This window comes from Staphylococcus sp. HMSC063F05 (genome assembly GCF_001837075.1).
GTDB classification, from domain to species: Bacteria; Bacillota; Bacilli; order Staphylococcales; family Staphylococcaceae; genus Staphylococcus; species Staphylococcus epidermidis.
Genome location: NZ_KV831325.1, coordinates 115,344 through 173,014, shown reverse-complemented (window position 1 = coordinate 173,014; position 57,671 = coordinate 115,344). Strand labels below are relative to the sequence as shown.

The following is a 57,671-nucleotide window of genomic DNA, read 5'->3' as shown; positions in this document are numbered from 1 at the left end:
AATCATTGCTGGAGTGCCAGTCAAAGCTATTGTAGATAGTCTTGTTACTTTTTCCGGTATTGATCATAGACTTCAGTATATTGGTACAAATCGCACAAATAAATATTATAATGATTCAAAAGCAACTAATACTTTAGCTACTCAATTTGCGCTTAACTCTTTTGATCAACCAATTATTTGGTTGTGTGGTGGATTAGATCGTGGTAATGAATTCGATGAACTTATTCCTTATATGGAAAATGTACGTGTGATGGTTGTTTTTGGAGAAACACAAGATAAATTTGCTAAATTGGGAAATAGTCAAGGTAAGTATGTGATTAAAGCAACAGATGTAGAGGATGCTGTTGATAAAATTCAAGATATAGTCGAGCCCAATGATGTTGTTCTATTATCACCAGCTTGTGCAAGTTGGGATCAGTATCATACATTTGAAGAACGTGGTGAGAAGTTTATCGATAGATTCCGAGCGCACTTGCCATCATACTAAGGAGTGTGAATGCTCATGGAAGAGAATAAAAATCAACCTAATAAGGAGAATATGTCGAATAAAGACGATAATGCAACTCATTTGAATGACAGTCACAGAAATGAAGATTTAGAGCTTTTTAGACGGAATAAAAACGCTCGCCAACGCAGAAGACGTCGTATAGATAACCAAAGTAAAGAAAAGGATGCTACGTCTACACAATCACAGTTAGAAACTAAACCAATGGATAAATTTATAGATAATCACAAGTCGCATAATCAAGACAAAGAAATAAAAAGTGACTTAATTGAAGATAATGTTAATGATGAAAACGACAATCAAAAAAATATTAATGATAAATTAAATGACCGTATTGTCCAAGAAACAAATGAAAGTCGTCAAAGTACTGAAGACGATGAGGAATTTCTACTTGATCATCGGAGTGAACAACAACCTAAAGCCTCTCGTCATTCTAAAAAGCATAAATTACTAAGTAAATTTACTTCTAAAAAAGAAAAGGAAACATCTACATCGTTCAATAATAATGAGAAGGTAACTCAAATTAAACCGCTTAGTTTAGAAGAAAAAAGAGCCATAAGACGTAAAAAGCAAAAAAGAATCCAATATACCATTATCACACTACTCATTCTTATCATTGTTCTCATTTTACTCTATATGTTTACACCACTGAGTAAAATATCAAATGTAAATGTTAAAGGTAATAACAACGTAAGTACGAGTAAAATAAAGAAAGAACTTAACGTTACTTCGCGATCACGAATGTATACTTTTAGTAAAAATAAAGCGATTAGGAACTTAAAACAGAATCCTTTAATCAAAGAAGTTGATATTCATAAACAATTACCAAACACGTTAACTGTCAACGTGACTGAGTACCAAATTGTCGGTTTAGAAAAAAATAAAGATAAATATGTGCCAATTATAGAAGATGGTAAAGAATTAACAGAATACAAAGATGAAGTGTCGCATGATGGGCCTATCATTGATGGGTTCAAAGGAGACAAAAAAAAACGAATTATAAAAGCTTTATCAGAAATGTCACCTAAAGTGAGAAACTTAATTGCAGAGGTGAGTTACGCACCAACTAAAAATAAACAAAGTCGCATAAAAATCTTCACCAAAGATAATATGCAAGTTATTGGTGACATTACAACGATTGCAGACAAAATGCAATATTATCCTCAAATGTCACAATCATTAAGCAGAGATGACTCTGGCGAACTTAAGACAAATGGCTATATTGATTTATCGGTTGGAGCGTCATTTATTCCTTATCAAGGTTCATCAACTGTTCAATCGGGTACAGAACAAAATGTAACCAAGTCAACACAAGAAGAAAATGATGCAAAAGAAGAACTTCAAAATGTGTTGAATAAAATAAATAAACAATCTAAAGAAAATAATTAAAAAATTTCGATAATAGTATGTGTTTATAGTTCACAAGCTATTCAACGTATTGTACACTAAAGATAGTGTACTTAAATAGTATAATTTGTCAGGAGGTGCCTATCTATGGAGGAACATTACTATGTGAGCATAGATATAGGTTCATCAAGCGTAAAAACAATAGTAGGCGAAAAATTTCACAACGGAATTAATGTGATAGGTACAGGGCAAACCTACACAAGTGGTATCAAGAATGGTTTAATTGATGATTTTGATATTGCAAGACAAGCAATTAAAGATACAATTAAGAAGGCTTCAATTGCCTCTGGTGTAGATATAAAAGATGTATTTTTAAAACTACCTATCATCGGTACCGAAGTATATGATGAATCAAATGAAATTGAATTTTATGAGGATACTGAAATTGATGGCACGCATATTGAATCAGTTTTAGAAGGTATCCGGGATAAAAATGATGTGCCTGAAACTGAAGTGATAAATGTATTCCCAATCCGTTTTGTAGTTGACAAAGACAATGAAGTTTCAGATCCAAAAGAATTAATTGCAAGACATTCATTAAAAGTAGATGCAGGTGTCATCGCAATCCAAAAATCTATTTTAATCAATATGATTAAATGTGTTGAGGCATGTGGTGTTGACGTGTTAGATGTTTATTCTGATGCGTACAATTATGGTTCTATTCTCACACCAACGGAGAAAGAATTAGGCGCTTGTGTTATTGATATCGGTGAAGACTTAACGCAAGTTGCTTTCTATGAACGAGGAGAACTTGTAGATGCTGAATCTATAGAAATGGCCGGTCGAGACATTACGGATGATATTGCTCAAGGACTAAATACTACATATGACACAGCTGAAAAGGTAAAACATCAATATGGTCATGCATTTTATGACTCTGCTTCAGATCAAGATGTCTTTTCAGTAGATCAAGTTGATTCAGATGAACATGTTCAATATACTCAAAAAGATTTAAGTGACTTTATTGAACAAAGAGTCGAAGATATATTCTTCGAAGTCTTTGACGTTTTACAAGAGCTAGGACTTACAAAAGTAAACGGAGGATTTGTAGTTACTGGTGGATCTGCAAATTTACTAGGTGTAAAAGAATTACTACAAGATATGGTTAGTGAAAAAGTGAGAATTCATACACCGTCACAAATGGGTATCAGAAAACCAGAATTTTCTTCGGCTATTTCTACGATTTCTAGTAGTATCGCTTTTGACGAGTTATTAGATTATGTTACAATTAGTTATCAAGATAATGAAGAATTTGAAGAAGAAGTTATCGAAACTGATAAAGATACTGAAACAAAATCAAGCGGTTTTGATTGGTTTAAGCGTAAATCAAACAAAAAAGAAAATGACGAGGTAGCACCAGAAGCGCCTCGTGAAGAGTCTTATGAAGACCGTGAAAATCATCTAGAAGATGAACAACAAACAGAAGGCAAAGCCAAAGAAGAAAGTAAGTTTAAAAAATTAATGAAATCTCTATTTGAATGATTATTGGCCATAAAGACTAGGAGGAAAATTAAATGTTAGAATTTGAACAAGGATTTAATCATTTAGCCACATTGAAAGTTATCGGTGTAGGTGGTGGCGGAAATAACGCCGTTAACCGTATGATTGACCATGGTATGAATAATGTAGAATTTATTGCCATCAACACTGATGGACAAGCTTTAAACTTATCAAAAGCTGAATCAAAAATTCAAATTGGTGAGAAATTAACACGTGGATTAGGTGCTGGTGCTAATCCTGAAATTGGGAAGAAAGCAGCAGAAGAATCAAGAGAACAAATTGAAGATGCTATCCAAGGTGCTGATATGGTATTCGTAACTGCTGGTATGGGTGGCGGTACTGGAACAGGTGCTGCACCGGTTGTTGCTAAAATAGCAAAAGAAATGGGTGCTTTAACTGTAGGTGTTGTTACGCGTCCATTCGGTTTCGAAGGTCGTAAGCGCCAAACACAAGCGGCAGCTGGTGTAGAATCTATGAAAGCAGCAGTGGATACATTAATTGTTATTCCAAATGATCGCTTATTAGATATCGTTGACAAATCTACGCCAATGATGGAAGCATTTAAAGAAGCGGATAATGTATTACGTCAAGGTGTACAAGGTATTTCAGATTTAATTGCAGTATCAGGTGAAGTGAACTTAGACTTTGCAGACGTTAAAACAATTATGTCTAATCAAGGTTCTGCGTTAATGGGTATCGGTGTGTCATCTGGTGAAAACAGAGCAGTCGAAGCCGCTAAAAAAGCAATTTCATCTCCATTATTAGAAACATCAATTGTAGGTGCTCAAGGTGTACTTATGAACATTACAGGTGGAGAATCACTGTCTTTATTTGAAGCTCAAGAAGCAGCTGATATTGTTCAAGATGCTGCAGATGAAGATGTGAATATGATTTTTGGTACAGTTATTAACCCAGAGCTTCAAGATGAAATTGTAGTTACTGTTATCGCAACTGGTTTTGAAGATAAACCTTCTTCACAAGGTCGTAAAGCTACAAGTACTGGTTTTGGTTCAAGTGTAAATAGTAGTTCTAATCATCAATCTGTTGCTAGTGCTAAAGAAGATTCATTCTCTGCACACACTTCTCATTCACAATCAAGTGAAAGTGTAAATGAAAGAAGCCACACTACTAAAGATGATGATATTCCTAGCTTTATTAGAAATAGAGAAGAAAGACGTTCTAGAAGAACTAGACGCTAATCGTCAATATAATCACTGTATTTTATAATAGCCTGAGACATTTTATAGTCTCAGGCATTTTTAACGTATTGGAGTATCTAAGTAATCTGAAAACTTAGTTATATATCAATATTTAACTAAATTTTTTGTTTTGAAAGATAAGACAACACTTTTAATAAATTTTTGCTGCTAATTCTCAAAATGACATTCATATATCGATAACACTGTTAATATAAATACTTTATATATATTTATTATCTCATGTGCATCATTTAGGTAACCATTGATAGTTAGTAATTGGTACAAGTTTAAATAAATTTAAGTATGATATATAATTGTTTCATAATTGGTTACTTAATATTTAGATTATTTTTAGAACATTTCGATTTGAAATTAAGTGTATAGTGGAATGTATATATATAAAGGGGTGGTGAAATATTTTGAAAGAGAGATTTATTAAGAAAACTCATTATTTAGACTATCAATTTGATGAGCCTACTGATATTAAGTTAGGTTTCACTACTCGAGAAAATGGGTTAAGTCCTTATCCTAATCATAGTTTTAATATGGCGAGATATATCAGTGACAGTGCACATCATATTACACATCATCAAGATATCTTAGCGAATCTTATTGGTTATCCAAGAGATGAATGGGTTTTTCCTATACAAACACATGATAGTCGTATCGTTGAAGTTACAAGTGAACATAAAGGAACAAATATTGATGAACTAACTGATGATTTACATGGCATAGATGGAATGTATACTTTTGATTCTCACATTCTTCTTACTATGTGTTATGCGGATTGCGTACCTGTATATTTTTATAGTGAACCACATGGATATATAGGATTAGCACATGCAGGTTGGCGAGGAACATATGGTCAAATAGTAAAAGAAATGCTAAAAAAAGTGGATTTTGATTATGAAGACTTAAAGATTGTAATTGGTCCAGCAACTTCAAATTCTTATGAAATCAATGATGATATAAAAAATAAGTTTGAGGAATTAACCATTGATTCAACTTTATATATTGAGACCAGAGGTAAAAATCAACATGGTATTGATTTGAAAAAGGCTAACGCACTTCTTCTAGAAGAAGCTGGAGTTCCATCAAAAAACATATACGTTACGGAATATGCAACTTCAGAAAACTTAGATTTATTCTTTTCATATCGTGTTGAAAAAGGACAGACGGGACGTATGTTAGCATTTATTGGACGGAAGTAAAGTGAATGAAGTAGGTGAATAATTTATGGATGTTAAAGAGAATCTTGCTAAGATTGAAAAGGAAATTGATGCAAGCATTAAAAAAAGTGCGCATTCAGCACAACCTCACGTGATTGCAGTAACAAAATATGTTACAATAGAGCGAGCTAGAGAAGCGTATAAAGTAGGGATAAGACATTTCGGTGAAAATCGATTAGATGGATTCAAAGAGAAGAAAGAATCTCTACCAAGCGATGTTAAATTACATTTCATTGGTTCTTTACAATCAAGGAAAGTAAAAGATATTATAAATGAAGTCGATTATTTTCATGCTTTAGATCGTTTAAGTCTAGCTAAGGAGATTAATAAAAGAGCAAATCATGTTATAAAATGTTTCTTACAAGTAAATGTTTCTGGAGAAGAATCTAAACATGGCATAGCTCTTGAAGAAGTGAATCAATTTATAAATCAAATTAAAGAATATGAAAATATCCAAATTATTGGATTAATGACGATGGCACCATTGACTGATGATTTATCGTACATAAGAAATTTATTTAAAGAATTAAGACATAAAAGAAATGAAATTCAACAATTCAATTTAGCACATGCACCTTGTACAGAATTATCTATGGGAATGAGTAATGATTATCAAATGGCAGTTGAAGAAGGTGCAACCTTTGTCAGAATTGGGACTAAACTTGTAGGAGAATAGGAGTGAGCCCCCCTTGGCTTTAAAGGATTTATTTAATAATTTTTTTGTAGTTGAAGAAGAAGAGGAAGTTGAAGGACCTGAAGAACGTGAATCTTCTAGATCACGTGAACGTGTTCAAGAACGCGAAGATTACAATCGTAATGAGAATCAAGCGACACCACAAACTTTTAACAATAAGCAACAAGCGATTAAGTCTGTACCTCAAAAGAACACTTTGAGATCGAATACAACTTCTGAAGAAAGGAATTATCGTATGAATAATAATTCAAAAAATAATTCTAGAAACGTTGTAACAATGAACCAAGCATCACAATCATATGCCGCTCAGGAAAGTTCAAAAATGTGTCTGTTTGAACCACGTGTCTTTTCAGATACTCAAGATATTGCCGACGAATTAAAAAACAGACGTGCAACTTTAGTAAATTTACAACGCATTGATCAAGTATCAGCAAAGCGTATTATTGATTTTTTAAGTGGTACGGTATACGCAATTGGTGGAGATATTCAACGCGTGGGTACTGATATTTTCTTATGCACACCTGATAATGTTGAAGTAGCCGGTAGTATAACTGATCACATCGAGAATATGGAGCAACACTACGAATAAGGAGTTCAACTATGGATATTGGTTTGCTAAGTACAATTTTCCGATTTATTATATTTTTAGTTCAAATATATTATTTTGGAATGATTATATATTTCTTTACTTCTTGGGTTCCGAGTATAAGAGAGTCTAAGTTTGGAGAATTTTTAGGAAAGTTATATGAACCTTTCTTAGAACCTTTCCGTAAAATTATTCCTCCTATTGGCTTTATAGACATTTCTTCTATCGCGGCAATCTTCGTTCTAGTTTTATTCCAAAGTGGTTTAGTAAAAATATTTAATTTAATTCTTGCATATTTATCTTAAAATGTGACACGCACTAATTTTATAATATTTAACATAACGAGGCAAAGTAGCTAGACTTTGACCTCGTTTTATCATATGACTTATTGTTGACAGTGTTATAGTCGTAGTGTTTTAAAAATTTTTCAACATAAAAGGAGTAGATAACCATCGATATATATCAGCATTTTAGAAAGGAAGAACAAGATGCTATCGATCAATTCATCGATAAATGTAAGCAGGCTGATGCTAATTATGCTCCAGTTCTAACCCATTTCTTGGATCCGAGAGGTCAATATATACTTGAAGTCATTACGCGTAGTTATCAAGATTTACATGTTACATTTTTTGGTGGACCACATGCAGAAAGAAAACGTGCAATCATCGCACCATTATATTTTAAGCCACAGCCTGAGGACTTTGAATTAACTTTATTTGAACTTCAATATCCTAAGAAATTTGTAACAATACAACATCAACACGTTCTTGGAACACTCATGTCACTGGGAATACAAAGAGATCAACTCGGTGATATTATAGTTGGAGAAGATATACAGTTTGTTTTGACAAAACAATTAGAATCATATATTATATCTGAATTAACGCGTATTAAGGGAGCCTCAGTTAAACTTAATTCTATTCCTACTAAAGATATGATACAATCAGAAGAGAATTGGAAAGTTCATAGTACAACTGTGAGCGCTTTGAGATTAGATGTAGTTTTAAAAGAGATGATTCATAAGTCTCGAAATATTGCACAACAATTAATTTTAAAAAAAAGAGTCAAAGTTAACCATACAATAATAGATTCTACAGATTTTCAATTAGAGCAGAATGATTTATTGTCAATCCAAGGTTATGGTAGAGCTCAAATTGTTGAAATAGGTGGAAAAACAAAAAAGAACAAGTTACACATTCATTATCAAACACTATTTAAATAGCTATCAATCAAGGAGGATTATCATGCCTTTTACACCAAGTGAGATTAAGAATAAAGAATTTACACGAGTAAAAAATGGTTTAGAACCTACAGAAGTTGCAAATTACTTAGAGCAACTAAGTAATGAAATCGAACGTTTAAAAGAAGATAAAAAGCAACTTGAAAAAGTCATTGAAGATAGAGATTCTAATATTAAATCATATAAAGATGTTCACCAATCAGTAAGCGATGCACTTATTCAAGCACAAAAAGTAGGAGAAGAGACAAAACAAGCAGCAACTAAAGAAGCTGAAGCCGTTTTATCAAAAGCACAAGTACAAGCTGACAGTATTGTGAATGATGCAATTGAAAAAGCGCGTCGTCTAGCTTTCCAAACTGAAGACATGAAACGACAATCTAAAGTTTTCCGCTCTCGTTTCCGTATGCTTGTTGAAGCACAACTTGACTTACTCAAAAGTGAAGATTGGGATTACTTACTCAATTATGATTTAGACGCCGAGCAAGTGACATTAGAAGATATTCATCATCTTCATGATAATGATTTGACACCTGAAGAACGTGCAATGAAACAAAAGCAAAATCAAGAAATATCGGCTAATCAGCCTTCTACATCAAGTTCAGAATCTGTGAGTCAATCAAATGCAAATAACGAATCATCACAATCAACATCAAATAATTAAAAACGAATCACAGGTTAACTATTTGATGTGAAAATAGCGAAGAAATTTCATTGTTTATTAAAAATGCATTTTCTAAATAGTAATTTATTGATATGATATAAAGACAGACGCGTAAGAAACAGTGAACATAGTACAGCGAGTTAGGATTGGTGTGAGCCTAGCATATTGTTTGTTTCTTATATCACTGGCTTTTTCAATTTTATAAATATTCTTAAGAGAACTCTAAGTTGAGTTAAGTAGGGTGGTACCGCGGATTAACCGTCCCTTTTAATTGAACTTAGAGTTCTTTTTTATCATTACAAGGAGTGAATTTAATGAATTACAAAGATACCCTATTAATGCCGAAAACTGATTTTCCTATGAGAGGTGGCTTACCGAATAAAGAACCACAAATTCAAGAAATGTGGGATAATGATGAGCAATATCGCAAAGCGTTAGAAAAAAATAAAAATAATCCATCATTCATTTTGCATGACGGACCACCATATGCTAATGGTAATTTACATATGGGACATGCATTAAATAAAATCATAAAGGATTTTATTGTTCGTTATAAAACAATGCAAGGCTTTTATGCACCGTATGTGCCAGGTTGGGATACTCATGGTTTACCAATTGAACAGGCTTTAACTAAAAAAGGCGTTGATCGCAAAAAAATGTCAGTTGCAGAATTTAGAGAGAAATGTAAAGAATTTGCATTAAAACAAATTGACATTCAAAAGAAAGATTTTAAGCGCCTTGGTGTACGTGGTGATTTTAATAATCCTTACATTACATTAACACCTGAATATGAAGCCGCACAAATAAGATTATTTGGAGAAATGGCAGACAAAGGTTTGATTTATAAAGGGAAAAAACCTGTGTATTGGTCACCTTCAAGTGAATCATCACTTGCAGAAGCTGAGATAGAATATCATGACAAACGTTCTGCATCAATTTACGTTGCTTTTGACGTCAAAGACAGTAAAGGTAAAGTTGATTCTGATGCCCAATTTATTATTTGGACAACTACACCATGGACAATTCCATCAAATGTGGCAATTACAGTTCATCCAGAGCTAAACTACGGTCAGTATAATGTTAATGGACATAAATACATTGTTGCCCAAGCATTATCAGAAGCAGTAGCAGAAGCATTAGGTTGGGATAAAGATTCTATACAATTAGAGAAAGAATTCACAGGTAAAGAACTGGAATTTGTAGAGGCACAACATCCATTCCTAGATCGTGTATCATTAGTAATTAACGGTGAACATGTTACGACAGACGCTGGTACGGGATGTGTTCATACAGCTCCCGGTCACGGGGAAGATGACTATATTGTAGGTCAAAAATATGATTTACCAGTAATTAGTCCTTTAAATGATAAAGGTGTATTCACTGAAGAAGGTGGACCATTTGAAGGAATGTTCTACGACAAAGCAAACAAAGCTGTGACTGATCTTTTAAAAGAAAAAGACGCACTACTTAAACTTGACTTTATTACACATAGTTATCCTCATGATTGGCGTACGAAAAAACCTGTTATCTTTAGAGCTACACCACAATGGTTTGCTTCCATTAATAAAGTAAGACAGGATATTCTTGATGCAATTGAAGACACGAACTTTAAAGTAGACTGGGGTAAAACACGAATTTACAATATGATTCGCGATCGTGGCGAATGGGTAATTTCTCGTCAACGTGTATGGGGCGTTCCTTTACCGGTATTTTATGCTGAAAATGGCGACATCATTATGACTAAAGAGACAGTAAATCACGTTGCAGATTTATTTGAAAAATACGGTTCAAATATTTGGTTTGAAAAAGAAGCTAAAGAATTACTTCCTGAAGGATTTAGTCATCCTGGAAGCCCTAACGGTGAATTTACTAAAGAAACTGATATTATGGACGTTTGGTTTGATTCTGGTTCATCACACCGTGGTGTATTAGAAACGAGACCTGAACTTTCATTCCCAGCAGACCTCTATTTTGAGGGTAGTGATCAGTATCGCGGTTGGTTCAACTCTTCAATTACAACTGCTGTAGCCACTCGTGGTCAAGCGCCGTATAAATTCTTGTTATCACATGGCTTTGTCATGGACGGTGAAGGTAAGAAGATGAGTAAGTCATTAGGTAATGTTATAGTTCCTGATCAAGTTGTTAAACAAAAAGGCGCAGATATTGCACGTTTATGGGTAAGTAGTACTGATTACCTTTCTGATGTGCGTATTTCCGATGAAATTCTTAAACAAACGTCTGATGTATATCGAAAAATTCGAAATACTTTAAGATTTATGTTAGGTAATATTAACGATTTCAACCCTGAAACGGATAGTATTGCTGAAACAAATTTACTTGAAGTAGATCGCTATTTGTTAAATCGTTTACGTGAATTCACAGCGAGTACGATTAATAACTATGAAAATTTTGATTATTTGAATATTTATCAAGAAGTTCAAAACTTTATCAATGTTGAACTAAGTAACTTCTATTTAGATTACGGTAAAGATATACTTTATATTGAGAAAAAAGATTCTCATAAACGTCGTAGCATGCAAACCGTTTTATATCAAATACTTATTGACATGACAAAATTACTAGCACCAATTTTAGTGCATACAGCTGAAGAAGTTTGGTCTCATACGCCTCATGTAAAAGAAGAAAGTGTACACCTTTCAGATATGCCTAAAGTTGTTGATGTAGATGAAGAATTGTTAGAAAAATGGAATACATTTATGAATTTACGTGATGATGTTAACCGTGCATTAGAACAAGCACGTAATGAAAAAGTAATTGGTAAGTCATTAGAAGCTAAAGTGGTTATTGGAAACAATGAAACATTTAATACAGCGGAATTCTTACAACAATTTAATGACTTACAACAATTATTCATCGTTTCACAAGTTGAAGTTAAAGATAAAGTAAATGATGGTGTATCCTATCAATATGGAGATATCCATATTAAACATGCTGAAGGTGAAAAATGTGAAAGATGCTGGAACTATACAGAAGAATTAGGTTCAGTAGGTGAACTTGAACATTTATGCCCACGATGTCAAGAAGTAGTAAAAACTTTAGTATAATAAAAAGTTTTTACATGTGAGCATGTATTTCAAGAAAATAAATTTTAAATTATTGATTAAATACAATAAGAAAGCCCAAAATGAATTTCATTTTGGGCTTATTTTTGTGAAGTTATAAGATTTCAAATAAAGAAATTTCACTAACTTTTTAAAGGTAATTTGATAAAGCAGATTTCTATATTTAATGTTTGGTTTTTAATAAAATTGAACAAGTTTCGTAAATTCATATTCATTACATTTTTATGTCATAGAATATTTTTCTCATTATAAGCACAGTGATTGTATTGAATCTTCAAGTATAAAATGATAACAATATTAATAAGGTATAAATCAATCATTTGAGTTCAATTTAATTTTTAGTCATAATATATAAAATACAAAGTGTTGGATAGTGTAGTATAGTATTTATTCACATTACTGATTGAATTCATTAGGCTTTAATAATAAAAGCATCAATATAATAATTTTATCTAAATCTATTGAATTTTTGTATAGATACAATTCATAATCAAACGTCTTGGACAAAAATATTTAATTTTTAATAAAATATAGGCATATGTTTTTTAATAAACGTTGTTACTAAATTTAGATAGCATTTAGATTTTCATTTATCTTTATTATGTGAGTGAAAAAAAGAGAAAGATTAAAAGAAGAAACAAGTATATATTTTTTATTACTGCGCTTAAAAAGATAAACATACACTTTCAACAAAGTAATCATTTAATTATTTAAAAGAAAAGTAATCATTGAAAGGAAAATAAGATGTTTCATAACAAAAATGCAAATTTTGTAAATGGTGTAACTATCAATATTAAAGATAAAGAAACAATTAAAACATTTTATGAGAATGTTTTAGGATTTAATCTTATCAATGAATCTGAAACTGCTGTACAATTTGAAGTTGGCGATTCAAATCAATTTATTACTTTTATTGAAATACAGAATGGACGAGAACCGTTAATGTCTGAAGCAGGTCTTTTCCATATTGGTATATTGTTGCCTACTTTGACTACATTAGCTGATTTACTCGTACATTTAAGTGATTTTGAAGTACCAGTGAACGGTGGACAACAAAGTGTTGCAACATGTTTATTTATTGAGGATCCAGAGGGCAATGCTATAAAGTTTTATGTCGATCGTGAGACAGAATCATGGATTGATGAGAAAGAAGGCAGAATTAGAATGGATATTGCTCCAATTAATGTACCTCGATTACTGCAAAACGTCTCTCATACTCAATGGCAGGGCATACCAGATGAAACTAAATTAGGTTCATTACATATTAAGTCCATTCGAATTTCTGATGTTAAATCATATTATTTAAATTATTTTGGACTAGAAGAATCAGCATATATGGACGATTATTCTCTATTTTTATCTTCAAACGAGTATTATAATCATTTGGCTGTTAATCAGTGGTTATCTGCGACAAAACGAGTAGATAATGAACATACCTATGGTTTAGCTATGATAGATTTTCACTATCCAAAAACAACACATAAAAATCTTAAAGGACCTGATGGTATTTATTTTAGATTTAATAGAATAAAAGAAGTGTGATGATATGAAAAAAGCAATCATAGTCATGTTTGTTGTTACTGTTATCTTGACAATAGCAGCACTCATTGACGAGTTTATGATTCAAGATGCGAAACATGGTCAAAGTCGTTTTACGTCACATCATCCTATGAAAATCAATACATATAAAAAGGGGCAGTGTACATATTACGTCTTTGAACGTGTTAAAAATGATGGAAATAAGATAAACAATACTTGGAGCGACGCCAAGCATTGGGATAAAAAAGCAATTGATGATGGATACATTGTTGACCGTAACCCTAAAAAAGGATCAATATTACAATCTTCTAAAGGGAAATACGGTCATGTTGCATATATAGAAACAATAAATGAAGATGGTTCTATGCAAGTTTCAGAAATGAACTATACACAACCTTATGAAATCACAAAACGCACAATTCATACCTATGATATTAAAAATTATTATTATATTCATCCGCAAAAGATAAAAACATAATAGACAAGATATCTTTTTCAAAATTACGTTCTAGGATATAATGTTAAGTGTTGCTTTAGATGACATTAAAAAGAATGGAGGCACTTCTTTGAAAAAGAAATACTATATTAGCATCTCTTTACTTATGACAATCATTGTATTAGTTTTCGATCAAGTTTCTAAATGGCTTATTACAATCTCAATGAAGGTTGGAGATTCATATGAAATTATCCCTAACTTTTTAAATATTACATCCCATAGAAACAACGGTGCAGCATGGGGGATTTTGAGTGGTAAAATGCTATTTTTCTATATTATTACTATCATTATTTTAATCGTTTTAGTTATTTTTTATATTAAAGAAGCACAATTTAATTTGTTTATGCAAGTTGCAATAAGCCTATTATTTGCTGGAGCTTTAGGAAATTTTATTGATCGCGTATTACATGGCGAAGTTGTGGATTTTATTGATACAAATATATTCGGATACGATTTTCCTATCTTTAATATTGCGGATTCAAGCTTAACAATTGGAGTTATATTCGTAATCATCGCACTCATTAAAGATGCAATCATAAATAAGAAGGAGGTCTAGTTTTGGAAAATTATAATTTTAATATTATCGAACAATCACAAGTTGGACAACGTATAGATAAACTTGTTTCAGATTTAAATAAAGATTGGTCACGTAGTCAACTTCAAGATTGGATTAAAGAAGGTTTAGTCAAGGTAAATGGTAAAGTAATTAAATCGAACTATAAGGTCAAGTTAAATGACAAAATTGTTGTAACCGAGAAAGAAGTCGTAGAGGCAGATATAAAACCTGAAAACTTAAATTTAGATATTTATTATGAAGACGAAGACGTTGCTGTTGTATATAAACCAAAAGGTATGGTTGTACATCCATCTCCAGGCCATTATAGTGGAACATTAGTAAATGGATTAATGTATCAAATTAAAGATTTATCAGGAATCAATGGCGAAATACGTCCCGGCATAGTTCATAGAATAGATAAAGATACGTCTGGTTTATTAATGGTTGCTAAAAATGATGTTGCTCATCGTCATTTAGTTGAACAACTTATGTCTAAAACTGTTAAACGAAAATACACGGCGTTAGTTCATGGTAATATCCCTCATGATTATGGCACTATTGACGCACCAATTGGTCGAAATAAAAACGATAGACAATCGATGGCTGTGGTTGATGACGGTAAAGAAGCTGTGACACACTTTAATGTATTAGAGCATTTTAAAGATTATACATTGATAGAATGTCAATTAGAAACAGGGCGTACACATCAAATTCGTGTACATATGAAATATATTGGTTATCCTCTTGTAGGGGATCCGAAGTATGGACCTAAAAAAACGTTAGATATCGATGGACAAGCTTTACATGCTGGTATAATTGGTTTCGAACATCCTGTAACACATGAATACATTGAGAAGCATGCAACATTACCTAACGATTTTGAAAAGTTACTAGATGATATAAGACGTAGAGATGCATAAACGAATGAGGCATCGATTTTTAATTATAAATACTAACTTTGCCATTGACTTATACTATTAAAAGTTTTAAACTAATAACAGTTTAAATATAAAAACGTCATCTTTAATTGAGGGTCCAGAGAGGCTCCGAAGATATGAATAATTAGGATAATAATATTTTGATGATTAAGTTACTAATACTTTTGCTGTGTTTATAACTTAAGAATGTGAATATAATAGAGAATATAGATTATTCTCTTTAACTTTTTGTCTCATATCTTTATTAAAGATATGAGTTTTTTTATATTAAAAGAGGTGAAACAATGTCTGAACGAATTATTTTAGATGAGGCAGCGATACAACGTACAATTACACGAATTGCTCATGAAATTCTAGAATATAACAAGGGAACTAAAGATTTAGTTCTATTAGGCATTAAAACAAGAGGTGCTTTTTTAGCACATCGTATACAAGATAAAATAAATTCAATTGAACAACAATTAGTACCAACAGGTACTATCGATATCACGCATTTTCGAGATGACGTTGATAAGGTAGTGCAACAAGCTGATCAATACGCTTTTGATATTAATGTAGATATTAATAACAAAGTGGTTGTTATCATTGACGATGTTTTGTATACCGGACGTACAGTAAGAGCCTCATTAGATGCGATTTTATTACATACAAGACCTATTAAAATAGGGCTTGCAGCACTTGTGGATCGTGGTCATCGTGAACTCCCTATACGCGCAGATTTTGTAGGAAAAAATATACCTACAGCACGAGATGAATCTGTTTCAGTTTATTTAGAAGAAATTGACGATAGAAATGCAGTCGTCATTGAATAATTATCCTTTTAAAACAGTACGAGAGACTGAAAAAGGTGAAGTGTTTCTTATGGATAAATCTACATATGACTATAAAAAGATTATGTAAACTATAAATATCCAATAGAAGCTTCATTGATAAATGTGATGATAAAAGTTTAACTTAACATTACACTTAGATATATTTCATTTTAGTCTCTTTACATTCTACTGATTGTAAAGAGACTTTTTTTATGAAAGGAAATGAATCAACATGGAAAATGAGCAAATGTTTGAGCGTACCGTTCAGCCAGTTCTTGATGTAAAAGATAAACCAAAACCAGCACAATGGGCATTTCTGAGTCTTCAACATTTATTTGCAATGTTTGGATCAACTGTACTTGTACCATTTTTAACACATCTGCCTATATCAGCAGCTTTGTTGGCATCAGGTATTGGTACACTTTTATACATATTAATCACAAAAGCGAAAATTCCTGCCTACCTAGGATCGAGTTTTGCCTTTATTACACCTATCATTACAGGGTTAAGTACACATAGTCTTGGAGATATGCTGGTTGCATTATTTATGAGTGGATTAATGTACGTGATTATAGGTATTTTCATTAAATTGAGTGGAACACATTGGTTAATGCACTTGTTACCACCAGTAGTTGTCGGACCAGTAATAATGGTCATTGGGTTAAGTTTAGCTCCTACAGCAGTAAACATGGCCATGTTCGAAAATTCTGCTGAAATGAAAGGGTATAACTTAAGTTACTTAATTGTTGCTTTGATTACATTAGCAGTAACCATCATCGTCCAAGGATTCTTCAAAGGATTTTTATCACTAATACCTGTACTTATAGGTATTATAGTGGGATATATTGTATCCATTTTCATGGGCATAGTTAAATTTGCTCCAATAGCACAAGCGAAATGGATAGATTTTCCTCATATTTATCTACCATTTAAAGATTACACACCATCTTTTCATTTAGGACTCATTCTCGTGATGATACCCGTGGTGTTTGTGACGGTAAGTGAACATATTGGTCATCAAATGGTAATTAATAAAATAGTAGGACGCAATTTCTTTGAAAATCCAGGTTTAGATAAATCAATCATTGGTGATGGTGTTTCAACTATGTTTGCAAGTATGATAGGAGGTCCTCCTAGTACAACTTATGGTGAAAATATAGGTGTACTAGCGATCACCAAAATATATAGTATTTACGTTATTGGTGGTGCGGCAGTTATAGCTATCATTCTTGCATTTATTGGTAAGTTCACTGCTTTAATATCTTCAATACCTACGCCAGTGATGGGTGGTGTCTCAATTTTATTATTCGGTATTATAGCAGCTAGTGGTTTAAGAATGCTTGTTGAAAGTCAAGTAGATTTCGCAAGCAATCGCAACTTGGTTATAGCATCAGTTGTGCTTGTTGTCGGGATTGGTAATCTTCTTATCAATTTAAAAGGCATAGGTATCAATTTACAAATTGAAGGAATGGCATTATCAGCACTTTCAGGAATAATATTAAATTTAATTTTGCCAAAAGATAAAAACCAAATAAATTAAGCTTTATTTCTATAGGAGGCGCTTTATGGAACACTTATTATCAATGGAGCATTTATCTAATTCAGAAATTTATGATTTAATTACTATCGCTTGCCAATTCAAATCTGGTGAGCGACCATTACCTCAATTTAACGGTCAATACGTATCAAACTTATTCTTCGAAAATTCAACGCGAACAAAGTGTAGCTTTGAGATGGCAGAACAAAAATTAGGATTAAAACTTATTAATTTTGAAACAAGTACATCATCTGTAAAAAAGGGTGAGTCACTTTATGACACATGTAAAACACTTGAAAGTATAGGTGTTGATTTACTTGTCATACGTCACTCCCAAAATTCTTATTACGAAGAACTGGATCAATTAAATATTCCAATTGCTAATGCAGGTGATGGAAGTGGACAACATCCTACTCAGAGTTTATTAGACATAATGACAATATATGAAGAATATGGTTCGTTTGAAGGTTTGAATATTCTAATATGTGGGGACATTAAAAATTCTCGTGTCGCAAGAAGTAATTATCATAGTTTAACATCATTAGGTGCCAACGTAATGTTCTCAAGTCCAAAAGAATGGGTAGATAATACATTAGAGGCGCCTTATGTTGAAATTGATGAAGTCATTGATAAAGTAGATATTGTTATGTTGCTTAGAGTTCAACATGAAAGACATGGAATTTCAGGTGAAGCTAACTTTGCTGCTGAAGAATATCATCAACAATTTGGTTTAACACAGGCTAGATATGATAAATTAAAAGAGGAAGCCATTGTAATGCATCCAGCTCCTGTAAATAGAGGTGTTGAAATTAAAAGCGAGCTAGTTGAAGCACCTAAGTCTCGAATATTTAAGCAGATGGAAAATGGAATGTATTTAAGAATGGCAGTAATAAGTGCGCTTTTACAATAGAAAGGGGTTAATTCTACATGAAATTAATTAAAAACGGAAAAATCTTAAAAAACGGTATCCTAAAAGACACAGAAATTTTAATCGACGGTAAACGTATTAAACAAATTAGTAGTAAAATTAATGCTTCATCTTCAAATATTGAAGTTATTGATGCAAAAGGAAATTTAATTGCTCCCGGTTTTGTAGATGTTCATGTGCACCTACGTGAACCAGGTGGTGAACATAAAGAAACAATTGAAAGTGGTACAAAAGCCGCTGCAAGAGGTGGTTTTACTACAGTATGTCCTATGCCTAATACAAGACCTGTACCAGATACAGTTGAACATGTTAGAGAATTAAGACAACGAATTTCTGAAACAGCACAAGTTAGGGTGTTGCCTTATGCTGCTATTACTAAGAGACAAGCAGGTACTGAACTTGTTGATTTTGAAAAATTAGCACTAGAAGGTGTGTTTGCATTTACTGACGATGGTGTGGGAGTTCAAACAGCAAGTATGATGTATGCTGCTATGAAGCAAGCTGCAAAAGTTAAAAAACCGATTGTCGCACACTGTGAAGATAATAGCTTAATCTATGGTGGTGCAATGCATAAAGGTAAACGTAGTGAAGAATTAGGCATACCTGGTATTCCAAATATTGCTGAATCTGTACAAATTGCTAGAGATGTATTATTGGCTGAAGCAACTGGTTGTCACTATCATGTGTGTCATGTTTCAACTAAGGAAAGTGTTCGAGTAATCAGAGACGCTAAAAAAGCTGGTATCCATGTAACAGCAGAAGTTACACCACATCATTTATTATTAACTGAAAATGATGTTCCTGGCGATGATTCAAACTACAAAATGAATCCACCATTAAGAAGTAATGAAGATAGAGAAGCACTTTTAGAAGGCTTATTAGATGGAACAATTGATTGTATTGCAACGGATCATGCACCTCACGCTAAAGAAGAAAAAGCACAACCTATGACAAAAGCACCTTTCGGCATCGTAGGTAGTGAAACAGCATTCCCATTACTTTATACACACTTTGTAAGACGAGGTAATTGGTCACTGCAACAATTAGTTGATTATTTCACTATTAAACCAGCTACTATTTTCAACTTAAATTATGGAAAATTACACAAAGATAGTTACGCTGATTTAACAATAATTGATCTTAATACTGAAAAAGAAATCAAAAGTGAAGATTTCTTATCTAAAGCTGATAACACTCCATTTATTGGTGAAAAAGTTTATGGAAATCCAACACTAACAATGCTTAAAGGTGAAGTAGTATTCGAGGAGGAAAAGTAGATGCTTGAAAAACGTTATCTTGTACTGGAAGATGGCTCTTATTACGAAGGATATCGCTTAGGGTCAGATGACTTATCTATAGGCGAAATTGTATTCAACACTGCTATGACGGGGTACCAAGAAACAATCTCTGACCCGTCTTACACAGGTCAAATCATAACTTTTACGTACCCACTAATTGGAAACTATGGTATTAATCGCGATGATTTTGAATCATTAACACCTAAATTAAATGGGGTAGTAGTAAAGGAAGCAAGTACACACCCTAGTAACTTTAGACACCAAAAAACTTTACACGAAACACTTGCTCAATATCATATTCCTGGTATATCGGGGGTAGATACTAGAAGTATTACTCGTAAAATTAGAAATTATGGTGTTTTAAGAGCTGGATTTACAGATAATAAAGATAACATTCAGGAACTTGTTGAACAGTTGAAAACTGCTGAATTACCTAGAGATGAAGTTCAAACGGTTTCTACAAAAACACCATATGTATCAACAGGTTCCGATTTAAGCGTCGTTTTACTCGACTTTGGTAAAAAGCAAAATATCGTTCGTGAATTAAATTTACGTGGTTGCAACGTCACAGTTGTACCATATGATACGTCAGCTGAAGAGATTTTAGGCATGTCTCCAGATGGTGTCATGCTATCAAACGGACCTGGTGATCCAGACGAAGTTGACGTTGCTTTAGATATGATCAGAGGCATATTAGGAAAGATACCATTCTTTGGTATCTGCCTTGGTCATCAACTTTTTGCATTATCACAAGGCGCAACTTCATTCAAAATGAAATTTGGACATCGTGGTGCGAACCATCCCGTTAAAGATTTAAGAACAGGTAAAATAGATATCACGAGCCAAAATCACGGCTATTCTATTGATTGTGACTCGCTAAAAAATACTGACCTTGAAGTTACACACATTGCTTTAAACGATGGTACTGTTGAAGGACTAAGACATAAAGAACTTCCAGCGTTTTCAGTCCAATATCATCCTGAAGCAAGACCAGGTCCAAGTGATTCTAATTACTTATTTGATGAGTTCATAGCAATGATGAAGGATTTCAAAGAAAAGGAGCGTCAAATCAATGCCTAAAAGAGATGATATTAAGACAATTTTAGTAGTCGGTTCAGGCCCAATTATTATTGGACAAGCTGCAGAATTTGACTATGCAGGAACACAAGCTTGTCTAGCATTAAAAGAAGAAGGCTACAGAGTTATTTTAGTTAATTCTAATCCTGCAACAATAATGACAGATAAAGAAATTGCCGATAAAGTCTACATAGAACCATTAACGCACGATTTTATTGCTCGTATTATTAGAAAAGAACAACCAGATGCATTATTACCTACTTTAGGTGGTCAAACTGGGTTGAACATGGCGATTCAACTTCATGATAGTGGTGTGTTAGAAGCTAATAATGTAAAGTTGTTAGGCACAGAGCTAGAGTCTATTCAACAAGCCGAAGATCGTGAAATGTTTAGAACATTAATGAATGATTTAAATGTACCTGTACCAGAAAGCGATATTGTTAATACAGTAGAACAAGCATTTGAATTTAAAGAACAAGTTGGATACCCGTTAATTGTACGTCCTGCATTTACGATGGGAGGTACTGGCGGTGGTATTTGCCATAATGATGCTGAATTAAAAGAAGTTGTTAGTAATGGTTTACACTATAGCCCTGCTACACAATGTTTAATAGAAAAATCAATCGCAGGTTATAAAGAAATCGAATATGAAGTTATGCGTGATAAAAATGATAACGCAATCGTAGTATGTAATATGGAGAACATAGATCCTGTAGGCATTCATACTGGAGATTCAATCGTTGTTGCACCGAGTCAAACACTGTCAGATGTAGAATATCAAATGCTACGAGACGTATCTTTAAAAGTAATTCGTGCTTTAGGTATTGAAGGTGGATGTAATGTGCAACTCGCGCTTGACCCACATTCATTGAATTATTACATCATTGAGGTCAACCCACGTGTGTCTCGTTCATCAGCATTAGCTTCAAAAGCGACGGGTTATCCTATTGCAAAATTAGCTGCTAAGATTGCCGTAGGTTTAACATTAGATGAAATGCTTAACCCTATCACAGGAACTTCATATGCTGCATTTGAACCAACTTTAGACTATGTTATTTCTAAAATTCCACGTTTCCCATTTGATAAATTCGAAAAAGGTGAACGTGAACTTGGAACTCAAATGAAAGCGACAGGCGAAGTCATGGCAATCGGTCGTACATATGAAGAATCTTTACTGAAAGCCATTCGTTCACTTGAATATGGTGTTCATCATTTAGGTTTATCAAATGGAGAAAGTTATGAATTAGATTACATTAAAGAGCGTATTGGACATCAAGATGATGAAAGATTGTTCTTTATCGGAGAAGCAATTCGTAGAGGAACATCTCTTGAAGAACTTCATAATATGACAAAAATTGACTATTTCTTCCTAAATAAGTTCCAAAACATTATTGATATTGAGCATGAACTTAAAAATCATCAAGGTGATTTAGAGTATTTAAAATACGCTAAAGATTATGGTTTTAGTGATAAAGTGATTGCTCATCGATGGGATAAGGAAGAAAAAGACATATATCAACTACGTATGAGTCAAAATATTAAACCAGTTTATAAAATGGTTGATACATGTGCAGCTGAATTTGAATCCACAACGCCATACTATTATGGTACGTATGAATATGAAAATGAATCTATAGTAACTGATAAAGAGAAAATTCTAGTACTAGGTTCAGGACCAATTAGAATTGGCCAAGGGGTAGAATTTGATTATGCAACTGTACATGCAGTATGGGCTATTCAAAATGCTGGTTACGAAGCTATTATTGTGAATAATAATCCGGAGACTGTATCTACTGACTTTTCAATTTCTGACAAATTATATTTTGAACCACTAACAGAAGAAGATGTTATGAATATCATTAACTTAGAACAACCTAAAGGTGTTGTAGTACAATTTGGTGGTCAAACAGCAATAAACTTAGCTGATAAGTTAGCACAACATGGTGTTAAAATTCTCGGAACATCATTAGAAGATTTAAATCGAGCTGAGGATAGAAAGGAATTTGAAGCGTTATTACGTGAAATAGCTGTACCCCAGCCACAAGGTAAAACTGCTACATCACCTAAAGAAGCTCTTGAAAATGCAAGAGAAATAGGCTATCCAGTTGTAGTTCGTCCTTCATACGTGCTTGGTGGCCGTGCAATGGAGATTGTAGATAATGATCAAGAACTTGAAAATTATATGACTCAAGCTGTTAAAGCAAGTCCAGAACATCCTGTATTGGTAGACCGCTATTTAACAGGAAAAGAGATAGAAGTGGATGCTATTTCAGATGGTGAGACTGTCGTGATTCCAGGAATTATGGAACATATAGAGCGTGCAGGTGTTCACAGTGGAGATTCTATTGCAGTTTATCCACCACAAACACTGACTCAAGACGAAATTAATACACTCGAAGACTACACAATTAAATTGGCAAAAGGTTTAAATATTAAAGGTCTTATTAACATTCAATTTGTCATAGCTCACGACGGTGTTTATGTGTTAGAAGTTAATCCGCGTTCAAGCCGTACGGTACCATTCTTAAGTAAGATTACTGATATTCAAATGGCACAATTAGCGATGCGTGCAATTATGGGTGAAACGCTTGCCGAAATTGGGTTCAAACAAGGTATCCAACCATACTCTGAAGGCGTATATGTTAAAGCGCCCGTATTTAGTTTTAATAAATTAAAAAATGTAGATATAACGCTTGGACCAGAGATGAAGTCTACAGGTGAAGTTATGGGTAAAGACCTAACACTTGAAAAAGCGCTATACAAAGGTCTCACTGGTAGCGGATTTGAAGTGAAAGATCATGGTACAGTATTGATGACTGTAAGTGATAAAGATAAAGATGAAATAGTCAAGATTGCACATCGATTAAATGAAATAGGCTACAAAATATTGGCTACTCGTGGAACAGCACAAAAGTTAAAAGATCATAATATTCCAGTTGAGGTCGTAGGTAAAATCGGTGGCGAGGATGATTTACTGACACGAATTCAAAATGGAGAAGTGCAAATTGTCATTAATACTATGACAAAAGGAAAAGAAATCGAACGAGATGGATTCCAAATTCGACGTACAACAGTTGAAAATGGTGTACCTTGTTTAACATCACTGGATACTGCCAGTGCTTTAACAAATGTCATTGAAAGCATGACGTTTACTATGAGAAATGTATAATCTTTATGATAGAAGTTAAAAGGAGAAGATGAGTGTGAGAAATCTACCCATTATAGCATTAGATTTTAAATCAGCAGACGAGGTTCATACATTTTTAAATAAATTTAATGAACCGTTATGCGTCAAAATTGGGATGGAGTTATTTTATCAAACAGGGCCAGCTTTAATTAAGTCCATTAAAAAAAGAGGTCATGATATCTTTTTAGATTTAAAATTACATGACATACCTAATACTGTGAGTAAAGCAATGGAAGGCTTAGCACGTTTAGATGTAGATTTAGTCAATGTTCATGCTGCCGGTGGTATTAAAATGATGGAAGAAGCTAAAAAAGGGTTAAGAAAACATAATGCTGATATTAAAATCATTGCAGTTACTCAATTAACTTCAACTACTGAAACACAATTACATGAAGAACAAAATATTCAAACCTCAATAGAGGAGGCAGTTTTAAATTATGCTCGTCTTACTAAAAAAGCTGGTTTAGACGGTGTCGTATGTTCTCCTCTTGAGGCTGAGATGATTTCTAAAGAACTAGGTACTGACTTTTTAAAAGTGACACCAGGTATTCGCCCGAAAGGCGCAGCTCGTAATGATCAACAACGAATTACAACACCAGAGGAAGCTAAAACCTTGGGGTCAACACATATCGTAGTAGGTCGACCTATCACTCAAAGTGAGCATCCAATTGACAGTTATCATAAAATAAAAGAAAGTTGGTTAAGTTAAATGGCTAAAAATATTGCTAAAGCATTGTTAGACATAGAGGCAGTTTCATTATCTCCAAATGATTTATTTACTTGGAGCTCTGGAATTAAATCGCCTATATATTGTGATAATCGAATAACTTTAGGCTACCCTGAAGTGCGTAATGCGATTAGAGATGGGTTAATTCAATTAATTAAAGAACATTTTTCTAACGTTGAAATTATCTCGGGTACGGCCACTGCTGGTATCCCTCATGCAGCTTACATTTCTGAAAAATTAGAATTACCTATGAATTACGTTAGATCAAAAAGTAAAAGCCATGGTAAACAAAACCAAATAGAAGGTGCAAAAAGCGAGAATAAAAATGTCGTTGTAGTCGAGGATTTAATTTCTACTGGAGGTTCTTCGATTACAGCTGTCGAAGCATTGGAAGAAGCGGGAGCTAATGTGCTTGGGGTCGTTGCTATATTCACATATGGTCTTGCGAAAGCAGACAAGACATTTAATAAGGCTCATATTCCGTTTTACACTTTAAGTGATTATAATGAGCTTATAGAAGTTGCGAAAGATGAAGGTAAAATCTCTTTAAATGATATCCAAACATTAGTTGATTGGCGAGATAACTTATCGTAATATATGAATGGTGAGGAGGCGTCTAATGGAACAAAATAATGATAATAATCATCTTTACACTTTAATAAAACATTGTAATGAGTTTCTTTATAGACGAGATGATTATAGAATTCCATCTGATTCTCAATCAGACCATTCTAATAATGAAAATATTTTAAAAACAATGAATGATGAAGTATTTAAACATTCAATTGAAATTTTTAAACGTGCCAAGAAAAATTTAAATCATTAACTATAAATCGATATTCTAAAAACACTCCAAAAGTGATGATTCAATCAACTTTCGGAGTGTTTTTATGAATTAACTTCGAAATCATAGTAAATTTTTATTATAAAGTCAGAATGAATTGTGGAAATAAGCTGAGAAGAAAAATCACTAGAGTATTCCAATTCATCGTACAATTGTACTTCACCTTCAATGCATATTTGAAATAATTATATTCAAATCAATAAATTCTACACGCATTATTTACGATAAATCAAAGGTTATAATAATTACTCAAAATTAACGTATAAACATCTTAGTCATTAGCCATCCAATTAATAGAACTAATGCAAATATTAATAATGGCACACCATAATGTATGAGCATAACAACGCCTCCAATCTTAATCGAACTATCAATCAAATTAAGAATCAAACTATATTAAAGTTCTAATTTTTTAAATCCTATATAACTACATTCTACAATGAAAGGACATACATGTTAAAATAATAAGTAAGATTGATTTTTAAATAACAAGAATACGATATAAAGAGGGAATAGCACATGGACATACCAAAAATTACGACGTTTTTAATGTTTAATGATGAAGCTGAAGAAGCAATTCAATTATACACAAGTTTATTTGAAGATAGTGAAATTATTACAATGGTGAAGTATGGCGAAGAAGGACCGGGCACACCTGGATCAGTACAACACTCCATCTTTACGCTAAATGGCCAAGTATTTATGGCAATAGATGCAAATAGTGGAGAAGAGTTGCCTATGAATCCAGCAATGTCACTATATGTCACTGTTAAGGATACTATGGAGATGGAACGTTTATTTAATGGTTTGAAAAATGAAGGCGCCATTTTAATGCCTAAAACAGAAATGCCACCATTTAGAGAGTTTGCATGGGTTCAAGATAAATTTGGCGTGAGTTTTCAACTTGCTTTACCAGAAAACAAATAGATTAAAAAGACAGCAGAATGTTGAATGATATGTGCATTCAATTCTGCTGTCTTTTTTAATGTTATGATTCTTTCATTTGTTGAATATGATCATAATCAGGTGTTGCAAATAGGGTCTTTTGGTTGTCATATGTCACGAATCCAGGTTTTGCTCCAGAAGGTTTATGAACGTGTCTAATTTCTGTATAATCTACAGGAATCTGAGCTGAACTCCCAGCTTTAGAGAAGTACCCAGCTAGCATTGCCGCTTCTTTAATCGTTGTTTCGCTTGGACTCTCATTGAGTATGACAACATGAGATCCTGGAATATCCTTTGTATGAAACCATAAATGATTTTTACGTGCCTTTTTATTGGTAAGATAATCATTTTGTTTATTATTTTTACCTACTAATATCGTATCTCCATCAGTAGAATGATACGTTTGAAGTTGAATTTTAGACTGTTTTTTCTTTTTACTTTGTTTTCTTTGCTTCATGAATCCCTGTTCAGCAAGTTCATCGCGAATATCATCGATATCATCAACGGTAATGTGCTTTAACTGTTGTTCAATATTATCAAAGTAATCAATATTCTCTTTAGTAAGTTTAATCTGATGAGTCAATTCGTGCTCCCGTGTTTTCATACGGTTATATTGTTTATAATAATATTGAGCGTTAGTTGATGGCGATTTTGTAGGGTTAAGTGGAATCTTTACTTCTTCACCAGTATAGTAATTCAACGCTATAACAGAATCGTCACCTTGTTGAATACGATATATATTAGCTGTAATCAACTCTCCATATAATTGCTGAGTTTCTTTGTTTTTAGCACTTTCATACTCATCGATAAGTTTACTCAATTTATTTTGTTGTTTTTGCAGTTGCTGTTGTACAAATCTGACTAAATCATTTGCACGTTGTTTGACTCTTTCTCTCTCTCCACGTGCATCATAAAAGCGATCCAATAGTTCATGAAGTGAATGATACTCAACTATATCATCATAGAATTGATTAAGTTTCATGAAATAGAAGTCCTCTTTACCTGTTTCATGATTTTTATGAAAGACAGGGGTAGGTGATGATTTTGTTTCGGCCATGACTTCATCAAAAGCATCAGGTAATGTTTCTTGAGTCATAAATTGACGACGATTCACAATTTCATTAGCGATTAGCGGACTAAAGCCCTCACATATATTAAGTAATTGTTTGGCAATCTTTCCAGCATTAAAGTCTATATATTTTAATACCTCTTGTCCTGTTAATTCATAAGGATTGATTTTATTTTGATTTGGTGGTGCTTCATATTTGAAGCCAGGCATAACGGTTCTGTACTGATTTGTGTTAGGAGTTAGATGTTTAAACCCTTCGATGATTTTACGTTGATCATCGACAAGGATAAGGTTACTATGTTTACCCATTATTTCCAATATGATAGTTCTATATATTGTATCACCAATTTCATCTTTACTTTCGATATCAATCTCTATACGTCTATCGTTACCAACCTGTCGAATTGCTTTTATAAAGCCTCCCTCAAGGTGTTTACGGAAAACTCTTGCAAACATTGGTGGGGTAAATGGATTGTCGTATTTTTTAGTAGTTAATTGTAAACGAGAGAAACTAGGGTGAATCGATAGAAGTAGTTGATGATTTTTACGATTTTGTCTTATTACAATAATTATTGTGTCATTTTCTGGTTGATTTATTTTATGAATTCGGCCTGAGACTAAACCTTGTAATGATTCAATCATTTTTTTAGTAAATAAGCCATCATATGCCATAATTATCTGCCACCTTATACTTTTTCATTCATCATATTGTAACATGCGTAAACTGAGAGGTCATGATTAAAGACTGTAAATTATTTTAAAGTTGAATATTCTTAATTTTTATAGCAATTTATAAAGGCGAATTGAAGTGCTTAAAAATTTTAAAGATATGACGAAATAAGATGAATTTGACTCTATAACAAAGTACGGCTATACATATATCGTAGCAATATGATATTATATTTAAATAATAGAAGAATAGCTTAGAGAGGTCGTAAGGCATGGATAAGGAAAAAGGACTGTTAATTGTTCTTTCAGGCCCTTCAGGTGTTGGAAAGGGAACTGTTAGAAAGAAGATATTTGAAGACCCAACTACTTCATATAAGTATTCTATATCAATGACGACACGTCATATGCGTGAAGGTGAAATTGATGGTGTAGATTACTTCTTTAAAACAAAGGAAGAATTTGAGGCGTTAATTAAAGACGACCAGTTTATTGAGTATGCACAATATGTAGGTAATTACTATGGTACACCTGTACAATATGTAAAGGATACTATGGAAGAAGGTCATGACGTCTTTTTAGAAATCGAAGTTGAAGGTGCTAAGCAAGTAAGAAAGAAATTTCCAGATGCGTTGTTCATATTTTTAGCGCCTCCAAGTTTAGATGACTTGAAAGAACGTCTTGTTGGTAGAGGAACTGAATCAGATGAAAAGATTCAAAGTCGTGTGAACGAGGCACGAAAAGAAGTAGAAATGATGAATTTATACGACTACGTTGTAGTTAACGACGAGGTTGAACTCGCTAAGAATCGAATTCAGTCAATAGTTGAAGCTGAGCATTTAAAAAGAGAGCGAATCGAAGCTAAATATAGAAAAATGTTACTGGAGGTCAAAAAATAATGTTAAATCCACCGTTAAACCAACTTACTGCAAAAGTGAATTCAAAATATCTTATTGCCACTACGGCGGCTAAAAGAGCACGTGAATTAGATGAAAGACGCGAAACAGCGCTTTTAGATCAGTACCATTCTTCTAAACCTGTTGGAAAAGCTTTAGAAGAAATTGCTGATGGTAAAATAGAACCTGTTGTACCGAAAGAGTATTTAGGATAAAGTTTTATTAATATTGGTAGAGCCTGGGACATAAAAATTGTCCTAGGTTTTTTAATTACTAGTAAATTATAAAATAGTTGAATAACGTTTAAAACAAGCTTGAAATCAGACAAAAATTCTTTGTCCAACTTGAAAGTTACATTTAGTAATAGTCACTTTTTTAATTTAATGATTAATTTGTGTATAATAATTATAAATAAGTCGTCAATGAATCTGAAATATAAATGACTAGTTTTAGCCATTAAATCTCTTCGCAGTAGATTGACTACCCTGAAATGTACTTAAAATAAAACGTTTAAGGGTCTGAGTTTCTGTTATGAAAATTTTGCTAGATTCTCTATTTAAGGTCATATTGCGAGAGGGTGGGATAATGAATTTATTATAAATTCTATTCCGCTCTCTTTTTACGAGGGATATGCTTTTGCTTAGCCAAAGTTGCCTTTAATTTTGATATTTAATAGATAACACATAACTAAATTATTCCGTTCCATTTCTAATTTAGGCGTATTGATAAAGTATTAAGGGAGAATATAAATAATGAAACATATTTTATTAGCTGTTACAGGCGGTATCGCAGCATATAAAGCAATTGATTTAACAAGTAAATTAATACAATCCGGCTATGATGTAAGAGTTATGCTATCTGATCATGCTCAAGAGTTTGTTACTCCGCTAGCTTTTCAAGCAATCAGTAGAAATCCTGTTTACACAAATACATTTAAAGAAGAAAATCCTGAAGAGATTCAACATGTATCATTAGGAGACTGGGCAGATGCGATTATAGTCGCGCCAGCAACTGCTAATACTATCGCAAAATTAAGTGTTGGAATTGCTGATGATTTAATTACTTCTACATTACTTGCTACAACAACACCAAAATTCGTTGCACCCGCAATGAATGTAAATATGTATAACAATCCACGTACTAAACATAATATGAAAGTGCTAAGTCAAGACGGATATTATTTTATTGAACCTGGTAGTGGCTATTTAGCATGTGGTTATGTAGCAAAAGGGCGAATGGAAGAACCCATGCAAATCCTATCTGTTATTAATAAATTTTTTACTCAACAGAAGAATGTTGTCAAAAGCTCTTTTTCTGGAAAGCGCGCATTAGTTACAGCTGGGCCTACAGTTGAAGTTATTGATCCTGTTCGATACGTATCAAATCGTTCATCAGGAAAAATGGGATATGCTATAGCTGAAGCATTACGAGATAAGGGAGCAATCGTAACTTTAATTAGTGGTCCCACCCACTTATCTCTACCTGAAGGGATTAATGTAGTAAAAGTTGAGAGTGCAGATGATATGTTTCAAGCTGTAACCGAACGCTTTGCGAAACAAGATATAGTGATTAAAGCAGCGGCGGTGTCTGATTATACACCAATGGACATACTTGAACATAAATTAAAAAAACAAGAAGGAGGATTATCTGTTCAATTTAAGCGTACAAAGGATATTTTAAAATACTTAGGAGAAAATAAAACGCACCAATATCTTGTTGGTTTTGCTGCTGAAACACAAAATATTGAACAGTATGCTCTAGACAAACTCAAAAGAAAAAATGCAGATGTTATCATTTCGAACAATGTAGGTGATACATCCATAGGCTTTAGTTCAGATGACAATGAATTAACTATGCATTTTAAAAATAATGAAAAAGTAAATATTAAGAAAGGAAAAAAATCAGCTTTAGCACATCAAATTATAGAAATTTTAGAAACTAGGTGGCAGTAATGATTGCAAAAGTAATTGTTGATATTCCGTCGAAAAGTGTCGATTTTAAATTTGATTATATCGTTCCTAAAAATTTAGAACGTGTGATTCAAATTGGCGTTCGCGTTGTGGTACCTTTTGGCCCTAGAACTATACAAGGATACGTCATGAATATTCAACAAAAACCAGATGGAAATATGGATATATCGAAACTAAAAGAAATAAAAGAAGTACGTGATATTAAACCTGAATTAACATCCGAACTGATTCAATTAAGCGAATGGATGAGCCATTATCATGTGATGAAACGTATTTCTGTTTTAGAAGCGATGTTGCCAAGTGCCATTAAAGCAAAGTATAAGAAAGCTTTTTCAATTATCGATCCAAAAAATTTATCTTCAAAAACCAAAGCGCTATTTAACAATGACGGTTATTACTTATATAAAGAAGCTCAGCAAAACAATGATTTAGAAGAAATGTTGACTTTGTTAAATCAAGGATTGATTGAAGAGGTCACGATACTTTCTCAAAACACAAAAAAGAAAACTCAAAAAGCTGTTGGCGTAGTTAATACGTTGAATGGTGATGAAGTACTTGCAAAACTCGAGAAATATACAAAACAATATGATTTGTATGCATTTTTATTAGAAGAGTCTCATCGAACAGTGTTTTTAAAAGAAATCAATGATATGGGCTTCTCTCACTCGAGTTTAGATTCTTTAATCAAAAAAGGTTATATTGAAAAATATATCGCCGAGGTTTTCAGAGATCCATATGCAAATCGTATATTTGAACAAGAACAAAAGAGGATATTAACTAAAGAACAGCAAGATGCATTTGAAGCTATTCAACATTATATTCATGATGAAAAAGAAAGAACATTTTTATTACACGGAGTCACAGGTTCAGGTAAAACCGAAGTCTATCTTCAAACAATAGAAGAAGTTCTTAATAAAGGTAAAGAAGCCATGATGTTAGTGCCGGAAATCGCCTTAACACCTCAGATGGTACTAAGATTTAAACGTCGATTTGGAGATGATGTAGCGGTATTACATTCCGGACTTTCAAAAGGTGAACGTTATGATGAGTGGCAAAAAATTAGAGACGGTCGAGCTCGAGTGAGTGTAGGTGCTCGTTCAAGTATTTTCGCACCGTTTAAAAATTTAGGCATCATTATAATTGATGAAGAACATGAATCTACATATAAACAAGAAGATTATCCCAGATATCATGCACGTGATATTGCACAATGGAGAAGTCAATTTCATCATTGTCCTGTAGTTTTAGGTAGCGCAACACCGAGTCTTGAGTCATATGCTAGAGCAGAAAAAAATGTTTACGAGTTGTTGTCATTGCCACATAGAGTCAATCAACAAGCGTTACCGCATATTGATATTATAGATATGAGAGAAGAATTAAGTGAAGGTAATCGTTCCATGTTTTCTATAGCACTAAGACAAGCGATACAAGAACGGTTGGATAAAAAAGAACAAATAGTACTATTCTTAAATAGAAGGGGATATGCTTCATTTATGTTATGTAGAGATTGTGGTTACGTTCCCCAATGTCCCCATTGTGATATTTCGTTAACATATCATAAAACAACCGATCAATTAAAATGTCATTACTGTGGTTATCAAGAAAATCCACCATCTCAATGTCCAAATTGTGAAGGTGATCATATCAGACAAGTCGGAACTGGAACGCAACGTGTAGAAGAATTATTACAACAAGAATTCCCTCATGCTCGTATTATAAGGATGGATGTTGATACAACTTCAAGAAAAGGTGCACATGAGAAATTGTTAAATGACTTTGAAGCAGGAAAAGGAGATATCTTATTAGGTACGCAAATGATTGCTAAAGGTTTGGATTATCCTAACATTACTCTAGTTGGTGTGCTCAATGCTGACACTATGTTAAACTTACCTGACTTTCGTGCCAGTGAACGAACATACCAACTTTTAACTCAGGTATCTGGACGCGCAGGTCGTCATGAAAAAGAAGGACAAGTTATCATACAAACGTACAACCCTGATCATTATTCAATAAAGGATGTGAAATTAAACGATTATCTTTCTTTTTATCAAAAAGAAATGAATTATCGAAAATTAGGAAAATATCCACCTTACTATTTTTTGATTAACTTTACCATTTCACATACTGATATAAAAAAGGTCATGATGGCCTCTAAGCATATACATCAAATTTTAGTACAGCACTTAAGTGAAAAAGCATTCGTGCTAGGCCCTTCACCAGCAGCACTAGCAAGAATTAACAATGAGTATCGTTTTCAAATACTAGTAAAATATAAGAGTGAGCCTCAATTACATCAAGCGTTACAATATTTAGATGATTATTATCATGATCAATATGTAAAGGATAAACTATCATTAAAAATTGATATCAATCCACAAATGATGATGTGAATGAAGTGCCAAACATCAAAAAGCCTCAAAATCCATCACTTTAGATGTTTTTTGAGGCTATTCTTATAAATCAAACTAAAATGCGTCATATGGACATTAAATTAATTTTACATTCTGACGTTCCCGTTTGCGTCGGCAGGTTTGAATAATGTTAAAACTGCACTAATAATTGCTAACACATGCGGGATAGCAGTCCAACAAAATAGAATATGCAATAATCCTTGAATTGGTTTACCAGCATAAAATTTGTGGATGCCAAAACTACCAAGAAAGACTGCTAGTAAAATATAAATGACTTTATTAACTTCCATTTATATCAACTCCTTTAGCATAATACTTTATATATCTTACATTTCTTATTTTATAATTTAATCAAAATTACGCAATTGTTTTACTTTATAACTTTGATATTTCATTCTAAAGTATGAGGTGAACGAAGAGGAGATTAAGATATAAGCTTACTTCGAAAGGTCGCAATTTCATACTAAGTAAGTTATAATGATATGATGAATTTTAATGAGGAGCCTAAGTGATGACTGTAAAGAAATTAGTAAAATCAACACATCCTATTTTGAATAAAACAATTCAACCTGTAAGCACGTATGATCAAAAACTAAAAGTGTTATTGGAAGATTTGGAAGATACATTATATCATGAGGAAGCTGCTGCAATTAGTGCACCTCAAATTGGAGTAGATCAAAGTGTTGCACTCATCGATATGGAACAAGAAGGGTTATTACAACTTATTAATCCTGTCGTTAAAAGTCAATCTCAAGAGACTGTTTCTGACTTAGAAGGCTCAATCAGTTTACCTCATATATATGGAGAAGTTAAACGTAGCAAAATGATCACTGTACAAAGCTATGATATCAATGGAAATGCAGTTGAATTAACTGCATATGACGATATTGCACGCATGATTTTACATATGATTGATCATCTTAATGGAATTCAATTTACCAAAAGAGCACATCATATATTAAATGAAACTGAAGTGGAGGCGTATTTTGACAATGAGTAAAATCATTTTTATGGGAACACCTGATTTTTCAACGAAAATTTTAGAGATGTTAATTGCTGAGCATGAAGTTATCGCTGTAGTGACACAACCTGATAGACCAGTGGGACGTAAGAAAGTGATGACACCACCACCAGTAAAAAGAGTAGCTACAAAGCATCAAATACCGGTATATCAACCTGAAAAACTTAAAGATTCTCAAGAATTAGAATCGTTACTTTCTTTAGAATCAGATTTAATAGTAACGGCTGCGTTCGGTCAACTATTACCAGAGTCCTTACTCAATGCACCTAAATTAGGAGCTATTAATGTCCATGCATCATTGCTACCTAAGTATAGAGGAGGAGCACCTATACATCAGGCTATAATTGATGGTGAAGAAGAAACTGGAATCACGATTATGTATATGGTTAAAAAACTTGATGCAGGTAATATCATCTCGCAACAATCAATTCGTATTGAAGAAGAAGATAATGTTGGCACAATGCATGATAAATTAAGCTTTTTAGGTGCCGAATTATTAAAGAAGACACTTCCTAGTATCATTGATAATACCAATGACAGTATCCTTCAAGATGATGCACTTGCAACATTTGCATCTAATATTCGTCGTGAAGACGAGAGAGTTGATTGGAATATGAGTGCACAAGCAATTCATAACCATATTAGAGGACTGTCTCCATGGCCAGTTGCTTATACAACTATGAATGAAAAGAATCTCAAATTATTTAGCGCTTTCATTGTGAAAGGGAAAAAAGGTAATCCAGGAACAATTATTGAAACTACTAAGCATGAACTCATCATAGCTACCGGTTCTGATGATGCCATCGCACTTACTGAGATTCAACCTGCAGGGAAAAAACGTATGAAAGTTACTGATTATTTAAGTGGTGTACAAGAGTCGTTAGTTGGGAAAGTTCTATTATGATGAAATCAGTGCGAACATATGCATTAGAAACAATCAACGACGTCCTAAATAAAGGTGCTTATAGTAATTTGAAAATTAATGAAGTTCTATCTACAAATAACATTAATACAGTAGATAAAAATTTGTTCACAGAATTAGTATATGGAACAATAAAAAGAAAATACACGTTAGATTATCTACTAAAGCCTTTTATCAAAACTAAAATCAAATCATGGGTGCGACAATTACTGTGGATGAGTTTATATCAATATTTATATTTAGATAAAATACCTAACCATGCTATTATTCATGAAGCGGTAGATATAGCAAAGAAACGTGGTGGCTTTCACACAGGGAATATAGTCAATGGTATATTACGAACAGTAATGCGCACTGAATTGCCAAGCTTTGAAGATATAGATGATACTAAAAAAAGAATTGCAATTCAATATAGTCTTCCCAAATGGATTGTTGATCATTGGGTTACACATTTTGGAGTAGAAAAAACTGAAAACATTGCACGATCTTTTTTAGAGCCTGTAACCACAACCGTGCGCGCCAATATATCTCGTGATTCTATTGATTCAATTATCTCTAAGTTAGAACAGGAAGGTTACCACGTTAAAAAAGACGATATGTTACCATTTTGTCTTCATATATCAGGTATGCCTGTGGTTAATTCAAACGCTTTTAAAGAAGGTTATATCTCTATTCAAGATAAAAGTTCAATGATGGTAGCTTATGTAATGAACCTAGGGCGAGATGACAAAGTTTTAGATGCGTGCAGCGCACCTGGTGGTAAAGCTTGTCATATGGCAGAAATTCTTTCACCAGAAGGTCACGTCGATGCAACAGATATTCATGAACATAAAATAAATCTTATAAAGCAAAATATTAAAAAATTGAAATTGAATAATATCAAGGCTTTTCAACATGATGCTACAGAAGTATACGATAAAATGTATGATAAGATTCTTGTTGATGCACCATGTAGTGGATTAGGTGTTCTTAGACACAAACCTGAAATTAAATATAGTCAATCACAAAATAGCATTAAGTCTTTAGTAGAATTACAATTACAAATTTTAGAAAATGTTAAAGATAATATTAAACCTGGTGGTACAATAGTGTATTCAACATGTACAATAGAACAAATGGAAAACGAAAATGTCATCTATACTTTTTTAAAGAGACATAAAGATTTTGAGTTTGAACCATTCCAAAATCCAGCGACTGGTGAACAGGTTAAAACGTTACAGATACTTCCACAAGATTTTAATTCGGATGGATTCTTTATTAGCAAGATAAAAAGAAAGGAAAGTTAGAGATGATAACTGCAGAAAAAAAGAAGAGAAACAAATTCTTACCTAATTTCGAAAAACAATCGATCTACTCCTTAAGATATGACGAGATGCAACAATGGCTTATTGATCACGGACAACAAAAATTCAGAGCAAAACAAATTTTTGAATGGTTATACCAAAAGCGTGTGAATACTATTGATGAAATGACTAACCTGTCTAAAGAGTTACGTCAAATTCTCAAAGATCATTTTGCAATGACGACATTGACCACTGTTGTTAAACAAGAAAGTAAAGATGGAACAATCAAGTTCTTATTTGAATTACAAGATGGTTATACTATTGAAACTGTTTTAATGAGACATGAATATGGAAATTCTGTCTGTGTAACAACACAAGTAGGATGTAGAATTGGTTGTACGTTTTGTGCTTCCACTTTGGGCGGATTAAAGCGTAATTTAGAGGCCGGAGAGATTGTCTCTCAAGTATTAACTGTACAAAAGGCACTAGACGAAACGAATGAACGTGTATCACAAATTGTCATTATGGGCATAGGTGAACCTTTCGAGAATTATGATGAAATGATGGATTTCTTAAGAATTGTTAATGATGATAACAGTTTAAATATTGGTGCACGTCATATTACTGTATCTACTTCAGGAATTATTCCAAGAATTTATGATTTTGCCGAAGAAGATATACAAATAAATTTTGCTGTGAGTCTTCATGGTGCTAAAGACGAAATAAGATCAAGATTAATGCCTATCAATCGTGCTTATAACGTTGATAAGTTAATGGAAGCTATTCGTTATTATCAAGAAAAGACAAATCGCCGTGTTACTTTTGAATATGGATTGTTTGGTGGTGTTAATGACCAACTTGAACATGCGAGAGATTTGGCACATTTAATTAAGAATCTCAATTGCCACGTTAATTTAATACCAGTTAACCATGTCCCAGAAAGAAATTATGTAAAGACACCAAAAGATGATATTTTTAAATTCGAGAAGGAATTAAAGAGATTAGGAATTAATGCTACAATTAGACGTGAGCAAGGGTCAGATATTGATGCTGCGTGTGGACAATTAAGAGCGAAGGAACGACAAGTAGAAACGAGGTAAAGACATATGTTAAACGCACAATTTTTCACTGATACTGGGCAACATCGTGAGAAAAACGAGGACGCTGGCGGTATATTTTACAATCAAACACAGCAACAAATGCTAGTATTATGCGATGGCATGGGTGGACATCAAGCTGGAGAAATAGCTAGTCAGTTTGTTACTTATGAACTTCAAAAGCGTTTTGAAGAAGAAAATCTAATTGAAGTAAATCGTGCTGAATCGTGGTTGCGTTCGAACATTAAAGAAATCAATTTTCAGCTGTACAACTATGCTCAAGAAAATGAAGATTACAGAGGTATGGGTACAACGCTCGTTTGTGCCATCATTTATGACAAACAAGTTGTTGTAGCAAATGTAGGAGATTCGCGCGCTTATGTAATTAATCAGAGACAGATGGATCAAATTACGAGCGACCATTCATTTGTTAATCACTTAGTAATGACTGGACAAATTACTAAAGATGAAGCATTTCATCATCCACAACGTAATATTATTACTAAAGTCATGGGAACAGATAAACGTGTTTCTCCAGATTTATTTATCAAGAGAACTCATTTTTATGATTATCTTCTTTTGAACTCTGACGGACTTACTGATTATGTCAGAGATTATGAAATCCAAGAACTACTAAGTTCAAATAATTCATTAGACGTCCATGGTAATGAGTTATTGGACTTAGCGCTTGCCCATGATTCAAAAGATAATGTCAGCTTTATCCTTTTAAAGTTAGAAGGTGATAAAGTATGATAGGTAAAGTCATAAATGAACGCTATACTATTACCGATAAACTCGGTGGTGGTGGGATGAGTATTGTCTACTTAGCTGTAGATTCAATACTTAACAGAAAAGTTGCTATTAAAGCGATTTCGATTCCTCCAAGTGAAAAAGAAGAGACATTTAAACGTTTTGAAAGAGAAGTACATAATTCTTCTCAACTTTCTCATGAGAATATAGTCAGTATGATTGACGTAGATGAGGAAGATGATTGTTTTTATATTGTTATGGAATACATAGAAGGTCCTACTTTAGCGGAATATATACACAGTCATGGTCCACTTAGTGTAGAAACTGCTATTCAGTTTACAGAACAAATTTTGAGTGGAATCAAACATGCGCATGATATGAGAATTGTTCATCGCGATATTAAACCACAGAATATATTAATTGATAAGAATAAAAAATTACAAATTTTTGATTTTGGTATTGCTAAAGCATTGAGTGAAACGTCGCTGACTCAAACAAATCATGTTTTAGGAACTGTTCAATATTTATCGCCTGAACAGGCTAAAGGCGAAGCTACTGATGAAAGTACTGACATATATTCAATTGGAATTGTATTATATGAGATGTTAGTTGGAGAGCCACCATTCAATGGAGAGACTGCAGTGAGTATTGCTATAAAGCATATTCAAGATAGTATCCCAAATATAACAACGGATAAAAGAGATGATGTACCTCAATCATTGAGTAATGTCGTTTTACGTGCTACCGAGAAAGATAAATATCATCGCTATCATACTGTTCAAGAAATGTGTGACGATTTAACAAGTGCTTTACATGAGAATCGTTTGAATGAAGAAAAATACGAGCTAGATAAAACTAAAACGGTACCACTCACTAAAGATGATTTGAATCATAAAATCTATGATGAACAAAATCAAAATGACCTTAATAAAACCATGCAAATACCTATTGTTAACGATTCAATAAAGCAACAAGAATTTCAATCGTCTGAACCACGTTATTATCAAAAAAGCGACAAGAAACGTTCTAAAATGAAAATTGCAATTTTATCAATCATTTTTGTAATATTATTAATTGGTTTATTTTCTTTTGTAGCTATGGCTGTTTTTGGAAATAAATATGAAGAAATGCCTGACCTTAAAGGGAAAACTGAAAAACAAGCTGAAAAGGTATTAGACAGTCATCATCTAAAAGTAGGTGACATATCAAGAAATTATAGTGATAAATATCCTGAAAACCAAATTATTAAAACAAATCCAGATAGTGGAGAACGCGTCGAACAAGGGAATAGAGTTGATATCGTTCTATCCAAAGGACCAGAGAAGGTTAAGATGCCAAATGTTTTAGGTATGTCGAAAAATGATGCGCTAAAAAAATTAAAGGCTATCGGATTTAAAGATATTCACGTTGAGCAAGCTTATAGTCAAACATATGAAAAAGGATTAATTTCTGAACAAAGCGTTGTAGCTAATAGTGAGGTTGCCGTTAATAATCATCATATTACAATTTATGAATCATTAGGTGTTCGACAAGTATATGTCAATAATTATGAAAATAAGTCATATGAGTCAGCAAAAAAAGAACTTGAAGATAAAGGATTTAAAGTTCAAGTGACAAAAGAAAACAACGATGATGTCGAAAAAGGTAATGTCATTTCTCAATCTCCAAAGGATAAAACTGTTGATGAAGGTTCTACTATACTATTAGTGGTTTCTAAAGGAGAAAAGTCTGAAGAAGAAGATGATGAGGAGGACAAGGATACAACGACTAAAAATGAGACTGTTAAAGTACCGTATACCGGTAAAAAAAGTAAAAGTCAAAAAGTAGAAGTATTTATTCGTGATATTGAAAATAAAGGTGATTCAGCAGTTCAAACGTTTAATATTAAAAGTGATAAAACAATTAATATTCCTTTGAAAATTAAAAAAGGAAGTGACGCTGGGTACACCATAAGAGTTGATAATAAAATTGTAGCTGATAAAGATGTGAGCTATGATGGCTAAATGAGTAACAACTAATGATAAATTAATAATAAATTTGTAGTGTAACTTTTCAATGATGATTATAATTGAAATAATTTTAAATGATTATCTGATTAAAATGAAAAAATCCTTGTAAAAGATGAAGAGTCTGTACATATGAATACATATGTTGCAGGCTCGTTTTATTAATATGAGACAATTGGTCTTTAGAGTTTATTAAAAACTATATATTTGTAGGTAGATCATTGAGCTTGAATTGAGTTGTTATATTATAAGTACTAGTATTTTGATATAATATGATTAAGAAAATATAAATGAGAGGTGTCTTTTTGAAGACTGGTCGAATCGTTAAACTAATCAGTGGTGTGTATCAAGTAGACGTAGAAGGTGAGAGATTTGATACCAAACCACGTGGTTTATTCAGAAAAAAGAAGTTTTCACCTGTGGTGGGCGATATCGTAGATTTTGAAGTTCAAAATACAAAAGAGGGCTATATTCATCATGTACATGACCGAAATAATGAACTAAAACGACCACCTGTAAGTAATATTGACGAGTTAGTTATAGTAATGAGTGCAGTCGAGCCTGAATTTTCAACACAATTATTAGATCGCTATTTAGTGATTGCTCATTCTTATCATCTCAAACCTAGAATTTTAATCACTAAACATGATTTAGCTTCCGAACAAGAAATTCTTAAAATCAAAGACACAATAAAAATATATCAAAAAATAGGATATGCTACGCAGTTTATTGGAAAAGATAGTAATTATACTGCTACTGTTGATGAATGGTCTGACGGTTTAATAGTATTAAGTGGCCAATCTGGAGTGGGTAAATCTACTTTCTTAAATAGTTATCAGCCTCAGTTGAAGTTAGAAACAAATGATATTTCTAAGTCATTGAATAGGGGTAAACATACTACAAGACATGTCGAATTATACGATAGAAAAGGTGGTTACATCGCTGATACACCGGGGTTTAGTGCGTTAGATTTTAATCATATTGAAAAAGAACAACTAAAAGATTTTTTTATTGATATTCATGAAGCTGGAGAGCAATGTAAGTTTCGTAATTGTAATCATATAAAAGAACCACAATGTCATGTCAAAGCACTCGTTGAAAAAGGAGAAATTCCACAATTCAGGTATGATCATTATCAGCAATTATATAATGAAATTTCCAATAGAAAGGTTCGATACTAAATGGTTAAAATTTTACCATCACTTTTATCTATAGATTTTTTAAATTTAAAAGAAGAGCTTCAATTGTTAGAAACAGCAAAGGTAGACGGATTACACTTTGATGTAATGGACGGTAAATTTGTCCCTAATATTTCAATCGGTATTCCGATTTTGGATGCTGTTAGACAACAATCTCATTTGCCAATAGATGTTCATTTAATGATTGAGCAACCTGAAAATTATATTAATCTTTTTGCCGAACATGGTGCTGATATGATTTCTGTTCATGTTGAGTCGACAACACATATACATAGAGCAATTGAACAAATTAAACAATTAGGGAAAAAAGCAGGTGTCGTCATCAATCCTGGAACATCTGTAGAAACAATTTTACCTATATTGAGTATTGTTGATTATGTTCTAGTAATGACTGTAAATCCTGGTTTTGGTGGACAAACATTCATAGAACAATGCGTGACTAAGATTGAGCAATTAAATCAACTTAAACATGAAAATCATTTAACTTTTGATATTGAGGTAGATGGAGGCATTAACGATCAAACGAGTAAACGATGTGTAGAACAGGGTGCTACAATGTTAGTCACTGGTTCATACTTCTTTAAACAAGAGGATTATGCAAAAGTAACATCTTTATTAAAGGAATGATAATGTGAAGATTAATTTATTATGTTCTCAACGTTTATTACCTAATCATATTTTTGAAAAAGAAAAAGATTCTAATTGGGCAGGTATTGATAGAGGTGCGCTTATACTCGTAAAACAAGGTATTCAACCTATATTTTCTGTAGGTGATTTTGACTCAGTGAATAATGAAGAACGTTTGATGTTGATGAAAAATCTTCAAATCGAACCGGTTGAAGCTGAAAAAGATGATACTGATTTAGCTTTAGGAGTAGCTCAAGCAGTTGAAAGAGGATACACAGAAATTACAATTTATGGTGCAACAGGCGGTCGGTTAGACCACTTTATGGGTGTGCTTCAAATTTTACAAAAACCTCAATACTTACATCAATCTATAAAAATAAAAGTCATTGATCAACAAAATCATATTCAATTATTAAATGAAGGTAAGTATGTAATCAACAGAGATAGTACTTATCCATATATATCGTTTATCCCTCTAAATGATAAAACTATATTAACTTTACAGGGTTTCAAATATAATTTAAATCAAGAACACTTAAATTTAGGCTCTACACTCACAATTTCAAATGAAGTAAAGGTTAATGAAGCAATCATTCGAGTTGAACAAGGAACAGTTTTAAAAATACGTAGTCGTGACTAAAAAAGACCTTAAAGGTCTCACCTTTAAGGTCTTAAAATTTATCCTCCACATAAGGATATTTTTATTATGTGCATTATATTTATTAAACTCTAGTAACTTTACCAGATTTTAAAGCACGTGCAGAAACCCAAACTTTCTTTGGTTTGCCGTCTACAAGGATTCTAACTTTTTGAAGGTTAGCGTTCCATCTGCGTTTATTCGCATTTAAAGCGTGTGAACGATGATTACCAGTCGAAGCTTTACGACCTGTTACGAAACATTGTTTACCCATGAAAGTACCTCCTTTAATAAATATAAATACACACTACTACTTATATACTTTAATAAGATAACACATAATGAGATTGTCGGCAATAAAGACTTTTATAAATTATAAAAATTACAATAAAATGCAATTTATTATGCTATAATTGTGTGATGTGGAGTTATATAGTATGATACTGTAAAGAAACAGTTAAATTAATTAGATAAATTTACAAACAATGTAAACCTAATTTTTAAAAATACAAATTTTATTAATTTAAAGCATCAACAATGATTTGATTTTTAAAGTATTTAAGGCATTAATTAAATAACCTAGGCATAACGCTTTAAAAATAAAACTCTGAAATTTTCAGGAGGAACAGATATGACATTAGAAATTTCAAATGACTACGGTAAAATTGATATTTCAAATGATGTAATTGCATCAGTAGTTGGTGGCAAAGCCGTTGAAAGTTATGGAATTGTTGGTATGGCATCAAGACAACAAGTTAGAGATGGTATCGCTGAAATCCTTGGACACGATAACTATGCTAAAGGCATTAAAGTTAGAGAAGACAACGGAATTATTGATGTAGACATGTATATCATCGTGAGCTATGGTGTGAAAATTTCTGAAGTAGCAAGCAATCTTCAATCAACTGTTAAATATACTTTAGAAAAAACACTAAATGTGAAAGTTAATTCAATAAATATTTTCGTACAAGGTGTACGTGTAAATGAGACAGTGAAAAAGGTTTAGGAGGACAACGTGAAATGATTAGCAAAATAAATGGTAAATTATTTGCCGATATGATTATACAAGGGGCACAAAATTTATCAAATAATGCAGACTTAGTGGATTCATTAAACGTCTATCCTGTTCCAGATGGAGATACAGGGACAAATATGAATTTAACTATTACTTCTGGTCGTGAGGAAGTCGAAAATAATTTATCTCAAAATATTGGAGAGTTAGGTAAAACATTTTCAAAAGGATTACTTATGGGGGCTCGTGGTAATTCAGGTGTTATTCTTTCTCAATTATTCAGAGGTTTTTGTAAGAATATTGAAGAAGAAAAAGAAATAAGCGTGCAACAGTTTGCTGAGAGTTTTCAAGCTGGAGTTGAAACAGCTTATAAGGCAGTTATGAAACCGGTAGAGGGAACGATTTTAACAGTAGCCAAAGATGCAGCAAAAGCGGCAATGGATTACGTGGATCAAGCTGAAGATTGCGTTGATTTAATGGCACATCTGATTGAAGCTGCAAGCGAATCTCTAGATAATACGCCTAATTTATTAGCAGTACTTAAAGAAGTAGGCGTTGTTGATAGTGGTGGTAAAGGTTTATTATGCGTTTATGAAGGCTTCTTAAAGGGTCTTAAAGGCGAAAAAATAGAAGCACAAGCACCTAAACTTGATACTGAATCATTTGTTAATGATGATCATGATTTTCATGGGGTTATTAATACAGAGGATATTGTTTACGGTTATTGTACGGAAATGATGGTTCGATTTGGTAAAAATAAAAAAGCATTCGACGAGCAAGAATTTCGTAATGATATGAGTGAATTCGGTGATTCGTTATTAGTAATTAATGATGATGAAATTGTTAAAGTGCACGTACATACAGAACATCCGGGTGATGTATTTAATTATGGTCAAAAATATGGTGAACTAATTAAACTTAAAGTAGAAAACATGCGTGAACAACATCGTGAAGTTATTCGTAAGGAACAAGATGGACTTCAAAATAAAGAAGCTAATGAATCCAAAACAGTTGAAACAGCTATTGTTACAATTTCTGTAGGCGATGGGATTGCTGAATTATTTAAATCTATGGGAGCAACGCACATTATTAGTGGAGGGCAAACAATGAACCCTTCTACTGAAGATATAGTTAAAGTTATTGAACAATCACAATGTAAACGTGCAATTATCTTACCAAACAATAAAAATATTATGATGGCCAGTGAACAAGCAGCTAGTATTGTAGAAGCTGAAACTGTAGTGATTCCTACTAAATCTATTCCACAGGGAATATCAGCCTTATTCCAATATGATTTAGAATCTAGTTTAGAAGATAATAAACGCCATATGAGTGATGCTTTGGAAACTGTTCAATCTGGTTCAATTACTTTTGCAGTTAGAGATACTAAAATAGACGGTATTGAAATCAAGAAAGATGAATTCATGGGTCTAGCTGAAGACAAAATTGTGACAAGTGATGTTAATCAATTTCATGCAGTAAAAGGTCTACTCAGCAAACTTCTTAATGAAGATAGCGAAATTTTAACAATGATTTCAGGCGAAGATGCTGATAATTCAATTACAAACCAAATCATTAATTGGATTGAATCGGAGTACCCTGATGTAGAAGTGGAACAACATGAAGGTGGACAACCTATTTATCAATATTTCTTCGCAGTAGAATAAATGAAATGCTATTTACTTTTTGATAATAAATAGTCGAACTAACGGTTAGTGAATTTAACTCACTAATCGTTATTTTTATATATTAATGAGAATTTTAATAGTGAAGTGTTCATATAATTAACCCGTGAAATGCAAATTAATCAATTGAACATGGTAGAATAGATGTTGAGATTAAAGATAATGAAAATAATAGGTGATTCATCATGTCAAAAGTTCATCTTATTGAGAGCCCATATGCATTAGATAAAATTAAAGGTATAGGTCCGAAACGTTTAGCGTTGTTAGAAGAATTAAATATTAAATCAGTTGAAGATTTAGTATTATATTTACCAACACGTTATGAAGATAATACTGTTATTGACTTAAATCAAGCAGACGATCAAGCAACTGTAACAGTGCAAGGTGAGGTTTATTCCAGTCCAACTGTTGCTTTTTTTGGTCGTAATAAATCGAAACTAACTGTCCATCTTATGATAAATCATATCGCTGTTAAATGCGTATTTTTTAATCAACCTTATTTAAAAAAGAAACTTGAACTAAATAGTATTGTCACTATAAAAGGGAAATGGAATCGTAATAAACAAGAGATTAATGGTAATCGTATATTTTTTAAAGATCAAAAAAATCAAGAGGATACTCATTTAGAACCAATATATAGGATTAAAGAAGGAATAAAGCAAAAGCAGTTACGCGATAATATTAGACAGGCGCTTAGTGATGTTACAATTCATGAATGGTTAACTGATGACCTCAGAGAAAAGTATAAATTAGAAACTTTAGCTTATACAATACAAACACTACATCATCCTATTAATAAACAAAATTTGCTAAGAGCTAGACGGACTTATGCATTTACAGAGCTATTTATGTTTGAGCTACGTATGCAATGGTTAAATCGCTTAGAAAAGACATCAGATGAGGCTATTGAAATTAATTACGATATAAATAAAGTAAAACAATTTATTGATAGTTTGCCATTTGAGTTAACTGACGCTCAAAAAGTTAGTGTCAATGAAATATTTCGTGATTTAAAGGCGCCTATTCGTATGCATCGGTTGTTACAAGGTGATGTTGGATCTGGCAAAACTGTGGTAGCAGCAATTTGTATGTACGCCTTAAAAACTGCAGGCTATCAATCTGCATTAATGGTTCCCACGGAGATTTTAGCTGAACAGCACGCTGAAAGTTTAATACAACTATTTGGTAATACAATGAACGTAGCTTTATTAACTGGTTCTGTTAAAGGGAAAAAAAGACGACTTCTTTTAGAGCAATTAGAAAATGGAACTATCGATTGTTTGATTGGTACACACGCCTTGATTCAAGATGATGTAGTCTTCAATAATGTTGGATTAGTCATTACAGATGAACAGCACCGATTTGGTGTTAACCAACGACAAATTCTAAGAGAAAAAGGTGCAATGACAAATGTATTGTTTATGACAGCGACACCAATCCCTAGAACACTCGCTATTTCTGTTTTCGGTGAAATGGATGTATCTTCAATTAAACAATTACCAAAAGGGAGAAAACCTATAAAAACAAGTTGGGCCAAACATGAACAATATGATCAAGTACTTGCACAAATGTCGAATGAATTAAAAAAAGGTAGACAAGCCTATGTCATCTGTCCATTAATTGAGAGCTCTGAGCATTTAGAAGATGTACAAAATGTTGTGGCACTTTATGAATCCTTACAAAGTGATTATGGTAATGAAAAAGTTGGATTATTACATGGGAAAATGTCTGCAGAAGATAAAGATCAAGTCATGCAAAAATTCAGTGAACATGAAATAGATATTTTAGTTTCTACTACTGTAGTTGAGGTAGGTGTAAATGTACCTAATGCAACGTTTATGATGATTTATGATGCAGATCGATTCGGTTTATCTACATTACATCAATTACGTGGGCGTGTTGGTCGTAGTGAACATCAAAGTTATTGTGTATTAATTGCATCTCCCAAGACTGAAACAGGTATTGAACGTATGACCATTATGACTCAAACTACTGATGGATTCGAATTAAGTGAAAGAGATTTAGAAATGAGAGGTCCAGGGGATTTCTTTGGAGTAAAACAAAGCGGTCTTCCAGACTTTCTTGTAGCAAATGTAGTAGAAGATTATCGTATGCTTGAAGTTGCTAGAGATGAAGCAGCAGAACTTATACAATCTGGCCAATTTTTCGAACAACAATATAGTCATTTAAGAGAGTTTATTAAACAAAACTTACGCCATATTCGTTTCGATTAGAAAAATATTATACTATTCAAAGATATATTTTGATTTTATTAAAAGATACAATCAGCTGAATATAGATTGATACAGTTTATTGTTGAGTAATAGATAAAGAAAGTGTTATGATATTTAAGGAATATTTAAGACTTGGTACTAAAATGAGGGGTGAGCGTTTGAAATTAAAGAAAAACGATAGACGAGTAGCCATTAAAGAGGCTATCGAATTAAACCCCTTCATCACTGATTATGAATTGTGTGAGAAGTTTGATGTAAGTATTCAAACTATACGTTTAGATCGCACGCATTTAAATATTCCTGAGTTACGTAAAAGAATTAAATTGGTAGCTGAACAAAATTATGGACGAATTAAATCAATAGAAGCCAATGAAATTATAGGTGATTTGATTCAAGTGAATCCTGATGTTAGCGCACAATCTTTAATTGAAATTACAATTGATTCTGTTTTTGCAAAAAGTGAGATTGCTAGAGGGCACGTCTTATTTGCACAAGCTAACTCATTATGTGTAGCTCTTATACATAAACCAATAGTATTGACACATGAAAGTCAAGTTGAATTTAAAGAAAAAGTAAAATTAAATGATACAGTTCGAGCAGATGCCCGTGTCATAGATATAACAGATAAGCATTATATTATTGAAGTGAATTCTTATGTTTCAGATATGTTAGTTTTTAAAGGTAAATTCAAAATGTACTATACAAGTGAGGATGAATGAAATGGTTAAAATTGCAGTAGATATGATGGGCGGGGATGATGCGCCTGGTATTGTATTAGATGCAGTTAAAAAAGCTGTCGAGGACTTTAAAGATTTGGAAATTATTCTTTTTGGTGACGAATCACAATACAATTTAAGTCATGAGCGAATAGAGTTTAGACATTGTACTGAAAAGATTGAAATGGAAGATGAACCAGTACGTGCAATTAAGCGTAAAAAAGATAGCTCGATGGTTAAGATGGCTGAGGCGGTAAAATCAGGAGAAGCTGATGGTTGTGTATCAGCTGGAAATACAGGAGCTTTAATGTCGGCTGGATTATTTATTGTTGGACGTATTAAAGGCGTAGCGAGACCTGCATTAGTTGTAACATTGCCCACTACTGATGGCAAAGGGTTTGTGTTCTTAGATGTTGGTGCCAATGCTGATGCTAAAGCAGAACATTTACTACAATATGCGCAATTAGGAAATATTTACGCTCAAAAAATTCGTGGTATTCAAAATCCTTCGGTGTCACTTCTTAATATTGGCACTGAAGCAGCTAAAGGAAATTCTTTAACTAAAAAAGCATATGATTTATTTGAGAAAAATCAATCATTTAACTTTACAGGTAATATTGAAGCAAAAACACTTATGGATGGAAATGTTGATGTCGTAGTAACAGATGGTTATACAGGGAACATGGTTCTTAAAAATCTTGAAGGTACTGCAAAATCTATAGGTAAAATGTTGAAAGAAACAATAATGAGTAGCTTCAAAAATAAATTAGCTGGTGCAGTATTGAAAAAAGATTTAGAAACATTTGCTAAGAAAATGGACTACTCTGAATACGGTGGATCAGTATTATTAGGTTTAGATGGTACGGTTGTAAAAGCTCATGGTAGTTCAAACGCTAAAGCATTTTATTCTGCAATTAAACAAGCAAAAATTGCTGGTGAAGAGAATATCGTTCAAATTATGAAAGATACAGTAGGTGAGTAAAATGGGTAAAATAGCAGTTGTATTCCCAGGCCAAGGTGCACAAAAAGTAGGGATGGCTAGTGACTTATATAATGAAGAGGAACGCTCGACTCGAGTATTAAATTTAGCTCAAGAGACAGTAGACTTTGATTTGCTAGAAACGATGTTTACTGATAATGATGGGAAATTAGGAGAAACAGAAAATACACAACCTGCACTATTAACACATAGTGTTGCGTTACTAGAATCATTAAATCATTTAAAAGTAGATTATACTATGGGACATAGCTTAGGAGAATATTCAAGCTTAGTTGCTAGTGGTGTATTATCTTTTGAAGATGCGGTTAGAATTGTGCGTAAACGTGGCCAACTTATGGCTCGAGCGTTTCCTAACGGTGTTGGAGGTATGGCAGCAGTATTAGGTTTGGATTATGATGATGTTGATAAGATATGTCAAACGTTATCTACAAAAGAACAGTTAATTGAACCTGCTAATATTAACTCACCAGGTCAAATCGTGGTGTCTGGACATAAATCTTTAATTGATGAATTAGTAAAAAAGGGCAAAGAACTTGGTGCTAAACGCGTTCTTCCATTAGCTGTTTCCGGTCCTTTTCATTCTTCAATGATGAAAGTTATTGAAGAGGATTTTGCTAATTTCATTAATCAATTTGAATGGCATAATGCTAATTATCCAGTTGTTCAGAATGTTAATGCAAAGGGAGAAACCGATGCTGAAGTAATTAAACGCAATATGGTTAAACAATTATATTCACCTGTTCAATTTATTCAATCAACGAAGTGGTTGATTAATCAAGGTGTCGATCACTTTATTGAAATTGGACCGGGAAAAGTATTATCTGGGCTTATCAAAAAAATAAATCGAGATGTAAAAATCACTTCAATTCAAACACTCGAAGATGTGAAAGGATGGAATAATCATGAATAAAAGTGCTTTAGTTACAGGTGCTTCTCGTGGTATTGGTAGAAGCATTGCATTGCAATTAGCGGAAGAAGGATATAATGTAGCTGTCAATTATGCTGGAAGTAAAGATAAAGCAGAAGCAGTTGTTGAAGAAATTAAAGCTAAAGGTGTAGAAAGCTTTGCAATACAAGCCAATGTTGCAAAAGGCGATGAAGTTAAAGAAATGATTAAAGAAGTGGTAAGTCAGTTTGGTTCTGTAGATGTATTGGTTAACAATGCAGGGATAACTAAAGACAACTTACTTATGCGTATGAAAGAACAAGAATGGGATGACGTGATTGATACGAACTTAAAAGGTGTGTTTAACTGTATTCAAAAAGTAACGCCACAAATGTTGCGTCAACGTAGTGGTGCAATCATTAATCTAACTAGTATTGTTGGTGCAATGGGTAATCCTGGACAAGCAAACTATGTTGCAACAAAAGCAGGTGTCATTGGATTAACAAAAACTGCAGCACGAGAACTAGCATCACGAGGTATTACAGTGAACGCTGTAGCACCTGGTTTCATCGTTTCAGACATGACAAATGCTTTAAGTGATGATTTGAAGGATCAAATGTTAGAGCAAATTCCTTTAAAACGTTTTGGAGAAGATACAGATATAGCTAATACTGTTGCTTTCCTAGCTTCTGATAAAGCTAAATATATTACAGGCCAAACAATTCATGTTAACGGTGGAATGTATATGTAATGTTCGAAAAGGAGCAAACGAACACATGAGCTGAGGCTCATGTATAAGAAACACTAAATACTTATTGTATTAAGTGTTTCTAAAATTCTACTTGTATTTTAGAAAGTAAAATGGGAAAATAAAATAGTCTATCAAAAGACTCTTTAAAAGGAGGTGAAGCGACGTGGAAAACTTCGATAAAGTAAAAGACATCATCGTTGATCGTTTAGGCGTAGATGCTGATAAGGTAACAGAAGACGCATCATTCAAAGATGATTTAGGCGCTGACTCACTTGATATCGCTGAATTAGTAATGGAATTAGAAGACGAATTTGGTACTGAAATTCCTGATGAAGAAGCAGAAAAAATCAACACTGTTGGTGATGCTGTTAAATACATCAACAGCCTTGAAAAATAAAATGATTAATATCTGAGTCGTCTTTTCGTCGGCTCAGATTTTTTCTTTAGTTTTAGTCTGTTTTCACGTAAAATTAAATTAAGCTTTTGAAATTTATAGTTAGGAGGTTAGGTTGTGGCTAACCAGAAAAAGAAAGAAATGGTACATAATTTTCAACAAAAATTTACTGATAAAATGAAGTCGTTAGGATTACATTTTAAAAATATTGATTTATATCAACAGGCATTCTCTCATTCAAGTTTTATTAATGACTTTAATATGAATCGTTTAGAACACAACGAACGCTTAGAATTTTTAGGTGATGCGGTATTAGAATTGACGGTTTCACGCTATCTTTTTGACAGACATCCTCATTTACCAGAAGGTAATTTGACAAAGATGCGCGCAACAATTGTTTGTGAACCTTCACTTGTGATATTTGCGAATAAAATTAAATTAAACGAACTGATTTTATTAGGTAAAGGTGAAGAGAAGACAGGAGGCAGAACAAGACCTTCCCTTATTTCAGATGCATTTGAAGCTTTTGTAGGTGCACTATATTTAGATCAAGGTTTAGATTCAGTATGGACATTTGCTGAAAAAGTCATCTTTCCGTATGTAGAAGATGACGAGCTTGTTGGTGTCGTAGACTTTAAAACACAATTCCAAGAATATGTGCATAGCCAAAATAAAGGAGATGTGACATACCAATTAATTAAAGAAGAGGGTCCCGCACATCATAGACTATTTACATCGGAAGTGATTTTAGAAAATAAAGCAGTTGCAGAGGGTAAAGGAAAGACAAAGAAAGAATCCGAACAAAAGGCAGCAGAACAAGCGTATAAACTAATGAAAAATAAAAAATCATTATAATTATAAAAATATGATAATCTATGATTGATTATCATATAAAGCTTTAATCTATATTGATAATTTTTAATAATTGTTAATATAGCCCCAAGCTTATCAACTCAACACGACTGTGATAAGGAGAATACAATGGTTTATTTAAAATCAATTGATGCCATAGGATTTAAATCTTTTGCCGACCATACCAATGTTCAATTTGATAAAGGTGTGACAGCTATTGTTGGTCCTAATGGAAGTGGTAAAAGTAATATTACTGATGCAATTAAATGGGTACTAGGTGAACAGTCTGCCAAATCACTACGCGGTGCTAAAATGGAAGATATCATTTTTTCAGGTGCTGAACATAGAAAAGCTCAAAATTTTGCTGAAGTAAAACTTAAATTAGATAATCATTCACAAAAACTACAAATTGATTCTGAGGAATTAGTTGTCACACGCCGTCTCTATCGAAGTGGTGAGAGTGAATATTATTTAAATAATGATCGTGCACGGTTAAAGGATATTATAGATTTATTTCTCGATTCAGGACTTGGAAAGGAAGCATTTAGTATTATTTCTCAAGGAAGAGTAGATGAAATATTGAATGCAAAACCAATCAATCGTCGACAAATTATTGAAGAATCTGCCGGAGTACTTAAATATAAAAAACGTAAAGCTGAATCGATTCAAAAACTTGACCATACTGAAGATAATCTTAATCGAGTCGAAGATATCTTATATGATTTAGAGGGACGAGTGGAACCGTTAAAAGAAGAGGCGGCCATTGCTAAAGAATATAAGCAATTATCTAAAGAGATGGAGCAAAGTGATGTCATCGTTACAGTATCTGACATTGATCATTATACTGAAGATAATCAGCGATTAGATGAGCGTTTAAATCACCTAAAGAGTCAACAGGCTGAGAAAGAAGGTCAACAAGCTCAAATCAATCAGTTACTACAAAAATATAAAGGTAAACGTCAACAAAACGATTATGACATTGAAAAGTTAAATTATGAATTAGTTAAAGCAACTGAGAATTATGAGCAATTATCAGGTAAGCTAAATGTATTAGAAGAACGAAAGAAAAACCAATCAGAAACAAATGCAAGATATGAGGAAGAATTAGATAATTTAGAATCACAAATTGATTCTATTAAAAATGAAAAAGCCCAAAATGAAAAATTATTAGCTGAGTTAAAAAATAAGCAAAAGCAATTAAACAAGGAAGTTCAAGAATTAGAGTCACTTCTTTATATATCCGATGAACAACACGACGAAAAACTAGAAGAAATTAAAAATAGTTATTATACATTGATGTCAGAACAATCAGATGTTAATAATGATATAAGATTTTTAGAACATACAATCAATGAAAATGAAGCAAAAAAATCACGATTAGATTCGCGTTTAGTAGAGGCTTTCAATCAACTTAAAGACATTCAACAAAATATTACTCAAACACAAAAGGAATACCAAAGTTCTAAGAAATCTATGGAAAAAGTAGAACAAAATATTCAACAATTAGAACAACAGTTGACAGATTCTAAAAGACTTCTATCTGAATATGAAAATAAACTATATCAAGCCTATCGTTATAATGAAAAGTTAAAATCAAGAATTGATAGTTTAGCTACTCAAGAGGAAGATTACACGTATTTCTTTAATGGTGTAAAGCACATTTTGAAAGCAAAAGATAAAGAATTAAGAGGAATTCATGGTGCGGTTGCAGAAGTGATTAACGTTCCTTCAGAAATGACACAAGCGATTGAAACCGCCTTAGGTGCATCGTTACAGCACGTTATTGTTGATAATGAAAAAGACGGTCGCCAAGCAATCCAGTACTTGAAGCAAAGAGGTTTAGGTCGTGCTACTTTTTTACCATTAAACGTGATTCAACCAAGACATGTAGCTGCTGACATTAAAGATGTAGCTCGTGGTTCACAAGGGTTCATTAATATTGCATCTGATGCCATAAATGTATCTGCTAAATATCAAAACATCATTGAAAATTTATTAGGTAATACCATCATTGTAGAAAATTTAAAACATGCAAATGAACTTGCACGTGCCATTCGATATCGGACAAGAATAGTAACTTTAGAAGGTGATGTTGTAAATCCTGGTGGTTCCATGACAGGAGGAGGAGCACGTAAAACAAAAAGTATATTGTCACAAAAAGATGAATTATCAACAATGCGAAATCAACTTGAAGATTATCAACGACAAACAGCAGAATTTGAACGTCAGTTTAAAGAACAAAAAACACAAGCTGAACAATTAAGTGAACAATATTTTAGTGCAAGTCAGCAGTACAACAATTTAAAAGAACAAGTACATCATCACGAATTAGAACTGGATAGACTAAAAACACAAGAAGCACATCTTAAAAATGAACATGAAGAGTTTGAATTTGAAAAAAATGATGGATATCAAAGTGATAAAAGTAAAGAAACATTAAAAGAAAAACAAAATCATTTAATTGAGATACAACAACAATTGAAGCAACTAGAAAGTGATATTGAAAGATATACACAATTATCAAAAGAAGGAAAAGCTTCGACACATCAAACACAACAACAACTACATCAAAAACAATCTGATTTAGCTGTTGTTAAAGAGCGAATTAAATCGCAAAAGCAAGTTTATGAACGTTTAGATAAACAACTTAGCGATTCAGAACGTCAAAAAATTGAAGTAAATGAAAAAATCAAATTGTTTAATTCAGATGAAATGATGGGTAAAGATGCTTTTGAAAAGTTGAAAGAGCAAATTCAGCAACAAGAAAATGTAAGACAAAATTTAAATCAACAACTTAGTGAGATTAAACAGCAACGTAAAGATCTTAATGAGAAAATCGAAATAAATGAAAGTCAGCTTCAAAAATGTCATCAAGATATACTTTCTATAGAAAATCATTATCAAGATATTAAAGCAAAACAATCAAAGCTAGATGTATTAATCAACCATGCAATAGATCATTTAAATGACACGTATCAACTCACAGTAGAACGTGCAAGAATGGAATATGATTCTGATGAAACTATTGACAATTTGCGTAAAAAAGTAAAATTAACGAAGATGTCAATCGATGAATTAGGTCCTGTAAATTTAAATGCCATAGAACAATTTGAAGAGTTGAATGAACGATACACATTTTTAAATGAGCAACGAACAGATTTAAGAGAAGCAAAAGAAACCTTAGAACAAATCATTCATGAAATGGATAAAGAAGTTGAAGGACGTTTTAAGACAACATTTCATGCGGTTCAAGATCATTTTACGACAGTGTTTAAGCAATTATTTGGTGGTGGACAAGCAGAACTTCGTTTAACTGAAGATGACTATTTGTCTGCTGGCGTTGATATCATCGTACAACCGCCAGGAAAGAAATTACAACATCTTTCATTATTAAGCGGTGGTGAACGTGCTTTAAGTGCTATAGCATTATTGTTCGCCATTCTCAAAGTTCGATCAGCACCTTTTGTTATACTAGATGAAGTAGAAGCGGCATTAGATGAAGCGAATGTGATACGATATGCCCAATATTTAAATGAATTATCTACAGAAACACAATTCATTGTAATTACACATCGGAAGGGAACGATGGAGTTTTCTGATCGTTTATATGGTGTAACAATGCAAGAGTCTGGTGTTTCTAAGTTAGTTAGCGTCAACCTAAATACAATAGATGAGGTTATGAAGGAGGAACAAGCATGAGTTTTTTTAAACGTCTGAAAGATAAATTTTCTAGTAAAAGTGAAGATGATATTCAAAAAGACCTAGATGAAACTGTAGATTCAAATGCTAATAGTGACTCAGATTCAATGGACCCGAATGATTCTGATGAACAAGTCAAACCCAAAAAGAAACCTAAAAAATTAAGTGAAGCTGATTTTGACGAAGATGGTTTGATATCGATTGAAGATTTTGAAGAAATTGAAGCTCAAAAAATTGGAGCAAAATTCAAAGCCGGTTTGGAAAAATCACGTCAAAACTTCCAAGAACAGTTAAATAATTTAATTGCTCGATATAGAAAAGTTGACGAAGATTTCTTCGAAGCTCTGGAAGAAATGCTTATTACTGCGGACGTTGGTTTTAATACCGTTATGAAATTAACTGATGAGCTACGTACAGAAGCACAAAGACGTAATATACAAGAAACAGAAGACTTAAGAGAAGTTATAGTTGAGAAGATTGTAGAAATCTATCATCAAGAGGACGATCATTCTGAAGCAATGAATATTGAAGATGGACGTTTAAATGTCATACTGATGGTTGGTGTGAATGGTGTCGGCAAAACAACAACAATTGGTAAATTAGCTTATCGTTATCAACAAGAAGGTAAAAAAGTAATGTTAGCCGCTGGTGATACCTTCAGAGCTGGAGCAATTCAACAATTAAACGTCTGGGGAGAACGTGTTGGTGTTGAAGTTGTGAGCCAAAACGAAGGTTCTGACCCTGCAGCAGTAGTATATGATGCGATTAATGCCGCAAAAAATAAAGGCGTAGATATTTTAATTTGTGATACTGCAGGACGCTTGCAAAATAAATCTAATTTAATGCAAGAGTTAGATAAAATGAAACGTGTGATTAATCGTGCAATACCTGATGCCCCCC

At 32.9% G+C, this 57,671-nt stretch carries 52 protein-coding genes (2 of these 52 cut by a window edge); 49 read left to right on the top strand and 3 right to left on the bottom strand.

The genetic code is table 11. The features are described from left to right. The 25 genes from murD to HMPREF2576_RS02970 form a co-directional block, all read left to right on the top strand. A protein-coding gene (murD, locus tag HMPREF2576_RS03090) for a UDP-N-acetylmuramoyl-L-alanine--D-glutamate ligase (RefSeq protein WP_001830127.1) crosses the window boundary here: on the top strand, positions 1-487 show its end. The gene continues 863 nt to the left of window position 1, outside the view; 487 of the gene's 1,350 nt are visible here — the last part of the coding sequence; its start codon lies off the left edge, out of view; its stop codon occupies positions 485-487. A gap of 15 nt (positions 488-502) precedes the next feature. Further along, positions 503-1,894 (top strand): cell division protein FtsQ/DivIB, encoded by a 1,392-nt coding sequence (locus HMPREF2576_RS03085; RefSeq protein ID WP_070856168.1) that lies wholly within the window; start codon positions 503-505, stop codon positions 1,892-1,894. A 105-nt stretch (positions 1,895-1,999) separates the two neighbouring features. Then, positions 2,000-3,394 (top strand): cell division protein FtsA, encoded by a 1,395-nt coding sequence (gene ftsA / locus HMPREF2576_RS03080; RefSeq protein ID WP_002456594.1) that lies wholly within the window; start codon positions 2,000-2,002, stop codon positions 3,392-3,394. 32 nt (positions 3,395-3,426) lie between these two features. Further along, positions 3,427-4,611, top strand: coding sequence for a cell division protein FtsZ (gene ftsZ / locus HMPREF2576_RS03075; RefSeq protein WP_002439417.1), 1,185 nt, complete (start codon positions 3,427-3,429; stop codon positions 4,609-4,611). A gap of 419 nt (positions 4,612-5,030) precedes the next feature. Continuing rightward, positions 5,031-5,822, top strand: a complete 792-nt coding sequence (gene pgeF / locus HMPREF2576_RS03070) for a peptidoglycan editing factor PgeF (protein ID WP_001830118.1) — start codon at positions 5,031-5,033, stop codon at positions 5,820-5,822. Between the two features lie 25 nt (positions 5,823-5,847). Then, complete coding sequence (locus HMPREF2576_RS03065) at positions 5,848-6,516, top strand: YggS family pyridoxal phosphate-dependent enzyme (protein ID WP_001830146.1); 669 nt, start codon at positions 5,848-5,850, stop codon at positions 6,514-6,516. A gap of 13 nt (positions 6,517-6,529) precedes the next feature. Further along, on the top strand, positions 6,530-7,123 hold the full coding sequence (locus tag HMPREF2576_RS03060) for a cell division protein SepF (protein ID WP_001830143.1): 594 nt from the start codon (positions 6,530-6,532) through the stop codon (positions 7,121-7,123). A gap of 11 nt (positions 7,124-7,134) precedes the next feature. Next, positions 7,135-7,425 carry a YggT family protein gene (locus HMPREF2576_RS03055; protein WP_001830086.1) on the top strand — a complete coding sequence of 97 codons (291 nt, stop codon included), beginning with the start codon at positions 7,135-7,137 and terminating at the stop codon, positions 7,423-7,425. 140 nt (positions 7,426-7,565) lie between these two features. Further along, positions 7,566-8,342, top strand: coding sequence for a YlmH family RNA-binding protein (locus HMPREF2576_RS03050; RefSeq protein WP_070856166.1), 777 nt, complete (start codon positions 7,566-7,568; stop codon positions 8,340-8,342). Between the two features lie 22 nt (positions 8,343-8,364). Then, a complete protein-coding gene (locus HMPREF2576_RS03045) occupies positions 8,365-9,021 on the top strand; it encodes a DivIVA domain-containing protein (RefSeq protein WP_001830163.1) in 657 nt (218 codons plus the stop codon). 314 nt (positions 9,022-9,335) lie between these two features. After that, positions 9,336-12,086: an isoleucine--tRNA ligase gene (gene ileS / locus HMPREF2576_RS03040; RefSeq protein WP_001830138.1), complete on the top strand. Its 2,751-nt coding sequence runs from the start codon at positions 9,336-9,338 to the stop codon at positions 12,084-12,086. 762 nt (positions 12,087-12,848) lie between these two features. Then, the gene (locus HMPREF2576_RS03035) at positions 12,849-13,646 is read left to right on the top strand and encodes a VOC family protein (protein WP_001830106.1); all 798 of its coding nucleotides are present in this window, start codon (positions 12,849-12,851) and stop codon (positions 13,644-13,646) included. A gap of 4 nt (positions 13,647-13,650) precedes the next feature. Continuing rightward, positions 13,651-14,121, top strand: coding sequence for a CHAP domain-containing protein (locus tag HMPREF2576_RS03030; RefSeq protein WP_001830084.1), 471 nt, complete (start codon positions 13,651-13,653; stop codon positions 14,119-14,121). A gap of 88 nt (positions 14,122-14,209) precedes the next feature. Then, a complete protein-coding gene (gene lspA / locus HMPREF2576_RS03025) occupies positions 14,210-14,695 on the top strand; it encodes a signal peptidase II (RefSeq protein WP_002494957.1) in 486 nt (161 codons plus the stop codon). 2 nt (positions 14,696-14,697) lie between these two features. Further along, positions 14,698-15,615 carry an RluA family pseudouridine synthase gene (locus HMPREF2576_RS03020; protein ID WP_001830176.1) on the top strand — a complete coding sequence of 306 codons (918 nt, stop codon included), beginning with the start codon at positions 14,698-14,700 and terminating at the stop codon, positions 15,613-15,615. A gap of 302 nt (positions 15,616-15,917) precedes the next feature. Beyond that, positions 15,918-16,445 carry a bifunctional pyr operon transcriptional regulator/uracil phosphoribosyltransferase PyrR gene (gene pyrR / locus HMPREF2576_RS03015; protein WP_001830167.1) on the top strand — a complete coding sequence of 176 codons (528 nt, stop codon included), beginning with the start codon at positions 15,918-15,920 and terminating at the stop codon, positions 16,443-16,445. 232 nt (positions 16,446-16,677) lie between these two features. Further along, positions 16,678-17,985, top strand: a complete 1,308-nt coding sequence (locus tag HMPREF2576_RS03010; protein WP_001830174.1) for a uracil-xanthine permease family protein — start codon at positions 16,678-16,680, stop codon at positions 17,983-17,985. A 25-nt stretch (positions 17,986-18,010) separates the two neighbouring features. Beyond that, positions 18,011-18,892 carry an aspartate carbamoyltransferase catalytic subunit gene (locus HMPREF2576_RS03005; RefSeq protein ID WP_001830068.1) on the top strand — a complete coding sequence of 294 codons (882 nt, stop codon included), beginning with the start codon at positions 18,011-18,013 and terminating at the stop codon, positions 18,890-18,892. 17 nt (positions 18,893-18,909) lie between these two features. Further along, complete coding sequence (locus tag HMPREF2576_RS03000) at positions 18,910-20,187, top strand: dihydroorotase (RefSeq protein WP_001830129.1); 1,278 nt, start codon at positions 18,910-18,912, stop codon at positions 20,185-20,187. Further along, positions 20,188-21,288 carry a carbamoyl phosphate synthase small subunit gene (locus tag HMPREF2576_RS02995; protein ID WP_001830071.1) on the top strand — a complete coding sequence of 367 codons (1,101 nt, stop codon included), beginning with the start codon at positions 20,188-20,190 and terminating at the stop codon, positions 21,286-21,288. Then, positions 21,281-24,454 (top strand): carbamoyl-phosphate synthase large subunit, encoded by a 3,174-nt coding sequence (carB, locus tag HMPREF2576_RS02990; RefSeq protein WP_001830088.1) that lies wholly within the window; start codon positions 21,281-21,283, stop codon positions 24,452-24,454. Before HMPREF2576_RS02995 ends, carB begins: the two co-directional genes overlap by 8 nt. A gap of 34 nt (positions 24,455-24,488) precedes the next feature. Further along, on the top strand, positions 24,489-25,181 hold the full coding sequence (pyrF, locus tag HMPREF2576_RS02985) for an orotidine-5'-phosphate decarboxylase (RefSeq protein ID WP_001830092.1): 693 nt from the start codon (positions 24,489-24,491) through the stop codon (positions 25,179-25,181). Continuing rightward, the gene (gene pyrE, locus HMPREF2576_RS02980; RefSeq protein ID WP_001830179.1) at positions 25,182-25,793 is read left to right on the top strand and encodes an orotate phosphoribosyltransferase; all 612 of its coding nucleotides are present in this window, start codon (positions 25,182-25,184) and stop codon (positions 25,791-25,793) included. Positions 25,794-25,818: 25 nt separating this feature from the next. Beyond that, the gene (locus HMPREF2576_RS02975; protein ID WP_001830061.1) at positions 25,819-26,025 is read left to right on the top strand and encodes a hypothetical protein; all 207 of its coding nucleotides are present in this window, start codon (positions 25,819-25,821) and stop codon (positions 26,023-26,025) included. Between the two features lie 537 nt (positions 26,026-26,562). Further along, complete coding sequence (locus HMPREF2576_RS02970) at positions 26,563-26,970, top strand: VOC family protein (RefSeq protein ID WP_001830181.1); 408 nt, start codon at positions 26,563-26,565, stop codon at positions 26,968-26,970. A gap of 61 nt (positions 26,971-27,031) precedes the next feature. Here HMPREF2576_RS02970 and HMPREF2576_RS02965 read toward each other — a convergent pair whose 3' ends face one another. Further along, positions 27,032-28,729: an Rqc2 family fibronectin-binding protein gene (locus HMPREF2576_RS02965; RefSeq protein ID WP_002468918.1), complete on the bottom strand. Its 1,698-nt coding sequence runs from the start codon at positions 28,727-28,729 to the stop codon at positions 27,032-27,034. 269 nt (positions 28,730-28,998) lie between these two features. Here HMPREF2576_RS02965 and gmk point away from each other — a divergent pair, with 269 nt between their 5' ends. The 4 genes from gmk (at position 28,999) to priA (ending at position 33,979) form a co-directional block, all read left to right on the top strand. Beyond that, positions 28,999-29,622, top strand: a complete 624-nt coding sequence (gmk, locus tag HMPREF2576_RS02960; protein ID WP_001830096.1) for a guanylate kinase — start codon at positions 28,999-29,001, stop codon at positions 29,620-29,622. Then, positions 29,622-29,834: a DNA-directed RNA polymerase subunit omega gene (gene rpoZ, locus HMPREF2576_RS02955; protein ID WP_001830123.1), complete on the top strand. Its 213-nt coding sequence runs from the start codon at positions 29,622-29,624 to the stop codon at positions 29,832-29,834. Before gmk ends, rpoZ begins: the two co-directional genes overlap by 1 nt. Positions 29,835-30,371: 537 nt before the next feature. Continuing rightward, on the top strand, positions 30,372-31,571 hold the full coding sequence (gene coaBC, locus HMPREF2576_RS02950) for a bifunctional phosphopantothenoylcysteine decarboxylase/phosphopantothenate--cysteine ligase CoaBC (RefSeq protein ID WP_001830125.1): 1,200 nt from the start codon (positions 30,372-30,374) through the stop codon (positions 31,569-31,571). Next, a complete protein-coding gene (gene priA / locus HMPREF2576_RS02945; protein ID WP_001830152.1) occupies positions 31,571-33,979 on the top strand; it encodes a primosomal protein N' in 2,409 nt (802 codons plus the stop codon). Before coaBC ends, priA begins: the two co-directional genes overlap by 1 nt. 107 nt (positions 33,980-34,086) lie before the next feature. On the opposite strand, the gene HMPREF2576_RS02940 is transcribed toward priA, so the two are convergent. After that, positions 34,087-34,290, bottom strand: a complete 204-nt coding sequence (locus tag HMPREF2576_RS02940; protein WP_001830141.1) for a TM2 domain-containing protein — start codon at positions 34,288-34,290, stop codon at positions 34,087-34,089. 221 nt (positions 34,291-34,511) lie between these two features. Here HMPREF2576_RS02940 and HMPREF2576_RS02935 point away from each other — a divergent pair, with 221 nt between their 5' ends. The 9 genes from HMPREF2576_RS02935 to HMPREF2576_RS02895 all read left to right on the top strand — a co-directional run bounded on the left by HMPREF2576_RS02935 (position 34,512) and on the right by HMPREF2576_RS02895 (position 43,545). Beyond that, positions 34,512-35,000 (top strand): peptide deformylase, encoded by a 489-nt coding sequence (locus HMPREF2576_RS02935; protein ID WP_001830064.1) that lies wholly within the window; start codon positions 34,512-34,514, stop codon positions 34,998-35,000. After that, a complete protein-coding gene (gene fmt, locus HMPREF2576_RS02930; protein ID WP_070856164.1) occupies positions 34,993-35,925 on the top strand; it encodes a methionyl-tRNA formyltransferase in 933 nt (310 codons plus the stop codon). The genes HMPREF2576_RS02935 and fmt overlap by 8 nt, the downstream gene beginning before the upstream one ends. Beyond that, positions 35,922-37,229 (top strand): 16S rRNA (cytosine(967)-C(5))-methyltransferase RsmB, encoded by a 1,308-nt coding sequence (rsmB, locus tag HMPREF2576_RS02925; protein ID WP_001830124.1) that lies wholly within the window; start codon positions 35,922-35,924, stop codon positions 37,227-37,229. The genes fmt and rsmB overlap by 4 nt, the downstream gene beginning before the upstream one ends. A gap of 2 nt (positions 37,230-37,231) precedes the next feature. Further along, positions 37,232-38,326, top strand: a complete 1,095-nt coding sequence (gene rlmN, locus HMPREF2576_RS02920) for a dual-specificity RNA methyltransferase RlmN (RefSeq protein WP_001830070.1) — start codon at positions 37,232-37,234, stop codon at positions 38,324-38,326. A 6-nt stretch (positions 38,327-38,332) separates the two neighbouring features. Continuing rightward, positions 38,333-39,076 (top strand): Stp1/IreP family PP2C-type Ser/Thr phosphatase, encoded by a 744-nt coding sequence (locus HMPREF2576_RS02915; RefSeq protein WP_001830090.1) that lies wholly within the window; start codon positions 38,333-38,335, stop codon positions 39,074-39,076. Continuing rightward, positions 39,073-41,076 carry a Stk1 family PASTA domain-containing Ser/Thr kinase gene (gene pknB, locus HMPREF2576_RS02910; protein ID WP_001833032.1) on the top strand — a complete coding sequence of 668 codons (2,004 nt, stop codon included), beginning with the start codon at positions 39,073-39,075 and terminating at the stop codon, positions 41,074-41,076. Before HMPREF2576_RS02915 ends, pknB begins: the two co-directional genes overlap by 4 nt. A gap of 308 nt (positions 41,077-41,384) precedes the next feature. Continuing rightward, positions 41,385-42,260, top strand: coding sequence for a ribosome small subunit-dependent GTPase A (gene rsgA, locus HMPREF2576_RS02905; RefSeq protein ID WP_001830137.1), 876 nt, complete (start codon positions 41,385-41,387; stop codon positions 42,258-42,260). After that, entirely contained in the window at positions 42,261-42,905 is a 645-nt protein-coding gene (rpe, locus tag HMPREF2576_RS02900) for a ribulose-phosphate 3-epimerase (protein WP_001830173.1), read from the top strand. A 4-nt stretch (positions 42,906-42,909) separates the two neighbouring features. Then, complete coding sequence (locus HMPREF2576_RS02895) at positions 42,910-43,545, top strand: thiamine diphosphokinase (RefSeq protein WP_001830164.1); 636 nt, start codon at positions 42,910-42,912, stop codon at positions 43,543-43,545. 82 nt (positions 43,546-43,627) lie between these two features. Here the strand turns inward: HMPREF2576_RS02895 and rpmB are convergent, their stop codons facing one another. Further along, positions 43,628-43,816, bottom strand: a complete 189-nt coding sequence (rpmB, locus tag HMPREF2576_RS02890; RefSeq protein WP_001830107.1) for a 50S ribosomal protein L28 — start codon at positions 43,814-43,816, stop codon at positions 43,628-43,630. A 357-nt stretch (positions 43,817-44,173) separates the two neighbouring features. Here rpmB and HMPREF2576_RS02885 point away from each other — a divergent pair, with 357 nt between their 5' ends. The 11 genes from HMPREF2576_RS02885 to ftsY form a co-directional block, all read left to right on the top strand. Continuing rightward, the gene (locus tag HMPREF2576_RS02885) at positions 44,174-44,548 is read left to right on the top strand and encodes an Asp23/Gls24 family envelope stress response protein (protein ID WP_001830156.1); all 375 of its coding nucleotides are present in this window, start codon (positions 44,174-44,176) and stop codon (positions 44,546-44,548) included. Between the two features lie 14 nt (positions 44,549-44,562). Next, positions 44,563-46,221 (top strand): fatty acid kinase catalytic subunit FakA, encoded by a 1,659-nt coding sequence (gene fakA / locus HMPREF2576_RS02880; protein WP_001830116.1) that lies wholly within the window; start codon positions 44,563-44,565, stop codon positions 46,219-46,221. A gap of 203 nt (positions 46,222-46,424) precedes the next feature. Continuing rightward, positions 46,425-48,473 carry an ATP-dependent DNA helicase RecG gene (gene recG / locus HMPREF2576_RS02875; RefSeq protein ID WP_002456579.1) on the top strand — a complete coding sequence of 683 codons (2,049 nt, stop codon included), beginning with the start codon at positions 46,425-46,427 and terminating at the stop codon, positions 48,471-48,473. 158 nt (positions 48,474-48,631) lie between these two features. After that, on the top strand, positions 48,632-49,192 hold the full coding sequence (gene fapR / locus HMPREF2576_RS02870; RefSeq protein ID WP_001830099.1) for a transcription factor FapR: 561 nt from the start codon (positions 48,632-48,634) through the stop codon (positions 49,190-49,192). Position 49,193: 1 nt separating this feature from the next. Continuing rightward, complete coding sequence (plsX, locus tag HMPREF2576_RS02865; RefSeq protein WP_001830112.1) at positions 49,194-50,171, top strand: phosphate acyltransferase PlsX; 978 nt, start codon at positions 49,194-49,196, stop codon at positions 50,169-50,171. Position 50,172: 1 nt separating this feature from the next. Next, positions 50,173-51,099: an ACP S-malonyltransferase gene (gene fabD / locus HMPREF2576_RS02860; RefSeq protein ID WP_001830062.1), complete on the top strand. Its 927-nt coding sequence runs from the start codon at positions 50,173-50,175 to the stop codon at positions 51,097-51,099. Beyond that, positions 51,092-51,826 (top strand): 3-oxoacyl-[acyl-carrier-protein] reductase, encoded by a 735-nt coding sequence (gene fabG / locus HMPREF2576_RS02855; protein WP_001830161.1) that lies wholly within the window; start codon positions 51,092-51,094, stop codon positions 51,824-51,826. The genes fabD and fabG overlap by 8 nt, the downstream gene beginning before the upstream one ends. 163 nt (positions 51,827-51,989) lie before the next feature. Continuing rightward, positions 51,990-52,223, top strand: coding sequence for an acyl carrier protein (locus tag HMPREF2576_RS02850; protein WP_001830184.1), 234 nt, complete (start codon positions 51,990-51,992; stop codon positions 52,221-52,223). Between the two features lie 114 nt (positions 52,224-52,337). Further along, positions 52,338-53,075: a ribonuclease III gene (gene rnc / locus HMPREF2576_RS02845; RefSeq protein ID WP_001830158.1), complete on the top strand. Its 738-nt coding sequence runs from the start codon at positions 52,338-52,340 to the stop codon at positions 53,073-53,075. Positions 53,076-53,201: 126 nt separating this feature from the next. Next, a complete protein-coding gene (gene smc / locus HMPREF2576_RS02840) occupies positions 53,202-56,771 on the top strand; it encodes a chromosome segregation protein SMC (RefSeq protein ID WP_001833035.1) in 3,570 nt (1,189 codons plus the stop codon). Then, positions 56,768-57,671: the 5' portion of a signal recognition particle-docking protein FtsY gene (gene ftsY / locus HMPREF2576_RS02835; protein WP_001830080.1), read on the top strand. It continues 323 nt past the right edge of the window; only the first 904 of its 1,227 coding nucleotides appear in the window; it begins with the start codon at positions 56,768-56,770; its stop codon lies off the right edge, out of view. The genes smc and ftsY overlap by 4 nt, the downstream gene beginning before the upstream one ends.

Bases quoted from the DNA above. Each gene is read 5' to 3' on its own strand.
- fakA (WP_001830116.1), top strand. From the start codon at position 44,563: ATGATTAGCAAAATAAATGGTAAATTATTTGCCGATATGATTATACAA.
- coaBC (WP_001830125.1), top strand. From the start codon at position 30,372: ATGAAACATATTTTATTAGCTGTTACAGGCGGTATCGCAGCATATAAA.
- HMPREF2576_RS02975 (WP_001830061.1), top strand. From the start codon at position 25,819: ATGGAACAAAATAATGATAATAATCATCTTTACACTTTAATAAAACAT.
- pknB (WP_001833032.1), top strand. From the start codon at position 39,073: ATGATAGGTAAAGTCATAAATGAACGCTATACTATTACCGATAAACTC.
- gmk (WP_001830096.1), top strand. From the start codon at position 28,999: ATGGATAAGGAAAAAGGACTGTTAATTGTTCTTTCAGGCCCTTCAGGT.
- recG (WP_002456579.1), top strand. From the start codon at position 46,425: ATGTCAAAAGTTCATCTTATTGAGAGCCCATATGCATTAGATAAAATT.
- rlmN (WP_001830070.1), top strand. From the start codon at position 37,232: ATGATAACTGCAGAAAAAAAGAAGAGAAACAAATTCTTACCTAATTTC.
- rpmB (WP_001830107.1), bottom strand. From the start codon at position 43,816: ATGGGTAAACAATGTTTCGTAACAGGTCGTAAAGCTTCGACTGGTAAT.
- rpoZ (WP_001830123.1), top strand. From the start codon at position 29,622: ATGTTAAATCCACCGTTAAACCAACTTACTGCAAAAGTGAATTCAAAA.
- HMPREF2576_RS02935 (WP_001830064.1), top strand. From the start codon at position 34,512: ATGACTGTAAAGAAATTAGTAAAATCAACACATCCTATTTTGAATAAA.
- rpe (WP_001830173.1), top strand. From the start codon at position 42,261: ATGGTTAAAATTTTACCATCACTTTTATCTATAGATTTTTTAAATTTA.
- rsmB (WP_001830124.1), top strand. From the start codon at position 35,922: ATGATGAAATCAGTGCGAACATATGCATTAGAAACAATCAACGACGTC.
- HMPREF2576_RS02885 (WP_001830156.1), top strand. From the start codon at position 44,174: ATGACATTAGAAATTTCAAATGACTACGGTAAAATTGATATTTCAAAT.
- HMPREF2576_RS03085 (WP_070856168.1), top strand. From the start codon at position 503: ATGGAAGAGAATAAAAATCAACCTAATAAGGAGAATATGTCGAATAAA.
- plsX (WP_001830112.1), top strand. From the start codon at position 49,194: ATGGTTAAAATTGCAGTAGATATGATGGGCGGGGATGATGCGCCTGGT.
- smc (WP_001833035.1), top strand. From the start codon at position 53,202: ATGGTTTATTTAAAATCAATTGATGCCATAGGATTTAAATCTTTTGCC.
- carB (WP_001830088.1), top strand. From the start codon at position 21,281: ATGCCTAAAAGAGATGATATTAAGACAATTTTAGTAGTCGGTTCAGGC.
- HMPREF2576_RS03035 (WP_001830106.1), top strand. From the start codon at position 12,849: ATGTTTCATAACAAAAATGCAAATTTTGTAAATGGTGTAACTATCAAT.
- fabG (WP_001830161.1), top strand. From the start codon at position 51,092: ATGAATAAAAGTGCTTTAGTTACAGGTGCTTCTCGTGGTATTGGTAGA.
- fabD (WP_001830062.1), top strand. From the start codon at position 50,173: ATGGGTAAAATAGCAGTTGTATTCCCAGGCCAAGGTGCACAAAAAGTA.
- ftsA (WP_002456594.1), top strand. From the start codon at position 2,000: ATGGAGGAACATTACTATGTGAGCATAGATATAGGTTCATCAAGCGTA.
- priA (WP_001830152.1), top strand. From the start codon at position 31,571: ATGATTGCAAAAGTAATTGTTGATATTCCGTCGAAAAGTGTCGATTTT.
- HMPREF2576_RS02940 (WP_001830141.1), bottom strand. From the start codon at position 34,290: ATGGAAGTTAATAAAGTCATTTATATTTTACTAGCAGTCTTTCTTGGT.
- HMPREF2576_RS03055 (WP_001830086.1), top strand. From the start codon at position 7,135: ATGGATATTGGTTTGCTAAGTACAATTTTCCGATTTATTATATTTTTA.
- HMPREF2576_RS02995 (WP_001830071.1), top strand. From the start codon at position 20,188: ATGCTTGAAAAACGTTATCTTGTACTGGAAGATGGCTCTTATTACGAA.
- HMPREF2576_RS03000 (WP_001830129.1), top strand. From the start codon at position 18,910: ATGAAATTAATTAAAAACGGAAAAATCTTAAAAAACGGTATCCTAAAA.
- fmt (WP_070856164.1), top strand. From the start codon at position 34,993: ATGAGTAAAATCATTTTTATGGGAACACCTGATTTTTCAACGAAAATT.
- HMPREF2576_RS03005 (WP_001830068.1), top strand. From the start codon at position 18,011: ATGGAACACTTATTATCAATGGAGCATTTATCTAATTCAGAAATTTAT.
- HMPREF2576_RS03045 (WP_001830163.1), top strand. From the start codon at position 8,365: ATGCCTTTTACACCAAGTGAGATTAAGAATAAAGAATTTACACGAGTA.
- ftsZ (WP_002439417.1), top strand. From the start codon at position 3,427: ATGTTAGAATTTGAACAAGGATTTAATCATTTAGCCACATTGAAAGTT.
- HMPREF2576_RS02965 (WP_002468918.1), bottom strand. From the start codon at position 28,729: ATGGCATATGATGGCTTATTTACTAAAAAAATGATTGAATCATTACAA.
- pyrE (WP_001830179.1), top strand. From the start codon at position 25,182: ATGGCTAAAAATATTGCTAAAGCATTGTTAGACATAGAGGCAGTTTCA.
- HMPREF2576_RS03010 (WP_001830174.1), top strand. From the start codon at position 16,678: ATGGAAAATGAGCAAATGTTTGAGCGTACCGTTCAGCCAGTTCTTGAT.
- HMPREF2576_RS02970 (WP_001830181.1), top strand. From the start codon at position 26,563: ATGGACATACCAAAAATTACGACGTTTTTAATGTTTAATGATGAAGCT.
- HMPREF2576_RS02915 (WP_001830090.1), top strand. From the start codon at position 38,333: ATGTTAAACGCACAATTTTTCACTGATACTGGGCAACATCGTGAGAAA.
- HMPREF2576_RS03065 (WP_001830146.1), top strand. From the start codon at position 5,848: ATGGATGTTAAAGAGAATCTTGCTAAGATTGAAAAGGAAATTGATGCA.
- ileS (WP_001830138.1), top strand. From the start codon at position 9,336: ATGAATTACAAAGATACCCTATTAATGCCGAAAACTGATTTTCCTATG.
- HMPREF2576_RS03030 (WP_001830084.1), top strand. From the start codon at position 13,651: ATGAAAAAAGCAATCATAGTCATGTTTGTTGTTACTGTTATCTTGACA.
- pyrR (WP_001830167.1), top strand. From the start codon at position 15,918: ATGTCTGAACGAATTATTTTAGATGAGGCAGCGATACAACGTACAATT.